Origin of the sequence: Mesorhizobium sp. BR-1-1-10 (assembly GCF_020165595.1) — a bacterium.
Classification (GTDB): Bacteria; Pseudomonadota; Alphaproteobacteria; order Rhizobiales; family Rhizobiaceae; genus Mesorhizobium; species Mesorhizobium australicum.
This window is the reverse complement of record NZ_JAIUIL010000003.1, coordinates 1-56,950: the sequence shown is the minus strand read 5'-3', so window position 1 is coordinate 56,950 and position 56,950 is coordinate 1. Positions and strand designations below refer to the sequence as shown.

Here is a 56,950-nt window from a genome sequence, read left to right as displayed (position 1 = left end):
TGCCTTGCACGTTGGCCGCGATGAAATCGCTGTTGGCGTGGCTGTCTATGTTGGGCTTGTGCAGCGCGCCGCTGTGAATAATGGCCTCTATCCGGTTTTCTCCGACGGCACGCATGACGAGGTCACGGTCGGCAATCGAACCGACGATCCGCGTTTCGGCCGATGGAATGGGGTCGAGGCCGGTCACGTCATGTCCAAGCTCACGCAGGAGCGGCGCCAGCGCGCTGCCCAGCCAACCCGACGATCCCGTAAACAAGATTCGCATGCGTCACACCATGAGTTTTGACCGAGACGCTGTTAAGCACGATGACAGGCGCCAGCGACCCGGTAAGTTATGCGCCAGGCGGCGGCAGCGCCGTTCCAGACAAAACAGGGAATTCTTTGATGATCCTTCGCTCATTGATCGCCGCCCTTGGTCTCCTCTGCTGTACTTTGCCCGCCCTTGCCGACGGACAAGTGCAAAAACTGATCACGCCTGCCGATAAGGCGCGGCTCGACAAATATGGCGACACCCGCAAGGCGGCGCTCGCCGAAGCAAAGGCGGCCAACCCCGCCGAGCTCAAGCAGCTCGACACGCTGTTGGCCAAGCCGTTGGTCGCCTTCTCCGACAAGGATCTCACCGGCAACTGGCGGTGCCGCACGATCAAGGTCGGCGGACTGAGCCCGCTCGTTGTCTATGGCTGGTTCAAATGCAGGGTCACCGATGATGGCTCCGGCTGGCGGCTAGAAAAGATCAGCGGTTCTCAACGCACCCAGGGCCGCTTCTTCGACGACGGCGACAAGCGCTCGATCTATCTTGGCTCCGGCTCCGTCAACGACGATCGGGCAAAGCCCTATGGCAGCGGCCCGCAAACCGACCAGGTCGGTTACGCCTTCCGAAACAGCGCCAAGGAATGGCGCATCGAGTTCCCCGCGCCCTATTATGAATCGAAGCTCGACATCATGGAGTTCAAGCGCTGACCGGGTCTTCATGCGCTGACCGGGGGTCTTCATGGGTTGGTAAGGCTTCCGGCATACCAAGGATTAACCCGCCCGCCCTAAGGTCCGGCCACATCAGCCGGTCCCTGGAGCACGGAAAGATCAATGGCAGCGTCGCAACCAAATCCGCGACCTATTGTGGTCGTCACCGGTGGCGGCGCGCACGTCTGGGCCATGATCAACGACCTCGCCGACCGCGTCGGCCCTGTCAGCGTCGTCCTCGAAATCCCTGAATCTAAAAAGCAATTGCTGCGCGGCCGCGCCCGACGCCAGGGCTGGATCTCTGCCATCGGCCAGCTCGGCACTATGGTGCTGAGCAGGCTCGGCAAACGGCTTAATGTCAAACACGCCGCCCGGTTGATTGCCGAGGAGAAGCTTGAAACGGAACCGCGGCAAGGCCAGGTCATCATCCATGTGGCATCCGCCAACGGGCCGGAATGTCTGCAGGCAATCGAGACGATCAAGCCCGGCGTCGTGCTGCTGAACGGCTGCCGGCTGATTTCCAGGGAGATGCTGGCCAAAATGCCGTGTCCGGTGCTCAACTATCATGCCGGCATCACCCCGAAATATCGCGGCATGAATGGCGGCTATTGGGCGTTGACCTCAGGCGATCCGCAGAATTTCGGCACCACCGTCCATCTGGTCGATGCGGGCGTCGACACTGGTGGCGTGCTGAAGCAGGTGCGCGGCGAGCCGAAACAAGGTGACACCATCTCAAGCTATGCGCTGCGCCAGGCGGCGTTTTCGCGCGACATCTGCGTCGAGGCGGTCAGCGACGCGCTGGCCGGTAAACTCGCAACGTTCGATCCAGGGCTGCCATCGAAGCTGTGGTACCACCCGACGATCTGGTTCTACGTCTGGACAGGGCTGAGAACCGGCATTTGGTAACGCATCCAGTGTTCGGAACAGCGTAAATTCCGCCGCCATTACAGCTGCAGTGACCCCGTCGCGGCATGGGTCGCAAACGAATAAACGCACCTTTCATTTTACGACATCCAAATGCGTCGCTTTTGAATGCGCGCGCGTCGTCCCATAACAAGCGGGCCAACTGCGCTTGCGGCAATGCTCGGGGATCGAGGAGCGAGAATTCATGGCCGATCTTATCGTCGTCTACTGGCGCGACATTCCTGCCCAGGTCATCGTCAAGAAGGGCCGGCAGAACGCCAAGCGCGAACTGCCGTTACGCTTCACCGAGGCGATCGACATGTGCGCCATGCGCACCGGCGCCGGCGGCACGGACGACTATCTAGCCGAATGGCGCAAGGCTGATCCAGTTCCGGTCGGTGACGATCTCGAAGCCGAGGTCGAAAAGGCCTTCAACGAGATCGACGCGAAATATGACCGCGAGCGGCTGGTCGCTCTGGTCAAGGCCGGCGGCAAAGAAAATGTCTGAAACCACTCCCGTCAGCAAGGAAGGCGTGGCCATTACGCAGGCCACTCAGGTCAAGAAGGCGGCGCCGAAGTCCGACTACAAGCCGGCCGATGTCTCGCCGCAGCGGCGCGTACAGCGCTCCTTCGCGATACGGCTGTGGTCGATCAGGCATTCGCGCTTGCTCGAATGGTTTTACGCCCGCTTCGCCGACACCTTCTTGCTGCTGCACCCCTTGTGGAAGGGTATCGGCTATGGCCGTGTCGAGGCTCCAATCAAGTTCGTCGAAAAGCGCGTAAAAGGCTTCATGTTCGACTGCCGCATGTGCGGTCAGTGCATCCTGTCCTCGACCGGCATGTCTTGCCCGATGAACTGCCCCAAGCAGTTGCGCAACGGCCCTTGCGGCGGGGTGCGCGCCAACGGCAATTGCGAGGTCGAACCCGACATGCCCTGCGTCTGGGTCAAGGCCTGGGAAGGTTCGCAGAACATGGTCAACTCCGACAGGATCCTCACCGTGCAGAAGCCGGTCGATCAGTCGTTGCGCGAGACCTCTGCCTGGCTGCGAGTGACCGCGCAGGCCGCGGCAGCCCGTGAAGCCGCCGCTGCCGCGAAGACCGGAGCCTCCGCGTGACCGGCCGCCAGCTCGACGAAAATCCGGCCGGCATCCATTTGCCGCTCGATCCCCTGCCCGGCCACACCTCGCGCGGCCGGCTGGAGCGCGTGCTCAGGCGCGGCGAGTTCGCGGTGACCACCGAACTGAACCCGCCCGACAGCGCCGATCCGGAGGATGTCTACAACCGTGCGAAGATCTTCGACGGCTGGGTCGACGCCATCAACGCCGTCGATGCGTCCGGCGCCAATTGCCATATGTCGTCGGTCGGCATCTGTGCGCTTCTGACCCGCATGGGCTACGCCCCGATCATGCAGATCGCCTGCCGCGACAAGAACCGCATCGCCATCCAGGGCGACGTGCTGGGCGGCGCCGCGATGGGCGTCGCCAACATGCTGTGCCTGACCGGCGACGGCGTGCAGGCCGGCGACCAGCCGGGCGCCAAGCCGGTGTTCGACCTCGATTCCATGTCGCTGTTGGAGACCTGCCGCATCATGCGAGACAACGGCAAGTTTCTGTCCGGCCGCAAGCTGACGACGCCGCCGCAGCTGTTCCTGGGCGCTGCCGTCAATCCGTTCGCGCCGCCTTTCGACTTTCGCCCGATCCATCTCGGCAAGAAGATCGCCGCCGGCGCGCAGTTCGTGCAGACGCAGTATTGCTTCGACGTGCCGATGTTCAAGACCTTCATGCAGAAGGCACGTGATCTCGGCCACACCGAGAAAGTGTTCATCCTGTGTGGCGTCGGCCCTCTCGCTTCCGCCAAGACGGCAAAATGGATCCGCTCCAACGTGCCGGGCATTCATATCCCTGACGCTATCATCAAGCGGCTGGAGGGTGCCCAGGACCAGAAGAAGGAAGGCAAGCAGCTCTGCACCGACATCATCAACGAGGTGAAGGAAATTCCGGGTGTCTCCGGCATCCATGTGATGGCCTATCGCCAGGAGGAATATGTCGCCGAGATCGTCGATGAATCGGGCGTGCTGAAGGGCCGCCAGCCGTGGAAACGCGAGATCCGCCGCGACGACCAGATGGTCGCCGACCGGCTGGACCGCATCCTGCACGACGACATTACCGAAACCCAGGTGGACATGGTGAAGACCGCGCATTGACTTGCGCGGAGAGCGACCATTCGCTTGATCGACAAGAGATAACGATATAAAGAACTCTTTATATCACGACGGAGAGATTTCATGACCCGGACCATCGTCGCCTCGGCGACACGAGAAATCATCATCGGCTTCGACCAGCCTTTCTGCGTGATTGGCGAACGCATCAACCCGACCGGCCGCAAGAAGCTCGCCGCCGAAATGGTGGTTGGCAATTTCGAGACCGTCATCAAGGACGCGCTGGAGCAGGCCGCCTGCGGCGCCACCATGCTCGACGTCAATGCCGGCGTCACCTCGGTCAACCCGAACGAAACCGAACCTGGCCTTCTGGTGCAGACGCTGGAGATCGTCCAGAGCCTGGTCGATCTGCCGCTGTCGATCGACAGTTCCGTCACCGCCGCGATCGAAGCCGCGCTGAAAGTCGCCAAGGGCCGCCCGTTGGTCAATTCCGTCACCGGCGAGGAGGAAAAGCTCGAGGCCATCCTGCCGCTGATCAAGAAATACAATGTGCCGGTCGTCGCCATCTCCAACGACGAGACCGGCATTTCGATGGATCCGGACGTGCGCTTTGCCGTCGCCAAGAAGATCGTGCAGCGCTGCGCCGATTTCGGCATCCCGGCGCATGACGTCGTCGTCGATCCGCTGGTGATGCCGATCGGCGCGCTGGGCGATGCCGGCCGCCAGGTGTTCGCCCTGCTGCGTCGGCTCCGCGAAGAGCTCAAGGTCAACACCACCTGCGGCCTGTCCAACATCTCCTTCGGCCTGCCGCACCGCCATGGCATCAACGCCGCCTTCCTCCCGATGGTGATCGGCGCCGGCATGACCTCGGCGATCATGAACCCGGTGCGCCCGCAGGAAATGGAAGCGGTGCGCGGCGCCAACGTGCTGAACGGCACCGACGAGAACTGCACCAAATGGATCAAGACCTACAAGGATTACAAGCCGGCCGAAGGCGGCCACGCGGTGGCGGCGCCGACAGCGGTCAATGCGCCGGGCGAAGGCGGCGGCAATGGCGGCCGCCGACGCGGTGGCCGTGAAGCCCGCATGGGCCGGGGATAAGCGCGCAATCGTGAATTCGCCTGCAAACATAACCGATCCGCTCGTGCTGTTCATGCCGTCAGGCAAGCGCGGGCGGTTCCCTGTCGGCACGCCCGTGCTCGACGCCGCGCGCCAGCTCGGCGTCTATGTCGAGAGCGTGTGCGGCGGACGCGCCACTTGCGGGCGCTGCCAGATCGAGGTGCAGGAAGGCAATTTCGCCAAGCACAAGATCACCTCCTCAAACGACCACATATCGCCCAAAGGCCCCAAGGAAGAGCGCTATGAACGTGTGCGCGGCCTGCCCGAACGGCGCCGCCTCTCCTGCTCCGCCCAGATTCTCGGCGATCTCGTCATCGACGTGCCGCAGGACACGGTCATCAACGCCCAGACCATCCGCAAGGATGCCGACACCAGGGTCATCGCCCGCGATTCCGCGATCCGCATGTGCTACGTCGAGATCGAAGAACCAGACATGCACAAGCCGCTTGGCGATCTCGACCGCCTGAAGATCGCCCTGATGAAGGACTGGAACCTCAAAAGCCTGGACTTCGATTTTTATCTGCTGCCGCAGGTGCAAGGTACTTTGCGCAAGGGCAACTGGACGGCGACCGCCGCCATCTACAAGGATACGGACACCGAGACAGCGCGCGTCATCGCGCTGTGGCCGGGCCTCAAGAACGAGGCCTATGGCCTGGCCTGCGACATCGGCTCGACCACCATCGCCATGCATCTGGTGTCGCTGCTGTCGGGCCGCGTCGCCGCCTCGTCCGGAACGTCGAACCCGCAGATCCGCTTCGGCGAGGATCTGATGAGCCGCGTCTCCTATGTGATGATGAACCCGGATGGCCGCGAAGGCATGACGGTTGCTGTCCGCGAGGCAATCTCCGGCCTCGTCGACAAGGTTTGCGCGGAAGGCAATGTCCAGCGCAACGACATCCTGGATTCCGTCTTCGTCGGCAATCCGATCATGCATCACCTGTTCCTCGGCATCGATCCGACCGAACTCGGTGGCGCGCCCTTCGCGCTTGCCGTGTCGGGCGCCGTTCGCATCAAGGCCTCCGACATCGGGCTGAAGCTCAACCAGGGCGCACGGCTCTACATGTTGCCTTGCATCGCCGGTCATGTCGGCGCCGACGCGGCGGCCGTGACCCTGTCCGAAGGCCCGCACCGCCAGGACGAGATGATGCTGATCGTGGACGTCGGCACCAATGCCGAGATCGTACTCGGAAACCGTACACGGGTCGTCGCTGCTTCCTCGCCTACCGGTCCGGCTTTCGAAGGCGCCGAAATCTCCGGTGGCCAGCGGGCCGCGCCCGGCGCCATCGAGCGCGTGCGCATCGATCCAGACACGCTGGAGCCGAAATACCGCGTCATCGGCTCGGAACTGTGGTCCGACGAGCCCGGCTTCCTCGACAGCGTGCAGGCGACCGGCGTCACCGGCATCTGCGGCTCCGGCATCATCGAGATCGTCGCCGAAATGTATCTCGCCGGCGTCATCTCCGAGGATGGCGTCGTCGACGGATCGCTTGCCGCGCGCTCGCCGCGCGTCGTTGCCAACGGCCGCACCTTCTCCTACGTGCTGAAGGAAGGCGAACCCAAGATCACCATCACCCAGACAGACGTGCGTGCCATTCAGTTGGCCAAGGCGGCGCTCTATGCCGGCACCAAGCTGTTGATGGAAAAACAGAACACCGAGCATGTCGACCGCATCCACTTCGCCGGTGCCTTCGGCTCCTTCATCGATCCGAAATACGCCATGGTGCTAGGTCTCATCCCCGATTGCGACCTCGACAAGGTCTCGGCCGTGGGCAACGCCGCCGGCGCGGGTGCTCGCATGGCGCTGCTCAATCGCGGCTATCGCCGCGAGATCGAGGAGACGGTGAGCCAGATCGAAAAGATCGAGACGGCGCTCGAGCCGAAATTCCAGGAGCACTTCGTCTACGCCATGGCGCTGCCCAACAAGGTCGACCCGTTCCCGAAACTGGCGGCGGCGGTGAAGCTGCCGCCGCGCAAGACGGTGAGCGAGGATGGCATCGCCGGAGATGCAGCACCGCGCCGACGCTCCCGCGAAGGTCATGCTGCTCGGCGCAGCCGCGAATAGACGCGCCGGCCACTCCCTCGATTTATTTGTATGCAAATGTTTCCGGATCGTCAGATCCGGAAACCGAAACGCTGTTTTCGCGAAATCCAGCAGATACATGCACAGCGCATTTACCCGCACATCGAACGGCGGCTGAGGACAGTCCTTGGCCATCGCCGTTCTTCAGGGGAGATGAAAATGTCGATGTTCGAAAATTTCGGCCGCTTGGGTGTGGCCATCAGGCAAGCCCACGCCAGGAACAAATCGATCCGCGCGCTGAACAGCTTGCCGGCGCATGTCCAGAAGGACATCGGCTGGCCGGCATCGCCGCCGAACGATCCGCAGGCCACACTCGCCTCGCTGCTGCTAGGCTCCACGCGGTGACGACGTTCGCCGACAAATGCAAATTGCTCGGCGTCCACCGGGGATCCCACACATCCCCGATGGCCACCAGCAACCGATTGCGCACGGCACTTTTGCCGCGGCGCCGACGACGCGCGGATCACACCAGCGTGTGGGCACGCCGTAAATCTTGACATTCTCGGCCAAGGCACGATCTTCGTTACAAGGGGGAGTTCTCTTAGTCGGCTGCAGCCGAAGTTCGTGTATTCGCATGCCAAGTTTGAAAAGCCACGTTGTGTCCTTCGTGCTCAGGCACAGCCGCAAGCAAGCCTTTTCCAGCCCGGAAAACCTGCAGCGCTGGATCGTCGCCGCGCGCAAGACGGAGGATCACCATCCGCCGGCCGCGCTGCATCAGCGTTTCGAAATCCAGACGCGCAGCGTGGACGGTTTTCCGGTCTACGAAATCGCCCCCAAGGCCGGAGAGCACAAGCGGATACTCTACCTGCATGGCGGCGCTTATGTCTTTGAGATCACGCCCTATCACTGGTATCTGATCGCCGACATGGCCGACCGGCTGGGCTACGGCATCACCGTGCCGATCTACCCCATCGCCCCGGAACACGATTTCCACGCCATGTTCGGCATGGTCGGCGCTGTCTACCGCCAGATGCTCGATGAGACAGAGGCGGAAGATATCGTCTTCATGGGCGATTCCGCCGGCGGCAACATGGCCGTGGTGCTGACCATGATGGCGGCGGACGAGGGTTTGCCGGTGCCGTCGCGCCATGTGCTGATTTCACCCGGCCTCGACGTCTCGCTCGCGAACCCCGAAGTGTTTGAGGCGGAGCGGAATGATCCATGGTTGGGCATCGCCGGCGGGCGTGAGGCAATCCGGCTCTATAGTGCCGGATTGGATCCGACAGACTGGCGTATCAGCCCGGTCTATGGCGATCTGTCGGTATTGCCGAAGACACTGCTCCTGACGGGCTCCCGCGATCTTCTCACGCCCGACAATCTCATCTTTGCACAAAAAGCCAGCGCCGCCGGTGTCGAGGTGGAGCTGATCTACGAGGAAGGCATGTTCCACGTCTGGCCGCTGATTGACATGCCGGAAGCGCGGCGCGCGCGTCAGCACATCGTCGCGTTTCTCACGGACGACGCCTACACTCGGGCTGAAAGGGAAACGGTCAAGTCGTCGACCAAAGCTTCATCCCAGCACACCAACCATTTCGGCCAGACGATCAATCGGCTCGGCGAACGTGACGAGATCGCCGAGCATTGAAACTCGGCCCCACGACATCGATCAGAACTTGCCGGTTTCCCTGAACACTTCGAAGGTCGCGCGGATGTGGTCGGCGACGGCCTTGACCGGCGCGCTGGCGTCCGGCGCCACCACCATGGCAAGATTGTAAGTGCCGATATCGGGCATTCCGTCCTTAGGGCAGAGTTCGACCATGTCGTTACCCAGGAACGATCTCGGCAGCGGCGCGACCGCGAGGTCGGCCATGATCGCGGCGCGCTGGCCTGCGGTATGGGCACTCATATAAGCGACGCGATAGTTGCGGCCCTCGCGGCCCAATGCCTCGAGCGCGCCGGCCCGCCAGGCACAGCCCTCTTCCCAAAGCGAAACCGGCAGCGGTTCGCGCAGATGCGCGCAGCCGCCCTTGGCGCCGGCCCACACGATCGGCTCGGTCAACAGCACCTCGGCGCCGAGCGCGCTGGTCTTGTACGAATTGGTCAACAGCGTGATGTCGAGCGCCCGGTCATCCATGCGCCGGCGCAGATTGCTGCTCTGGTCAATGGTGACGTCGACGGCGATCGAGGGATGCGACTGCGCGAAACGCTTCAACACATGCGGCAGCACGCGCTCGCCATAGTCGTCAGGTGAGCCGAGCCGCACCACCCCGACAATATCGGGGATGATGAACTTCGACACCACCTCGCGGTTGATCGACAAAAGCCGCCGGGCATAGCCGAGCAGCATTTCGCCGTCCGTGGTCAGCGTCACCGAACGCGCGTCGCGCGCGAACACCGAGCGGCCGAGAATATCCTCCAGCTTCTTGATCTGCATGGAGACGGCTGACGGCGTCCGGAACACCGCATTGGCCGCGGTGGTGAAGCTGCCGGTCTCGGCAATCGCCACGAAGGTGCGCAAAACGTCGAGGTCGAGCAGCGGCAGCGGGTGATTGAGTGGGGCGTTCATGACGATCGACCTTCAATTTTTCTGATACAAAACATCATTCCATTTCGTTTGATTGAACATCAGACCGGGAGCATAGTCAACTCCATCGAAGCAGCATGCTGCCAAAAGCGGCCACGAAACGACCACGGCGCAGACCTGCATCGACGTGAAATGAAGCTGAAACAGACCTGACGTAACGCATTGCCGGCGCTTGCCGTGCCGTAGCAAAGGAGATCGAAATGTCTATCCTATCGTCCCTCGGCCGCATCGCGACCGAATTCAACGCGGCCCGCACCCGCTACCAGACCGAACGCGCCATCCGTTCACTGCCGATCGAGCTGCAGAAGGATATCGGCTGGCCGGAAGCTTCCGACGCCAAGACCGGCATTCGCAGCGGCGTCGGATCCTGGGCTGGAGCAAAGTAAATCGTGTGTACCCCGTGCTGAAGGCCTGCCGCGCAGCCCGCCCGGCAGGCCTTCTCTATTTTATTTGTATTCAAACGAATTCATGAGCCATGCCGCCGCTGCATGGCGCATATGAGCAAGCCGCATAGCAGCTCGATTTTTGATTAACTCTTTGTAAATATTCATAAATCCTAGGCATATTGCTCGTAGCTTGCCAAAATATGTCGCATCCGGTGTCGCTTTTCATATCAAGCGCTTCGCTTTTGCGATTTAGTTCCTGCTCACACAAGCCTATATCACCGTCAGCAAACGAGCTGCCCCACTCCATCAAGCGAAGGCGACCCGTTTAGAGCGACGTGCGTCCTATTGGACGCACAAAGTACGCTCTAACACTTTGAGTCTGCGCATCGTGCTTTCCGAAAATCAACTCGATTTTTCGGGCCAATGCGCGAGCAACCGATTGGAGATGATCATGAAGCTTTTTGCCCGCCTCTTCGCCCGCCGCGAAATGAACCTGACCACCGCTCTCGAGCGTCAGCGTCTTGCCAACACCATGCCCGGCCAGACCGGCGCCATGGCCGCGGCACGTCTCGGCTTCGTCGCCTGAACGAGCGCGGTTCCAGGAAAACCGTATTTTCCCGGCCGGAACTGCGTAGAAATCGAAAATACAAGACACCTCCAGAGCCGCGCCCCTGCCGCGGCTTCAGGGTTGACTGCCGCCGCCTCGGTCCGCCGAGGCGGCGTTTATTTTGTTGCGCTTCCATCGCCTTTCACAACCTGACGGTGGCCTGGTTCGAGCAGCACCGCGCGGCGATTGCCCATTTGCGACCCATGTCGCAAATTTAATCTTCCCAAAGCCGTCTAGACGATTGACAGGAATGGTTTTTCCTGATGACGCTATGCTATTCGCGACATCCTGTTCGCGTCATGGCCAGATGAGGTTCCCCGTGAACGCCGTCAAGCATCCGATCAAGCGATCGTTTGTGTTCTTCCTTATCCCCGATTTCACCATGATCGCTTTTGCGACAGCGCTCGACCCGCTGCGCTCGGCCAATCGGATGCTCGGCTACGAGGCCTATCGCTGGCGCCTCGCCAGCATCGACGGCAAGCCGGTGCGCGCCTCGAACGGCGTCGAGTGTGCGGTCAACACCTCGCTGGAGGAGGAACGCAAGAAGATGGCGGGGCCGGATCGCCCGAATATGGCCATCGTCTGCAGCGGCACCAATGTCGAGCGCTACCAGAACAAGTCCGCATTTGCCTGGCTGCGCGAGGAATACAATCGCGGCGTCGCCGTCGGCGGCCTGTGCACCGGTGCACATATCCTCGCCGCCGCCGGGCTCCTGTCCAACAAGCGCTGTGCCATCCATTGGGAAAACCTGCCCGGTTTTTCCGAAGCGTTCCCGAAGGCCAATGTCTTTGCCGACCTGTTCGAGATCGACCAGAACATCTACACCTGCGCCGGCGGCACCGCCGCGCTTGACATGATGCTGAAGCTGATCGGCGACGATTTCGACGAGAACCTCGTCAACCGCGTGTGCGAGCAGGTGCTGACCGATCGTGTGCGCAGTCCGACCGACCGCCAGCGCCTGCCGCTGCGCGCCCGCCTCGGCGTGCAGAACTCGAAAGTGCTGACCATCATCGAGCTGATGGAGGCCAATCTGTCCGAGCCGCTGTCGCTGATCGAGATCGCCGACCATGTCGACCTGTCGCGCCGCCAGATCGAGCGCCTGTTCCGCACCGAGATGGGACGGTCGCCTGCCCGTTACTACCTCGAAATCCGCCTCGACCGCGCCCGGCATCTCTTAATCCAATCGTCGCTGCCGGTGGTCGAGGTGGCGGTCGCCTGCGGCTTCGTCTCGGCCTCGCATTTCTCGAAATGTTACCGCGAGCTCTACGCCCGCTCGCCGCAGCAGGAACGCGTCGACCGCAAGCAATTGCTGGCAGCCTGATCCCGATCAGGTCTCGGCCGACCGCACTTGCGCCGTCCGCATCGCCTCGACGCGGATGTCCTCGGTCAGCCGCGCCTTCAACGCCGAGAATTCGGGACTGGTCTTCAGCGTGTAGTGCCTGGGATGCGGCAGGTCGATGGAGACATCCGACTTGATGCGGCCGGGCCGCGCCGTCATCACGATCACGCGCGAGGCCATGAAGATCGCCTCCTCAATGTCGTGGGTGACGAACAGCACCGTTTTCTTGCGCCGTTCCCATATGCCGAGCAGCAATTCCTGCATCAGCCCGCGTGTCTGGTTGTCCAGCGCCCCGAACGGCTCGTCCAGCAACAGGATTTCGGGATCGTTGGCTAGCGCCCGGGCAATCGCCGTGCGCTGCTGCATGCCCCCTGAAAGCTGTTTCGGCCAATGCTTCTCGAACCCCTTCAGCCCGACGAGATCGACATAGGAAGCGACAATGTCGTCCCGCTCCTTTTCGGCCATCCCCCGTTCGCGCAGGCCGAAGCCGATGTTTTCGGCGACCGTCAGCCATGGAAACAGCGTGTAGGACTGGAAGACCATACCGCGGTCCGGCCCGGGCCGCGTCACCGTCTTGCCGTCTAGCAGAACTCGGCCTTCGCTTGGCGCCTCCAAGCCGGCGACGATCCTCAACAGTGTCGACTTTCCGCAACCTGACGGTCCCAAAACGGTGATGAAGTCGTTGGCCGCCACCGCCAGGTCGATTGGCATCAGCGCCTTGACGGGTTCTCCACCCCGCACGCCGGCAAAGGTTCGCGAGACACCCTCGATAAGAAGCTTGCTCACGCCAGGCTCCATGGAAAGAGCCAGCGGTTGAACGCCTTGAACGCAAAATCGGACAACAGCCCGATCAGGCCGATGACGATGATGCCGAAGATGATCTGCCCGGTCGCCAGCCGCGACTGGCTGTTGATGATCATGTAACCGATGCCCGACGATGAGCCGATCAATTCGGCCACGATGACATAGGTCCATGCCCAGCCGAGCACCAGCCGTAGCGTCTCGGCGATCTCGGGCGCATTGGCCGGCATGATGACCCGCCTGACGATGCCATTGTTGGTCGAGCCCAGCGTATAAGCGGCCTCGACCAGGTCGCGCCGCGTGGCCCCAACCTTGACGGCAATGATCAGGATGATCTGGAACACCGAGCCGACGAAGATGACGAGCAGTTTTTCCAGCTCGCCAATGCCGGCCCAAAGGATGAGCAGCGGAATGAAGGCCGACGCCGGCAGATAGCGGGCGAAGGAGACGAAGGGCTCCAGAAACGCTTCCACCGGCTTCCAGGCGCCCATGGCGATGCCGAGCGGCACCGCGACGACCGAGGCCAGTACAAAGCCGCCGAAGACCCGCCAGATGGTGATCAGTATGTCGAGCCAGAAACGATCCTCGACCAGCAGCCGCCAGCCATCCCGCAGCATCGACAGCGGATCGGCGAGGAAGATGCGGTTGACGTGGCCGCCAAGCGTGATCCAGGCCCAGAAGGCCACGAACAGCACGAAGAAGGAGATACCGAGCACTGTTCGCAGGCTCGGAGAGACAGGATGCAAGGGGCGCATCTTCGTCCTTTGTCAGCGGCAAGGCGGCGGCGCTCTGCGCCACCGCACGGTGCCCAAGGGTTGAACCGTCAATTCGCCACGGCGCTGGTGTCGGCCAGAGTGGCGACGTCGGGTGCCTCCTTGATCAGCCCCATTTGCAGCAGCAGATCGCCGGCGGTCTTGGAAAAGTCCTGGAATTCCTTGGTGAAGAACTGCTTGTTCTCGGCCTTGTCGGCCCATTTCAGGTACTTTGCCGAATCCTCGAATTCCTTGGCCGACTGTTTCACGTCGGCGCCCATGATCTCGTAGGATTTCTGCGGCTCCTTCTTGATCATGTCGAGGGCGTCGAAATAGCTGTCGGCAAGCGCCTTGGCGGCGTCGGGATTGGCCTTGAGGAATTCGGGCGTGCAGCCGACCGTGTCGAGAACCATCGGGTAGTCGAGCGTGGTCGCCAGGATATGCCCCTGGTCGGCCTTGTCGCGCACGGCCGAGATGAAGGGCTCGTAGGTGACGGCCGCATCGTTCTGGCCGGCGAGGAAGGCTTGCGCCGCCGCGTCGGGTTCGAGATTGACGACCGTGACATCCTTGGTCGACATGCCGTTCTTGTTCAGCACCCAAGCCAGCAGGAAGTAGGGCGACGTTCCAGGCGCCGAGGAAGCGACGGTCTTGCCCTTGAGATCGGCGACTGTCTTGATGTCGTTGCGCACCACAATGCCGTCGGCGCCATAGGATTTGTCGAGCTGGAAAATCTGCTTGGTGGTCACCCCGCTGGCGTTCCAGACCAGCCACGTCTCGACCGTGGTGGCGGCGCATTGCAGGTCGCCGCTGGCGATGGCGAGCGGACGGCTGGCCTGCGGCACCTTCTTCAAGGTCACATCGAGCCCATGCTTCTCGAACAGCCCTGCCTGCTTGGCGAGTGTCAGCGGCGCGAATCCGGTCCATCCGCTGATGCCGATGGTGAGCGATGTGGCGGCCATCGCCGGCGCGGACAAGCCTGTGGCAAGTGTCAATGTCGCGGCAAGGACGGTTATTCTGTTCATATCGGTTCCCCTTTTGTTTTTCTGCGGGAAATTGTTCACAGAGGCCGATGGGCTTGTCAATCAACAGGACCGTGTTTGCGCGCAAAGCAGCCGGCAATCCGGTTTTGGAATTGCGCTATCTGGCGTCGGGCATCCAGTTGCGGTTGCGCCACATTTTCTCGCCGACCTGGCAGTCGGCGATGGGCTTGTCCTGCGCCAGCACCACTGGCGGGTGATCCGCCTCCTCCGCCGCCCATTGCAGTGACGCCGGGCCGGCAAGCTCCAGCACCAGCTTGCGGCGGATGGCTTCGGGAAATTGCGTCCAGTCGTTAACCGGAATCATGAAGGCGCCGGGACCGCCGATGACGCAGTCGCTGTAGTAGCGATCGAGATCGTTGACGTCATAGACGCCGGAAAAGCCGCCTCGGGTCATCAGCGGCAGGCCGTTGATGACTATGCCTTGCCTGACCACCCCGTCGCGGGCGAGATTGACCGGCGCGCCCTGGTTGTTTGGCCCGTCGCCCGAAATGTCGATGACGCGCTTGGTTCCCTGGTAGCCGCTTTCGGCGAAAAGGTCGCTGCCGAACTCCAGCGCGCCGGAGATCGAGGTGCGCCGCGCGCTGTTGGGCGGCTGAGCCGACAATTGCGCCACCACCCGCTCCGCATCGGCCCGGGTCGCGATCGCTGTCCACGGCACGATGACGCTTTGCCAGTTGGTGCCGGCCCATTCGACGTAGGTGACGGCGATCTTGCCATAGGCGCCATCGGTAATCGCCTGCAGCACATTGTCGTGCGTCAGCGCCGCCGCGTAGCCATGACGCTGGATCTCGAGCTCGTCGGCCGACATCGACAGCGACACGTCCACCGCCAGCACCAGTTCGACATCGACCGGCTCGTCTGCGCGAGACATTGTCGTCGGCCAGAGCGTCAGCGCCAGCGCGACGACGCTCGAAAGCAGATGTCTTGCAGTGCCAAAACCAGACATGCCGCGAGGGTAAGCCAGAATCGACAGCTGAAAAAGAGAAAAGCCCGACCTGGGCCGGGCTCATCCGAACACGCGCGAAATTCTTGGCGAAGGCTCAGCTCCGCGGCTTGAGATTCTCCGGGTCGTAAAGCGGCTTGTAGCCGACGCTGGCGACCTCGACCGGATAGGTCTCGCCGAAATACTCGACCTTGAGCTTGCGGCCTTCCTGGGCATAGGCCCAGGGCAGATAGGCGAGCGCGATGTTCTTGCCGATCGTCGGGCCATAGGCGACCGATGTCGTGAAGGAGCGGCGGCCGAGTTCGTCGACCAGTGTTTCCCCGCTCTCGGGGTCCATCACCGGCATGATGCCGACGGGATAGCGGGCGACACCCCTGGAATCCTTGTTCTCGGTCATCACCAGCGTGCATAGCATCGCCGGCTGGTGCGCGCGCTCACGATACTCCAAGTGCTTGGCCTTGCCGCAGAAATCGTTCTCCTTGACCTTCGGGCGGGCGAGATCGGCTTCCAGCAGATTATACTCGGTCAAGAGGTCGGCGTTCTGCAGCCGCAGGCTCTTCTCCATGCGGCGCGTATTGGCGTAGGTCTCGACGCCGAATGGCATGACACCGGTCGAGCGCAGCGCGTCCCAGACGGCGAGACCATCCTCGTAGCGCATATGCAGTTCCCAGCCCTGCTCGCCGACATAGGAAATACGGAACGCCGTAACGTCCTTGCCGCCGATCCGGACCGGCTTGATCGCCGCGAACGGAAAATTCTCCGGCGAAAGCCCATCCGGGTTCTCGACCACCTTTTGCAACGTCGTGCGGGCATTCGGCCCCCAGATGCCGATGGTGACGTACTTCTCGGTCACGTCGGTGATGGTGACGTCGAACCCTTTGTCCTGGGCCGTGCGGCGCATGTACTGGTAGTCGCGCGGCCCGGCGTCGGCGCCGTCGATCAGCCGACAGCGGTCGGCCATGCGGATCACCGTGAAGTCGGCGCGCACCATGCCTTGCTCATCGAGGAAGTGGGTGTAGATGCCCTTGCCGATGTTGTTGTCGCCGCCGATCTTGGCCGCGCACAGCCATTCCAGCAGCGCGACATGGTCGGGTCCTTCGATGTCATACATCGAGAAATGCGAGAGGTTGACGATGCCGCAATCCTCGCTCATCGCCAGATGCTCGGCGTTGGAGACGCGCCAGAAATGGCGGTTGTCCCATTCGTTCTCGCGCACCGGCACGCGGTTTCCATACTTCTCAAGCAGATGCTCGTTGGCGGCATAGCCGTGCGCACGCTCCCAGCCGCCCAGCTCCATGAAATAACCGCCGAGTTCCTTTTCACGCTCCCAGAACGGCGAGCGCCTGATGTTGCGGGCCTTGGAGAAAGGTTCGCGCGGATGCACCGCCGGATTGTAGACCTTCATCGCCGTCTCGGTGCAGCGATCCCAGATGAATTGTTCCTTGGTCTGGTGCGGATAGAAGCGCGCATAGTCGATGGCGTGGTGGTCGATCGCGGTGCGGCCATCCGTCATCCAGTCGGCGATCAGCTTGCCCATGCCGGGGCCGTCCTTGACCCAGATGGCGACGGCGTACCACAGGCCTCTCACCTTCTGGCTCTCGCCCATGGAAGGGCCGCCATCCGCCGTCACCTGCAGCAGGCCGTTGAAGGAATGGCTTTCGTTATAGCCGAGTTCGCCCAGGATCGGCGTCAGTTCCATGGCGCGTTCGAGCGGCGCCAGGATCTGCTCCATGTCGAGATCGCGCTGCGACGGCGACAGCCGTGCCTGGTCCTTCTCCAGCAGGTCGCGCGGATGGCAGAGGCGCGGATTGGTCTCTTCGTAGTAACCCCATTCGATCTGCCCGCCCTCGGCGGTCTTGGGGTCGCCGGTGTCGCGCATATAGGCCGAGTTGCCCTGGTCGCGCAGCAGAGGCCAACCGATCTCCTTGCCGGTGCCGGCGAACTCGGTATACGGGCCGAAGAAGGTCAGCGGATGGTCGATCGGCATGACCGGCAGGTCCTCGCCGACCATCTCGGCGATCAGCCGGCCCCAGATGCCGGCGCAGACGATGACATAGTCGGCCTCGATCGTGCCGCGGTCGGTCACCACGGCACTGATGCGGCCGTCCTTGACGACGAGCGACTTCGCCGGCGTGTTGGCGAAGGATTTGAGCTTGCCGGACGCTTCCGCCTGGTCGACCAGCTTGCCGGCAACGGTCTGCGAGCGCGGAATGACGAGGCCGGCATCCGGATCCCATAGGCCGCCCTGCACCAGATCCTGTTCGATGAGCGGGAATTTTTCCTTGATCTCGGCGGGATCGATCAAACGGGCGCGTGTGCCGAACGCCTTGGCCGAGGCGATCTTGCGTTTGATCTCGTCCATGCGTCCGTTGTCGCCGACACGGGCGACCTCGAGGCCGCCGACGCGCGCGTAATGACCCATCTTCTCGTAGAAATCGATGGAATAGAGCGTCGTCCAGCACGACAGGAAATCGTGGCTGGTGGTGTAGCAAAAGTCGGAAGCGTGCGCGGTCGAGCCGATATCGGTCGGAATGCCCGACTTGTCGATGCCGACAATGTCGTCCCAGCCGCGCTCGATCAGATGATGGGCGATCGATGCGCCGACAATGCCGCCGAGGCCAATGATGACGACCTTCGCCTTTTTCGGAAACTCTGCCATTGCCCGCGACTCCAGAATGCTGTTGCGGGCGGCGTCGGCGCCCGTCTGATCGGCGCACAATATGCAGGCGACGGGGACGGCGCTACCGCCTGTTTGCGACACGCCACAGATGCCGCGCGACCCCTCTCCAAATCAGGAAAAACATCTACCCGTCAGGCGAAAGCCCAGACGTCCTCGGCCTGGAAGCCGACCTGATAGCCCGCCGTCTTCAGCTTGACCACGACCTGTCCGATCTCCGGCGCGGGCAGCGCACCAACCTCGACCTTGATCATGCCGGGACGATAGCGCTTGAGGTCGAGCTGCTCGAACACGATCCAGTCGGCGCCTTCGCAATCGACGAGGAAGGCGTCGATATGGGTGATGCCGTTGCGGTCGAGCAATGTCTGCAAGGTCTCCGACGGCACCTCGATGTCTTTCAGATGCGGCGCGAACTTGTTGAAATTGGCGTCGGCCTCGCCCCAGGCATTCTTGCCCGACATCAGGTTGGTGTCGGTCACCGACGAGCAGCCGATGAACTCGATCGGCAGCGTGCCGGCTTCGAGTGCGGCAGCGTCAAAGGTGTGGACGGTGATCGTGCCTTTTGTTCTCGTCACCGCGACGGGTTCGATGACGAAGCGGTCCGTGTCAGGGTAATTGGCGCGCAGCCGTTTCTGGTTGTACGGGATCGGCTCGACCAGCATGGCGCGGGCCTTTGGAATGCGGTGCAGCCAAGGCGTCACGTCATCGAACAGCGCGCCATCGCAGGCGCCGACATTGACCATCTGGAATGCCCGGCCGCTATCACTGAAGCGTGCCTTCAGCGCGGCGTTGGCGAGGAACTTGGTGCCGCGCAGCGACGGCCCGCGATCGAGCAGGCCGGCGGGAAGGCCGAGCGACAGGGCAATGCGCGCCAGGTTGGAAACTGAATTCATGATTTGTCTCCTGGTATGACGTGCAAGGCGGCGCGGTGCTGGCCGGCGGTGACCGCCGCCCACAACGCCATGAAGGGCGGTGCCAGCAGCAGGAATGGCGGGATCAGATGCGGGAAATAAATGCGCGTGTCGTGGATCGGGAAGACGCTGAATTTGGCCAGCGCACCGAGCACCAGCGCAGCAAACAGAATGCCCGCGCGGCGGCCGAGCTTGAAGCCGGCGCGGTCGGCCGCAAACCACCCGGCCAGCGCCAGAACCGAGACCCCGACCCAGCTGTTCAGGTTGATGGCGCGCAGCAGCGAGGCGGCAAACGCCCGGAGATAGGCGATGACGGAAAAAGCCGGCTCGAACCCGTCCATATTGTAGTGCTGCCCGATGCTGGAAAACCACAGATGCGGCCACCACCCGGGATGATGGGCCCAGTGCGAAATGGCGAAATACGCGGCGAGCGAAGCAGCAAAACCGACCAGCACGCCCCAGGCCTTCTGCCGGAACAGGACCAGCAGCACAGCGAAAACGGCAAGGAAAACTATGTTGTCCGGCCGCACCATGAAGGCGAGGAAGAGCAGGATCGCCGTCGCCACCTCGCGACCTCGGACATAAGCGAAGAGACCGCCTAGCAGCAGCGCCGAGGTAAGCAGGTCCGGTGTCGAAGCGCGCGCGGCGTCGCCGAAATCGGCCATGATCAGCACCGCGCCGACCACCGGTGCCAACGCCAGTGCCTTTTCCGCGCGCAGCCAGAGCAGCGTGATCGCGCCGAACAGCAGGACCGAAAACACCTGCACCAGCCGCATCGCTTCGACTGGCGAGATGACGGAACTCAGCGTCGACAGGATTTCGGCATAGAGGAACTTGATCCGGTACATGCCGAGCAACGAATGGAAATCGGCGGCGTTCTGCGCCATGTGGCTGCGGAAGCCGCCGCCATCGTCGGTCAGCGCCTTGTAGTCGGCCGCCGAGACACTCGATTTGACGGTGCTGTAGGCATAATCATGCAGTGCCTGCGCATCGGGGTAGGTGCCCTCCTCCGATATGGCGAGATAGGGCAGCATGTCCCAGTTGGCGTCGGGCATCACCCAGGCCGTGAACGCCGTCAAAAGCATATAGAGGGCGAAGGCAGCCGCACCGATCGGAGCCGCCAGCCGCGCATAGGTCCCCTCGCCCCACGCCAGACCGGCCTCGGCGAGCCGATCGACTGGACTTTGCGGAGTGGGCGACTTGGTCAGCATGTCTTCTCGGCGAACGTTCGTTTCAACGGACTTGGCTTTTGACGAAATCCTTCACGATCGCCACGATGCCGCGCGACAAGAGACTGTCGAAGGCATCGACGAAACGATCGACATGCTCGCGCTGGCAGATCAGCGGCGGCTCGAGCCGGATGACGTTGCGGTTGTATTCGGTGAAGGCGACGAGCACGTCGTAGTCGCGCAGCAGCAGCGCGCCGACGAAACCGGACAGCGAACCCTTCAGCTTGTCGTCGAGCACGCTGACGATAGGGCGCAGCACCATCGGCAAGGTCTGCGAGAAGTCGTGAAACTCCAGCCCGACCATAAAACCCTTGCCGCGCACGTCCTTGATGATCTTCGGGTATTTTTCCCTGAGTGCCTGCAGCCGCTGCAGCAGGTAATCGCCGGTGACGGCGGCGTTGTCGATCAGCCCCTCGTCGTAAAGCACGTTGATGCCCTCGATCGCCGTGGCACACGCCTCGCCCATGCCGCCGAAAGTGGCCATGGCATGGATCATCGCCGTCTTCGGCGTGCCGTAGGCCTTCATGTAGATTTCGCGGCGCGCAATCATCGCGCCGACAGCGGCCTTGCCGGCGCCCAGCGATTTGGCCAGTGCCGTCACGTCGGGCACGACGCCATGGTGCTCGAAGGCATAGAAGCGGCCCGAGCGGCCATAGCCGCACTGCACTTCGTCGGCGACCCACAGCACGCCATACTGGTCGCACAGCACCCGCAGCTTCCGCCAGTATTCAGTCGGCGCCTGGATGATGCCACCGCCGCCCTGGATGGTTTCCAGCACGATGACGCCGATCTCCGGATCGGAGCGGAACAGGCGCTCGACGGCCTCGATATCGGCAAAGGGAATGCGCACCGTGTTGTCGGCCATCCTGAAGTCGGCGCGGTAGAGCTGGCCGTCGGTGATGCCCAGCACACCCTTGGTCTTGCCGTGGAATGAATTCTCGGCATAGACGATTTTCGGCCGCTTCGGGCCGGCGGCACGCTCGGCAAGCTTCACCGCCGCTTCCATCGCTTCCGAGCCCGACGAGCCCAAAAACACCATGTCGAGATCGCCAGGCGAACATTTGGCGATGTTGTGCGCCAACGCGGCGGCATATTGCGACATGAAGGCGATGGCGATTTCCTGCCGCTTTTCCTCCTGGAATTTCTTGCGCACTTCCAGAATGCGCGGATGGTTGTGGCCGAAGGCCAGCGACCCGAAGCCGCCGAAGAAATCGAGGATCTTGCGGCCGTTCTGGTCGATGTAGAACATGCCCTCTGCACGTTCGATCTTGATCTTATGGAAGCCGAGCAGCTTCATGAAATGCAGCTGGCCGGGATTGAGATGCGCCTTGAACAGGTCGGTCATCCCTGCGACGTCCATCGCCTTGGCCTGCTCGACACTGATCAGGTCGGGCTTGGCGGTGGTGGCGGGCGACAGTGTCGGCGCGCTGACCAGGGTGCGCGTATTCGTCTGTTCCGGCTTGGCCATGACGGTCATTTCAATCTCCTGTTCGCGCCCGCGGCTGGCGTCGAGCGCAATAGACTGTTCGGCGCGCCCCTATTCGGCGGGCACATGCTTGGTGGCGATGGCTTGCCCGGCCTTCTTGGCGCGGTATTCGCTGTAGGCGGCGATCAGCATGTCCTCGTCGCGGTATTGCGGCACCCAGCCGAGCTGCCGCCCGGCCTTGGACACGTCGAGCACGCAGTCCTCGTCGGCGATCAGATATTGCTCCGGATCCATGATCGGCATGTTGAAGAGGTCGAGCAGGTCGAGCGTGCGCTTGACCGCCCAGCCGGGGGTGGGCAGCAGGATCGACTTCGAGCCGGCATGCCGGATCAGGTCGCCAAGCAATTTCTTCACCGGCGGCGGATTGCGCGACCCGAGATTATAAGCCTCGTTGGGCACACCGGCCTTCCACGCCGCGCGCGCCGCCTCGGCGCAGTCAAACACCGAGATGAACTGATAAGGGTTGCGGCCCGAACCGATCATCGGCACGGGAAAGTTCCAGTCGATCAGCTTGAACAGCTTTTCGAGGATGCCGAGGCGGCCGGGCCCGATGATCAGGCGCGGGCGAAACAGCGAGATCGACATGCCGCGCTTGCGCCATTCGCCGGCCAGGTCCTCGGTCTTCTGCTTCGACCAGCCATATTCGCCGAGCGGCGCGACCGGGTGCTCCTCGGTCATCGGCTGGGTGACGGTGTGACCATAGATCATGTCGGTCGTATAGTGGACGAGTCTCGGGGCACCAGCCTTGTCCATGGCCTGCAGGATGTGCTCGGTGCCGTGGAAATTGACCGGGAAGAAGAAGTCGTGCCGCTTCGCCCGCACCTGGATCGGCGACAGCATCTTGGCCGACAAATTGTAGACCATGTCGTCAGCCTTCAGCCCGACCGCGGCAACCGAGCCTTGGTCGGTGACGTCGCACTTGATGAAGCGGACAGTGCGGTAATGCGTAAGGTCGCTCCTGACGATGTCGGCGACGACAACCTCTTCACCGTCGGCCACAAGCTTCGGCGCCAGGTGACGGCCAACAAAGCCGTCACCCCCGAAAATCACATGTCTCATCGAACTATCTCGTTTGCTTGTATCTTGTCGGGCGTGATGGAAGCGCTCTGGTCTTCATGCCCTCGCCCACTTTGCGCGATCAGCACCGTGCCGACGCAGATGCAGGCAATGCCGGCGATGCGCCAACCATTCAGGTCCTCTCGGAAGACGAAATAGGCAAAGATCGCGACCGCGACGTAGGCCAGGCTGAGAAACGGATAGGCGAAGGAAAGCTCGACCTTGGAAAGCACGTAGAGGTGGGAGGCCATCGAAATGACGAAGGTGCACAGGCCAAGGAAGACCCAGGGGCTGAAGACGATCTGCAACAGCTTGATCAGCGGATTGGTGCCCTCGAATGAAATCGGTCCGAGCGACATCATGCCTTGCTTCAGCATCAGCTGCGCAGCAGCATTTGTCATGACCGTAAACAAAATGAAGACGATATATTTCATGCAGCCCGCCACCCTGTGATATCAGCTAATACAAATCTCAAAAGATTTCGTGAACCCACAAGACATTTTGGGTAAATCTGGACATTAAACATTCGTAAACCACGATTCATTCTAAGTTTACCTATTCGGCTGCCTCTGCATCGCGCCGCCGCAGGTCGACAATCCCGGCCGTGCGCGCCCAGAAGTCGGACATGAAGGCGGGATCGCGCAGCGCTTCCAGCCTCGGCCACTCCGGGAACGAAGCAACGAAGGTTGCAGCACTCATGCGCGCATCCTTGTAAGGGTTGACCGCCCCACCAGCCGCGATCGTCATGCGGTCGAGTTCGCCGAGCAGGGCAAGTGTCGCCGCTCCCCTGTTGGGGAAGTCCAGCGTCAGCGTGTAACCCGGACGAGGGAACGACAGCAGCGCCGGCGAGCGGACCCCACCGAAGCGCTTCAAGACGGTGAGGAACGACCCCTGCCCGGCCTGCCTAGCCGCCGTGAGCAGTGCCGGCACGATTGTGCGCGCGGCCTCTTCCGGGACCACGCTCTGATGCTGGAACAGCCCCTTCGGTCCATAGAGCCTGTTCCAGTCGCGCGCACCGTCGAGAGGGAAGAAGAAGCCCTGGTATTCGACCTGGCGCGGCACCTTGGCCTGCCCCTTTTTCCACCTGTAGGCGGCGTTGAAAGCGGTCAGGAACGGCCGGCTGAGCACGTTGAAAGGCGGCTGGAGCGGAACGGAGAATTTCGCGCTCGCACGCGCGGCCGCGTGCGAGCCGTGCTCGGCGTGGTTGCCCGTAAACAGCAGCCCCCGTCCGCTGTTGCGGCCACCGGCGAGCTGGTCGATCCAGGCGACGGCATATTCATTGGCCTGGTCCGCCGCTTCGGCAAGGTCGAAATATTCGCGGAGGTCGCGAAACCGCGTCGTCTTTTCCACGATATCGAGCGACGGAACCCGCATCAGCCGGATCGAAGCCGAGAGGATCAGGCCGGTGAGCCCCATGCCGCCGATGGTCGCCCGAAACAGGCGCGGATTGTCGGTCGCAGAGCAGCGATAGCTGTGTCCATCCGACCGAAGGAGCGTGAAACTTTCCACATGGCAACCGAACGTACCGCGCCGGTGATGGTTCTTGCCATGGACATCGTTGGCAATGGCGCCGCCGAGCGTGACGAATTGTGTGCCGGGCACCACCGCCGGGAAGAAGCCGTGAGGCGCGGCATGTGCAATGACATCCGCGAGCAGCACCCCGGCATCCGCTTCGAGCAGACCGCTCTCGGCGTTGAAGCCGCGAATGCGGTTCAGGGGCCGCATGTCGATGACGGTGCCGAGCTGGTTCTGGCAGGAATCGCCGTAGGATCGGCCGTTGCCATAGGCAAGCAGCGACGCTTGCCTGGCCTGGCCGCCCTTCAGCAGCGCAATGGCGTCATCGGCGTGCATCGCCCTTGCCGCTGGCGGCGTGGCAAGGCCAAAGCTCTGGAAGCGTTCCGCCATGCCTACCAGCCCCCGATGACCAGCAGCACCGCGCCGATCGCCACCACGATCTGGCTGCGCCAGTCGCGAATGATGAAGACGACCGGGTCATCGTGCATTTCGTCGCGGCGCGCCAGGATCCAGACACGCATGGTGAGATAAAGCACGATCGGCGCCAGCGGCCAGATCAGCCAGGGATGCGGATAGAGTTCGCGCACCGCGACGCTGTCCATGTAGAGCGCCAGCACCAGCGCCGAGGAGAACGCCGAAGCCATGCCGGCCTGGGCGACAATCTCCTGGTCTTCGGTGCGATAGCCGCGGCCGGCAATGCGTTCGCCGGGCGGAATGGCTGTGGTGCGCAATTCGACAAAGCGCTTCACCAGTGCCAGCGACAGGAAGAAGAAGATCGAGAAGGCGAGCAGCCAGAACGAGACGTCGACGCCCGTGGCGGCCGCGCCGGCCAGCACACGAATGGTGTAGAGGCCGGCAAGCGTCAGCACGTCGACCAGAAGCATGCGCTTGAACGACAGCGAATAGGCCGTGGTAACGACCATGTAGCCGCCGAGCACAGCCAGGAATTCAGGCGACAGGAACAGCCCGGTGCCGACGCCGATCGCCAGCAGCACCGCGATTGCGCCAAGGCCGAACGGAATAGACAGCGCACCGCTGGCGAACGGCCTGTTGCGCTTGGTCAGATGCTTGCGATCGAGCGCAAGGTCGAAGAAATCATTGAGGATATAGATCGCCGACGCCACCGCGCTGAACGAGATGAACGCCAGCAGGCATTCCCAGATCATGTTGGAATTGAAATATTCGTGCGACAGCATCATCGGCACGGCGATCAGCGAATTCTTCAGCCACTGGTGGACGCGCAGCATCTTGACGATGGTCCGCAACGTCGGCTTGGGCGCCGGCATCGTTTCGGCGCCATGCGCCGCCTGCCAGCGCGCGGCATGACGGTCCGGCGCCACCACGATCGCGCTGCGTGCCGCGTCGAAGACCTGGAGGTCGTGGCGGCTGTTGCCGGCATAGTCGAAACCGGCATCGCCATAGGCCGCCAGGAGCGAGGCTCGCTTCTTTCCCGAAGTGAGATTGTCGAGACCCTCGGTGGCCAGTACCCGGTCGAAAATGCCGAGATGGACAGCAATGGCGTCGGCGAACTTGCGCGGCGTGCCGGTGGCCAGCACGAGCTTGCGGCCTTCGGCGTGCTCGGTGCGGAGCCGGTCGAGCAGGGGCGCCCGATAGGGCAGCGTGGCGGGGTCGATGTCGATGCGTTGGGCGATCGCCTGCTTCAGCCGCGCCGGTCCGCCGGCCGCCCAGAAAGGCACCAGGAAGAAATAGAGCGGGTTCTTCTTGAGGAGGATGAACAATCCTTCCCACAAAAGGTCCGTCGCGATCAGCGTGCCGTCGAGATCGACCGCAAGCGGTATTGCGTTCCTGTCCGACCGCACGTCCATGCCCGTCCTGCCCTGCCAGCGTCTGATCCGGAAACCCGAACCCGTTGAGCGCCGTGTTCGGCGTCTTGATGCTGGTATAGCGGGGGATCGCCTAGCGAACATTAAAACGTACGGTTGCAAAGGGCTGCCGCCGCGGTATTTCGATCGTCATTGTTAAACAACAGCTACCGGAAACAATAAAAGGCCGAGCAACGCCCGGCCTTTCCAAACGTGCCACCGAGATTACTTGATGCGGGCGACGCCGCCAGAAATCTCGACGGTTTCCGAACCGGTCAGGGCTTCAAGGTCGCCATTGGGCAAGGTGACAAAACAGCCACTCTGGCAGAACTCGACGGTTTCACCGCCGGCCAGCGCAAGCTCGGTCTTGCTGCCGCCCTCGGTGACGACCAGCGTGCGCGTCTCGGCGTCCTTGTTGACCGCGCTGGCGGCATGGGCCGAGCCGCTCACGGCGAGCAAGGCCACGGCAGCGACGAGAGACTTCCACATTTGCAATATCGGTGTTCCCACCGCCTCTGTTGCATTTCCACAAGGCATTCTCGCCTTTGCATGGGAGCTTATATGAGATGGAAGCTGAACCGCAACTGAATGCCGCATTCATGCCGCAATTGGCTTTGGCTTTCGCACATACCCACCCTGTCAATCTGGCCGCGCGGCAATGCGGTGCTCTCGGCAATGGCAGCCCGGCAGGAGGATCCAGAGCCTAGTCCGGATCGGGTTTCTTCGACTTGCGCTGCTTCGGCAGCTTTTTCGCTTCGGCCTCGGCTTGCGCCTTGGCCTCTTCCCGTTCGGCGAAATCGGCCTCGATCTTGTCGTCGTCGGTCGGCCATGCCACGTGCTTCTTGGCCTCGACGACCGCGCGCGGCGTGGACGGGATTTCGATGTGTTGGTCGTCGAATCTTTCCAGCACGGTGAAACGGACGTCGTTCTGCACGATGTTGCCGTTCATCACATCGGCCAGGAACACGCGGATCTCGAATTCGAGCGCGGCGGGTCCAAAATTGGAAAACAAGACGAAAGGCTCGGGGTTCTTCAGCACCAGCGGATGGCTGCGCGCGATATCCAGCAGCACCGCGTGGACCTGCTTGACGTCGCTGCCATAGGCGACGCCCACCTTGATGTCGATGCGGCCGAGCTTGTTGCGGTGCGTCCAGTTGCCGACGGCGTTGTTGATCAGGTTCGAATTGGGCAGGATCACCGACTGCCGCTGAAAAGTCTCGATCTCCGTGGCACGCACGCTGATCTTCTTGACCGTGCCGCTGACCTCGCCGGCCACGATCCAGTCGCCGACCTTGAACGGCCGCTCGGCCAGAAGGATCAGGCCGGAGACGAAATTCGACACCACATTCTGCAGGCCAAAGCCGATACCGAGGGAAAGCGCACCCGCGACCAGTGCCAGGCTGGAGAGGTCGATGCCGGCCGCCGAGATGCCGACCAGCGCGGCGAGCGCAACGCCGGCATAGCCGACCGCCAGCCGGATCGAGTTGCGCACACCGGTGTCGACCTTGCCGCGCGCCATGACCGAGCCGTCTAGCCAGCCCTGGAACCAGCGCGTCAGGAAATAGCCGATGACGAAGACGACGATGCCCGACAGGATGCCAGTGACCGAAATGGTCACCGAACCGATATTGATTCCGGTTGCGAGCTTGTACGCCCAGGCCTCGATATCGCCGAGCTGGAAGCCCCACATCAAAAGGATCAACGGCAAAAACACCAGCACGATCATCACGTTGATGGCGATGCTGACGACAAGACCGAGCTGGTCGAGTGCGGTATCTTCATAGCTGGAATTGGCCGACAGCCAACGCCCGACCGAGGTGTTGGCGAAAGCGCCCTCCTCGCCGATCGCCTGCGCCGACAGGAAGCCGATATAGGCCGTTATCAGCGCGGTGCCGGTGACCACGACCTGGAGCGAGACGAACAGGGCAAGGCCGATATAACCGAGCAGCGCCGCGATGATGGTGAAAAGCCCCAGCCCGAGCGAGGTGTAGCGCAGCCAGGCCGGCCATGGGCGCCAGCTTCCGTCACGCGCCCTGAACGGCCTCAGCATCGCCATCAGGATCAGGATGACGCCGACGATGATGGTGGCGACGAAACTGCGCGCGATGGTCAGCGACAGCGGCGACCCCATCTTGTCGTTGACGACCGACAGGAAGGTGTTGAAGCTGATGACCACGGCCATGGCGGTGGTCAGGCGGACCAGCCAGCGCGCCGGCACGGTTTCGACGGGGATGAGTCGCCAGTTGGGCAAACGCGGCTCGAGTGCCGCGTTGGTCAGCCGATTGACACAGAACACCACGCCGATGACGGTGGCCAACGCATTGAGGAAGAGGCCGATATCGCCGCGCAACACGTTGTAATAATTGAAAAAGAAGATCGTCGAGCCGAGAAAGGCGGCGACCGCCAGCGTCGGCAGCAAGGTCGACCAGAAGGCCACCGACAGGCGGCTGAGATAGGATGGGTCCTCATTGGTTGGATCGGCCTCGAACACCCGTCCGAACAGGCGCCTCCCGCCGACCAGCAGCACCAGCGCCAGGCCGAGCGCCACGAAGGTCGCCGCCAGGATAGCCTGGAACTTGAACTTGATGGCGAAGCTCAGCCAGGACGACACCGCCTTGTAGAAATTGCCGAACTCGTCGCGCGCATCGGAAAACACCTGCGGGCTCAACGCGTCCGAGAGCACGTAGCGCTTGGTGAGGAGATTGCGGAACAGCGCGCTGCGCATGTTGCCGATCTTGTCGATCAGCCCGCTGATGCGGATCGACAAGGATTGAGCTTGCGCGATGACCGCGTTGATCTCGGCCTTTTCGGACGTCAGCCCCTCGCGTTCGGCGCTGACGATGTCGGGCTCAGCCGGTTGGCCGGCGGCGGGCGGCGGCCCGAGCTGTTCGAGCCTGCTGTTGATTTCGCCCAGGCGTGTGCGGAACGCCAGCGCGCTGGTCAGCGATTGCCGTGACAATTCCTCGAGTTGCAGGCGGATGTCTACGAGGTTGCTGTCGTCCTCGCCATCCTGCTGTATCTGCTTCTCGAAATTGTCGGCCTTGGTCGTCAGGCCCTGGATGATCTTCTGCTGGTCGGCGACCAGTCCGGCGGGCGCCTGGCTAACGCCTTGCGCCGCCGCCTCGAACGACAGCGGCGCCGAAACGACAAGCGCCAGGACCAGGATGAGGCGAAGCAATCGAAAAAACATGATGGATTGGCGACTCGCGGACGGCAAAGGCATTCAAAAAGCCTGTCCTTGATAAAGACGGCCATATCATGGGGCAAGTCACCGCGACGGTCGCGCTCATCAAGCGTCGGCCAGTCGAAAGGCGATGGCGCAATATTGGCTTTGTATCAGCCTCCTGCGTCTATAGTCTGCCGCATCGCCCGCAACGGACATCATACACATGGCAGAGTACTCGGCCCTTTCGCTGCTCGCGAACGCGCTCAAGGAAAACAAGGACTGGAAGCCGGCCTGGCGCAAGCCGGATCCGAAGGCATCCTACGACGTCATCATCATCGGCGGCGGCGGGCATGGACTGGCGACCGCCTACTATCTAGCCAAGGAACACGGCATCACCAATGTCGCGGTGCTGGAGAAAGGCTGGCTGGGCTCAGGCAATGTCGGCCGCAACACCACGGCCGTTCGTTCGAATTACCTGCTGCCCGCCAACACCCGCTTCTACGAACATTCGATGAAGCTGTGGGAAAACCTGTCGCACGAGCTCAATTACAACGTCATGTTCTCGCAGCGCGGCTGCCTGAACCTGGCGCACACGCCGGCTCAGTTCGACGATTACGCAAGACGCGGCAATGCGATGCGCCATCTCGGCGTCGATGCGGAATTGATGTCACCAGCCGAGATCAAGCGCCTGATCCCGGCGCTCGACATCTCCGACGGTGCACGCTTTCCCGTGGTCGGCGGCCTGATGCAGCGGCGGGCCGGCACCGCCCGGCACGACGCCGTCGCGTGGGGCTATGCCCGCGGCGCCGACCGGCGCGGCGTCGACATTATCGAGAATTGCGAGGTCACCGGCTTCCTGCGCGAGGGCGACCGGGTTACCGGCGTTGCCACCTCGCGCGGCGATATCAGGGCCAAGAAGATCGCGGTCGCGGTGGCTGGCAGCACCGGACGGGTCATGCAACTGGCCGGCGTCGAGACGATGCCGATCGAAAGCCATGTGCTGCAGGCCTTCGTCACCGAATCGCTGAAACCCTTCATCGACACGGTCGTGACCTTCGGCATGGGCCATTTCTACATGTCGCAGTCCGACAAGGGCGGCCTTGTCTATGGCGGCGACATCGACGGTTACAACAGCTACGCCCAGCGCGGAAATCTGCCCATCGTCGACGAGGTGATGAGCGAGATGCTGGCCCTTTTCCCGGGCCTTGCGCGTGTGCGCATGCTGCGCTCCTGGGGCGGCGTCTGCGACATGTCGATGGACGGCTCGCCGATCATCACCATGGGCCCCCTGCCCGGCATGTATCTCAATTGCGGCTGGTGCTATGGCGGCTTCAAGGCGACGCCCGCTTCCGGCTGGTGCTTTGCCTGGACCATCGCCAAGGATCAGCCTCACGATTTCAACGCCCCCTTCACGCTGGACCGCTTTCATCGCGGGCTGGTGATCGACGACAAGGGCCAGGGTGCAAACCCGAGGCTCCACTAGACAAGGCTTCATTAGGAACATTCCGTGCTGATCACTTGCCCCTATTGCGGCCCGCGCGATGTCATTGAGTTCACCTATCAGGGTGACGGCAACCGCGAACGTCCCGACCCCGCCTCGCAGAATTTCGAGGCCTGGAATGCCTATGTCTACGACCGGCTGAACCCGGCCGGCGACCACAACGAGATCTGGCAGCATTCCGGCGGCTGCCGGGCTCACCTGAGGGTGGTGCGCAACACGCTGACGCATGAGATTTCCAGTGTCGCCTTCGCGCGCGGCGATCACAGCTCGGCCGCGCGCCGCAAGGCGGAGGACAAGCCATGAGCCCGCGCCGCACCGACACCGGCGGCCGCATAGACCGGCTGAAGACGATCCGCTTCACCTTCGACGGCGTTGCCTATGCCGGGCATGGCGGCGACACGCTGGCGTCCGCGCTGCTGGCCAATGGCGTCACTCTTTTCGGGCGTTCTTTCAAATACCATCGGCCGCGCGGCCTGCTGAGCGCCGGCGTCGAGGAGCCCAACGCGCTGGTCACGGTGCTGAAGGGCGAGGTGCGCGAACCCAACATCCCGGCGACCATGGTCGAGATCCATGACGGGCTGGTCGCCGTCAGCCAGAACCGTTTCCCCTCGCTTGCCTTCGACATCCATGCCGTCAACCAGCTCGGCGGCAAAGTGCTGTCGGCCGGGTTTTACTACAAGACCTTCATGGGACCGGTTGTCGGCCCGCTGAAAGGCACGCGCTTCTGGATGTTCTGCGAGCATTTCATCCGCCGCGCCGCCGGCCTCGGCAGCGCCGGATCGGCAAAGGACCCGGCCCGCTACGAGCGCATGAACGCTTTTTGCGACGTGCTTGTGGTCGGCTCCGGACCGGCCGGCCTGATGGCCGCCAAGGCAGCCGCCGACCAGGGCGCCCGCGTCATCCTGGCCGATCTCGAGCCGCGTTTCGGCGGATCGGCCAACTGGTCCGGCGAGACCATCGATGGCGCACCCGCCGCTGATTGGGTGCGGCGCACCGTGGCCCAGCTTGAGGCGCGAGACAATGTCCGGCTTCTGACGCGCGCCACCGTCTGGGGCTACTACGACAACAATACGCTTGCCGCGCTCGAGCGGGTCAGCGACCACAAGGCGCAGCCCGCCAAGGGGGAGCCGCGCCATCGCTACTGGGCGATCCGCGCCGGATCCGTCGTGCTGGCCACCGGCGCCTTCGAAAGGCCGCTGGTGTTTCCCGGCAATGACCGGCCCGGCGTGATGCTGGCGCATGCGGCGGAGCGCTACGCCAACGAATTCGGCGTGCTGCCGGGCCAACGGGTCGTGCTGTTCACCAACAATGACAGCGCCTACCGCTCGGCGCTGGCGCTGAAGCAGGCGGGTGCGGCGATCGTTGCCATCGTCGACGTGCGCCCGCAACCATCCGCCGAGATGGGCGTCCTGGCCGGCGAAGCCGAGGCGGAACTGCTTTCCGGCCATGCGGTGGTCGCCACGGAAGGCGGCAAGGCCTTGTCCGGCCTCAAGGTTCAGCGCTTCGACATGGTCGCGGGCGCGCTGAGCGGCGACGCGCGCAGCATCCATGCCGATTGCCTGTTGATGTCCGGCGGCTGGTCGCCGACCATCCATCTGGCCAGCCAGGCCGGCGCCAAGGCTGAATGGAACGCGGCCCGGCAGGCCTTCCTGCCGCCCAAGCCGACGCAAAGCTGGATCGGCGCCGGCGCGTTCACCGGCAGCTTTTCGACGGGAGAGGCAATCGCCGAAGGGCGCGCCGCAGGCCTTGCCGCGAGTGGCGGCACCGCCACGCCGACGGCACTGCCCACTGTCGAGGCAGCTCCCGGAGATCCAGATCCCGCGCCTGTGTTCGAAGTCAAGGGCAGCGGCAAGAGCTTCGTCGACTTCCAGCACGACGTCACGGCGGAGGATGTCCGCCTGGCGCATCGCGAAGGCTTCGTCTCTGTCGAGCACCTGAAGCGCTACACCACACTCGGCATGGCCACCGACCAGGGCAAGAGCTCCAACGTCCCCGGCCTCGCCATCATGGCGGAAGCGCTGGGCAAACCGATCCCGGAAGTCGGCACCACCCGTTTCCGGCCACCTTTCGCGCCGGTGTCGATCGGCTCGCTGGCAGCGGAGCGCTTCGGCGATCTCAAGCCCGAGCGGCTGACCCCGATGCATGACTGGCATGTCGACAATGGCGCGACCATGTACTCCGCCGGCCTCTGGTACCGGCCGATGATCTACGGGCTTTCGGGCGAAACCGTCGAACAGGCCTATGTGCGCGAAGCCAAGGCGACGCGCGAAAGCGCGGGCATCGTCGATGTCTCGACGCTGGGCAAGATCGCCGTGCAGGGTCCCGACGCCGCCGCATTCCTCGACCGTGTCTACACCAACATGTTTTCGACGCTCGCCGTCGGCAAGGCACGCTACGGGCTGATGCTGCGCGAGGACGGCTTTGCCTTCGACGACGGCACCACCTGGCGGCTGGGCGAACAGGATTTCCTGATGACCACCACTACCGCCAATGCCGGCAAGGTGATGCAGCATCTGGAATATTTCCTCGACGTGATCTGGCCGGAACTCAAGGTCCACGTCACCTCGGTAACCGACGAATGGGCGGGAGCCGCGATCGGCGGGCCGAAAGCGCGGCAGATTTTGGCAGCCTGCGTCATCGGCACTGCCGTGGACAACGCCACCTTGCCCTTCATGGGCATCGTGCACGGCGAGATCGCAGGCGTTCCTGTTATGATTTGCCGGCTTTCCTTCTCCGGCGAAATGGCCTTCGAGGTCTATTCCGGCGCCGGCCAGGGCACTCATGTCTGGGAAGCGCTGGTCGAGGCCGGCAAGCCGTTCGGGCTGGTCACCTACGGGCTCGAGGCGCTGGGCACGATGCGCATCGAGAAAGGCCATGTCACCGGCGCCGAGATTGATGGCCGCACCACCGCGCGTGACCTGCATCTCGACTGGATGCTGTCGAAGAAGAAGCCGTTCATCGGCTCCGCAATGATGGATCGGGAAGGTCTCGTCGCGTCCGAGCGGCTGGAACTGGTCGGCCTGATCGCGCTCGACAACCGGCCGCTCAATGGCGGCGCGCACATTGTCGAGGACGTCGACGAAGCCAATCCGCACGGCTCGATCGGGCACATCACCGCCTGCTGCTATTCGCCGGCGCTCGGCAAGCATATCGCGCTGGCGCTGGTCAAGGGCGGCAAGGCCAGGCACGGCACGCGTGCGCATGTCTCCGATCCCTTGCGCAACCGCTTCGGGCCCGTGGAGATCGTCTCCAACCACTTCTACGATCCGGAAGGGACCCGCATGCATGGCTGAGCGTCAATCGCCCCTCGAGCCGGAGTTCCATGTCGGCTCGCACGGCAATTTCGAACATGGCGTCGAGATCCTGCTCACCGAAACCAGGCCGGGCTCGATCGTGCAACTCGCGGCATGGCCAGGCGAGGAGAAGAAACTGATGGAGGCCATCCGCACCGTCACCGGGCTTGCTCTGCCCGATGGCGCAGGCGGCGGCTCGAGCGACGGCGTGAAAGCGGTATTCGGCTTCGCGCCGGGAAAATTCACGGTGACCGATGAAGCCGAAGGACTGGCCCTGGCATTGACCAAGGCGGTGACGCCGGCCATCGGCACGGTGACGGACCTGTCGCATGGCCGCACCGCGATCCGCATTGCCGGGCCGAAAGCCGAATGGGTGCTGTCGAAATTCTTCGCCATCGACTTCGGCCTGCTTGCCTTTCCGGTCGGCGCCGGCCGCTCGACAACGCATCACGATGTCTTCGCCCAGATCCAGCGCACCGGCACCGACCAGTTCGACATCTATGTCTTTCGCTCCTTCGCGCGCTCGTTCTGGAAGGCGCTCTGCCACGCCAGCGAGGAAGTCGGTTACGAGGTGCAGTAGGCATGCGGTCTTAGAGCCGCGGCCTCTGGCCTCAATGCCGGCTGGTTCTGCCGCTAGAGAATCCTGCCGAAGGCGCCCAAGGTGGAAAACGTGGTCGTCCAACCGGCCCGAGGGGTGAAAATCCCGGTTTAGAGTCGGCATATTTGGTTCGAACATCCCCATGACCGCTGAACTATCCACCGGCGCTACCGATCGCGCCGATGTGCCGGCCAGAGCCGTGCTCCTGCTGCCGCTGACGGTCGCCTGCGGCGTGTTCATGACCAGCCTCGACCAGAATGTCGTGGTGACGGCGCTGCCGGGCATCAGCGAAAGCCTTGGCCGTCCGCCAAGCCAGCTCGGCCTACTGATCACCGTTTACGTCGCCAGCCTGATCATCTCGATGCCGCTCGGCGGCTGGGCGGCCGACCGTTTCGGCCTGCGCAACGTCTATTGCTTTGCCTTGCTGGTGTTTGCCGCTTCTTCGGCCATGTGCGGGCTCTCGAACGACCTCTGGATGCTGGTTAGCGCCCGCGCGCTGCAGGGCTTCGGCGGCGCGCTGATGGGAACGCTCGGCCAGGTCGTCATCCTGTCGACCTTCCCGCGCAGCCGGACCTTGAAGATCAACATGTACATCTCGCTGGCCGGCCAGTCCGGACCGCTGGTCGGTCCGCTCGTCGGCGGCGCGCTGACCACCTACATCTCCTGGCGCTGGATCTTCTTCATCAACGTGCCGTTCGCGCTCGCGGCCGCAATTCTTGCCGCCTCGCTGTTCCCGACAATGACCAAGCCGGTGCGCACGCGGTTCGATTTTCCAGGCTTTTTGCTGGTCGGCAGCGGCATGGTGCTGCTGGTCTTCGGCATGGACTCGCTGGCGGCGAAAGACGCCGCCGGCGGCATGATCGCGGCCGAGCTTGCGCTGGCGCTCATCATCCTGACGGCCGCCTCCTTCTACTGCCTTCGCGTGCGCAATCCGCTCCTCGATCTCAAGCTCCTGCGCATCCGCACCTTCCGCATCTCGTTTCTTACCGGCGGCGGCCTGGACACGATCGGCCTCAGCTCCGTCGTCTTCCTGCTGCCGCTGATGTTCCAGCTCGGCTTCGGCATGAGCGCGGTGCAGGCGGGATCGCTGACCTTCGTGGCGGCGGTCGGTTCGGTGGGTATGCGTATCTTCATGCCACGCCTCCTCAACCGTTTCGGTTTTCGCCGCGTGCTGGTCTTCAACACGCCCGTCGTTGCAGCCATGGTCGCGGGCTTCGCCTTGGTGCAGGCAACGACCCCGGTCTGGATCACGCTCACCTATATCTTCGTCTTCGGCGTCTTCCGCTCGGTGCAATGGGCCTCAACCGGCAACCTCGCCTATTCCGACATCGCGCCCGAACAGCTCGCCCGTTTCAGCGCGCTCTACTATATCCTGTGGCAACTGGCGGTCGCCATCAGCGTCGGGCTGGCGGCTGCGATGCTGTCGTTTCTCGCCGGCGGCGGGCCGGCCGTCGCCAGCGACTTCCGGATCCTGTTCGTGATCGAAGGCGTCATCACGCTCTGCGCGCTATCAGCCTATCTCAAGCTGACGCCGCAGGACGGCGCCCATGTCAGTGGCCACGGCGCGCACATGAATACGGAATAGCGGGCTTGCGCCGGACGGGAGCCTATTCGCTGAACGTCACCCATTCCTCGAGCGGCTCACGCTCGGTGCGGAAGGCGTTCTCGGGCTTGGAAGTGTCTTCATAGCCGAGCGCCATGCCGCAGACGACGATCTCCTCGTCGGGAATGCCGAGCACCGGCCGGATCTGCCGGTGATAGGGCGCGAAGGCCGCTTGCGGACAGGTATGCAGACCCCTGCCCCGCGCCGCGACCATGATGTTTTGCAGGAACATGCCGTAATCGATCCACGAACCCTGGTTGAGCCGGCGGTCGATGGTGAAGATCATGCCGACCGGAGCGTCGAAAAAAACGAAATTGCGGTCGTGCTGGGCGCGCATCTTGTCGACTTCCCTACGGCCTATGCCGAGCGCGCCGTACAGGCCGAACCCGTTGGCACGGCGGCGGGTGAGATAAGGCTCGAAGAACTGGGTGGGATAATAGCGATATTCGTCCCAGTCGGCTTTTTCCGCGCGGATGCCGGAATTCATGATGGCATCCGTGATCCGCTGCTTGGTCCCGCCCTTGGTAACGTAGACGCGCCAAGGCTGCATGTTGGTGCCGGAAGGAGCGCGCGCCGCAACAGTCAGTATGTCACGGATGGTCTCGTCATCGATCATGTCGGGCAGAAATGCGCGCACCGAACGGCGCGACATGATCGCATCGTCGACGATTTCGGCGTCAACCGCGATTCGAGCCTTCTTTTCCAGCATGGGCCGTCCCTTAGCCGTGTTCTCGATCGGACGTCCCCACTCGCCGCTCGCGGCGGAGGCTTTGCATGAACCGTCAAAATCCTGCAAGCAAATCTTGAGCATTGGTGAAAATCTACTTGATTTTTTCATGAGCTTCATTTCTCATGAAATTCGACTGAAAATTTTCATGAAGTGAGCGATTTGGCCTCCCCTACCGCACGAACATTGCAGGGACCTGACGAACGAGTGCTGGCCGGCGACATCAGGGCGCTGCGCCGGGTGCGCGGGCTTACGCTGGCCGAGATCGCGCTGAAACTCGGCCGTTCGGTCGGCTGGGTAAGCCAGGTCGAGCGCGGTCTGTCGACGCCGTCGCTCAGCGACCTCAGGGCCTTCGCCGAGTTGTTCGGCGTGCCGATCAGCCTCTTCTTCAGCCATGACGTGCCCGTGGAAAGCGAGCGCGGCGTCGTGGTGCGCGCCGGCAAGCGCCGCACGCTTGGCACCAGCGAATCCGGCCTCGTGGAGGAGCTTCTGTCACCGGACCTCGGTGGTACTTTCGAGATGGTGCGGTCGGTCTTCGCGCCGGGCGCGGAGTTGAAGAACGAGGCCCGCCGGCCGACCGAGGAGGCCGGATACATCGCGTCCGGGCAGTTCGACATCGAGATTGCGGGCGTCTGGCACCGGCTTGGCGAAGGCGACTCCTTCCGCTTCGAAGGCAAGCCTTACCGCTGGCGCAATCCAGGCAGCGAACCGGCGGTTGTCATCTGGGTGGTTTCGCCACCGGTCTATTGATGCATGTCGCCGACGACATGCATCCATAAAGCAAAAGAAGCGCGGCGCGCTTGAAGATTGGGAGAAGAACATGGCGGGTTTGCCGAGCACGGCGCGCGTGGTGATCATCGGAGGTGGCGTTGTCGGCACCTCCTCGCTCTATCACCTGGCCAAGGCCGGCTGGACCGACTGCGTGCTCCTGGAAAAGAACGAGCTGACCTCCGGCTCCACCTGGCATGCGGCCGGCAATGTGCCGACCTTCTCCTCCTCCTGGTCGCTGATGAACATGCAGCGTTATTCGACCGAGCTCTATCGCGGCTTGGCCGACGCCGTCGACTATCCCATGAATTACCATGTCACCGGCTCGCTCAGGCTCGCCCACACAAAGGAGCGCATCCAGGAATTCCAGCGCGCCAAGGGCATGGGCCGTTACCAAGGCATGGACATAGACGTGATCGGGCTCGACGAGATCAAGCACCGCTACCCCTTCCTTGAAACGCATGAGTTGAAGGGCGCGCTGTACGATCCGAGCGACGGCGACATCGATCCGGCACAGCTGACGCAGGCGCTGGCCAAGGGCGCGCGCGACATGGGTGCGAAAATCATCCGGTTCTGCCCCGTGACAGGCGTGCGCCGCGAAAAGGACGAGTGGGTGGTCGAGACGCCCCAAGGCGATATCCGTTGCGAGATCGTCGTCAATGCAGCCGGCTACCGTGCCGCCGAAGTCGGCAGGATGTTCGGCCGCGAAGTGCCGATGATGGTGATGAGCCACCAGTACATTTTGTTCGAGGAAATCCCCGAACTCGCCGCCTGGTCGAAGGAACAGGGCAAGAAGCTGCCGCTGCTGCGCGACGTCGATACTTCCTATTATCTGCGCCAGGAAAAGGCGGGCATGAATCTCGGCCCCTATGAGCGCAATTGCCGCGCGCACTGGGCCACCCACAACGATCCCATGCCGGACGATTTTTCCTTCCAGCTCTTCCCCGACGACCTCGACCGGCTGGAACATTACCTGGCCGACGCCGTCGCCCGTGTGCCGATCCTCGGCACCGCCGGCCTCTCCAAGGTCATCAACGGCCCGATCCCTTATGCGCCGGATGGCAATCCGCTGATCGGGCCGATGCCCGGCGTTCCCAACGCCTTCGAAGCTTGCGTCTTCACTTTCGGCATCGCCCAGGGCGGCGGTGCCGGCAAGGTGCTGGCCGAATGGGTGACGCAAGGCCAGACCGAATGGGACATGTGGTCGTGCGATCCGCGCCGCTTCACCTCCTTTGCCTCCGCGCCGGACTATTGTGTGGCCAAGGGCATGGAGATCTACGGCAACGAATACGCCATCCAGTTCCCGCGCCATGCCTGGCCGGAAGGACGTGACAGGAAACTGTCGCCGGTCCACGACCGCATCAAGGCGCTGGGTGCCCGTTTCGACGCCTATAATGGCTGGGAACGCGCCACCTGGTACGCGCAGGGCGGCGACGACGTCTCCGAGGAAGCCACGCTGACCTTCCGTCGCGACGGTCCTTGGCAGCAGCGCGTGCGCGAAGAGTGCCTGGCTGTCCGCGACGCTGCCGGCATCCTCGACCTGCCCGGCTTCTCGCGCTTCAATCTCGAAGGCCCTGGTGCCGCCGAATGGCTGAGCCGACAGGTGACCGGCCTGGTGCCGAAGCCCGGCCGCATCGGCCTGGTCTATTTCTCCGATGACAAGGGCCGCATCGTCACCGAAATGTCGGTGGTGCGCCATGGCGAGGAGTCCATGACGCTGATCACCGCGGCGGTGGCACAGTGGCATGACTTCGAATGGCTGAAATCGCACATGCCCGGGGATGCGGCGTTCAAGCTGATCGACCGGACGGAAGAATTCTCCACGCAGATCCTGGCCGGTCCCAACTCGCGAAAAATCCTTGCCGACGTCTGTGACGCCGACCTGACCTTGCCTTGGCTGACGCATCAGGAGACCAGGATTGCCGGGCGCTGGGCCAGGCTGGTCCGCGTCTCCTTCGCCGGCGAGCTCGGCTGGGAGATCCACACCAGGGTCGACGACACTGCCGCGATCTTCGATGCGATCTGCGCTGCCGGGCAGAATCATGGGCTGAAGCCGTTTGGCATGTACGCGCTGGATTCGCTGCGGCTCGAAAAAGGCTACCGCACCTGGAAGGGCGATCTGTCGACCGACTATTCGATCCTGCAAGGCGGTCTGGAGCGCTTCGTCAAATGGGAAAAGCCCGATTTCCGCGGCAAGGCGGCCCTCCAGAACGAAAAACAGCAAGGCGTGAAGAAGCGCTTCGTCACGCTGGTGGTCGAGAACCCCGGCGATTGCGACGCGCCTTACATGTCGACCCTTTGGCATGACGGCCAGATCGTCGGCGAGACGACGTCGGGGGGCTGGGGCCATCGCGTCGACAAGTCGATCGCGCTCGGCATGCTGCGCGCCGACCTGACCGAACCCGGCACATCAGTTGAGGTCGAGATCTTCGGCGATCGCTTCAAGGCGATCGTGCAACAGGACGAACCATTGTGGGATCCCAGGAACGAAAGACTGCGCGCATGAAGAACGTTATCCTCACCGATGGCGGCATGGGCCAGGAGTTGGTGCGGCGCAGCCAGTCCGAGCCGACGCCGCTGTGGTCGGCCAGGGTGCTGATCGACGAACCGGACCTTGTGCGCGGCCTGCATGCCGAATTCATCCGCGCCGGCGCCCGCGTCATCACCATCAACACCTATTCGGCGACGCCCGAACGCCTGGCGCGCGAAGGCGCGGAAGACCTGTTCCAGCCATTGCAGAAGCGTGGCATCGAGCTCGCCAGGCAAGCGCGCGACGAGGCCGGCGACGCGGCGATCGCCGGCTGCCTGTCGCCGCTCTTCGGCAGCTACGCGCCGGCGTTGACGATCTCCTACCAGGACACGCTCGACATCTACCGCCGCATCGTCGCCGAGCAGGCGGACGGTGTCGACCTGTTCCTTTGCGAGACCATGGCGTCGTCGGAGGAAGCGCGCGCGGCGGTCACCGCCGCATCGGAAAGCGGCAAGCCTGTCTGGGTGTCATGGACGCTGGCCGATCACGGCACGCCGCGCTTGCGCAGCGGCGAGACGATTGCGTCGTCGGCCGATGCGCTCGGAAATCTGCCGGTGGCGGCGCGGCTGCTCAACTGCTGCCGCCCGGAAGCGATCGCGGCGGCCTTGCCTGAACTGATCGGACTTGGCGGCCTGGTCGGTGCCTATGCCAATGGCTTCACGTCCACCGAAGCGCTCAAGCATGGCGGGACGGTGGATGTACTGCATGCCCGCCACGACCTCGGTCCGGATGCCTACGCCGACCAGGCTGTCGGCTGGGTGGAAGCGGGTGCGGACATCGTCGGCGGTTGCTGCGAGGTCGGTCCTGCCCATATCGCCGCCTTGCGCGACCGGCTGCAACAGGACGGCTACGCGATCACGGGAGTCTCACATGCCTAAACCATCATCGCGCATCACCGGCATTGTTCCATCGGGCAAGGACGGCTGGGAAGTTCATTTCGCCGCCTGGGCCCGCAAGGAAGCCGGCGAGGACATTATCATGCTGTCGGTCGGCGACCACGATTTCGACACGCCGTCGGAGACGATCGAAGCCTGCGTTGCGGCGGTTCGCGGCAGCAACCATCACTACACGCCGCTGCCCGGCCTGCCGCGCCTGCGCAAGGCGATGGCGGCGGCCTCCAGCGCCTGCACCGGTGTCGAGACGACGCCGGAAGAGGTCATCGCCACGCCGGGCGGCCAAGCAGCACTTTACGCGGCCGTGCAGGCCGTTCTCGACCCGGGCGACCACGCCATCGTGGTTGCCCCCTACTATGCCACCTATCCCAACACCTTCAGTGCCGCCGGTGCCAGCTTCACCGTCGTCGAGACACCGGCCGAGGATGGGTTCCAACCGCGCGCGGACATGATCCGTGCGGCACTCAAGCCCAACACGCGCGCCATACTGATCAACACGCCGAACAACCCGACCGGTGCCGTCTATTCGCGCGAGCGGCTGGAACAGCTGGCCGAAATCTGCCGCGAGCACGATCTCTGGCTGCTGTCCGATGAGGTCTATTGGACGCTGGGCGGCGGCGAGCATGTCTCGCCGCGCTCGCTGCCCGGCATGGCCGAGCGCACGCTGGTGATCAATTCGATGTCCAAGAGCCACGGCATGACTGGTTGGCGCATGGGCTGGCTGACCGGTCCGGAAAAAATGATCACACTGCTGATCAATCTCAATTTGGTGACGACCTACGGCCTGCCGGCCTTCATCTCCATCGCTTGCACCGAGGCGCTGGAGCAGCACCATGGCGTCAAGGACATCGCCGAACGCTACGCGGCGCGCCGCACCGTTCTGCTCGATGCCGTGCGTGGCATGAACGATGTCACCGTGCGCGGTTCCGAAGGCGGCATGTATGTCATGCTCGACATATCCGATGTCGAACCCGACGACGAGAAATTCGCCTTCGCCTTCCTCGACAAGGAGAAGGTCGGCGTCATGCCGGGCTCGAGTTTCGGCGAAGCCGCGGCCGGCCATATCAGAATCAGCCTGTGCCAGCCCGAACCCGTGCTCAGGGAAGCAGCCGCCCGGCTGCGCCATTTCGTTTCCAGCTACCGTCGTGAGGCCGCATGACTGCCAGGAGCCTTCCCACGAAAGCCATTCCCACCAAGGCAAGGGCCGTCATCATCGGCGGCGGCGTCTCCGGCTGCTCGGTCGCCTACCACCTGGCCAAGCTTGGCTGGACCGACATCGTGCTTCTGGAGCGCAAGCAACTGACCTCGGGCACGACATGGCACGCCGCCGGGCTGATCGGACAGTTGCGCGGCTCGCAGAACATGACCCGGCTGGCGAAATATTCGGCCGATCTCTACGTCAAGCTGGAAGCAGAGACCGAGGTCGGCACCGGCATGCGCCAGGTCGGCTCGATCACCGTGGCGCTGACCGAAGAGCGCAAGCACGAGATCTACCGGCAGGCGTCGCTCGCCCGCGCCTTCGACGTCGACGTGCGCGAGATTTCTCCCAATGAGGTCAAGGAGATGTACCCGCATCTCAATGTCTCGGACGTGGTCGGCGCCGTGCATCTGCCGCTCGACGGCCAGTGCGACCCGGCCAACATCGCCATGGCGCTTGCCAAGGGTGCGCGCCAACGCGGCGCCACAATCGCGGAGAATGTGAAGGTCACCAAGGTCCATACGAAAAATGGCCGCGTCTCCGGCGTGTCCTGGGCGCAAGGCGAAGGCCAGGGCACGATCGAGACCGACATCGTCATCAACTGCGCCGGCATGTGGGCGCGCGACCTCGGCGCCCAGAACGGCGTGAACATCCCGCTGCACGCCTGCGAGCACTTTTATCTGGTCACCGAGCCGATCCCCGGCCTTGGCCGCCTGCCGGTGCTGCGCGTGCCGGACGAGTGCGCCTACTATAAGGAAGACGCCGGCAAGATGATGCTCGGCGCCTTCGAGCCGGTGGCCAAGCCATGGGGCATGGAGGGCATCCGCGAGGATTTCTGCTTCGACCAGTTGCCGGAGGACATGGACCATTTCGAACCGATCCTCGAAATGGGCGTTAGCCGCATGCCGATGCTGGCGACCGCCGGCATCCACACTTTCTTCAACGGGCCTGAAAGTTTCACCCCTGATGACCGCTATTATCTCGGCGAGGCGCCGGAGTTGCGCGGCTACTGGATGGCGACCGGCTACAATTCGATCGGCATCGTCTCGTCGGGCGGCGCCGGCATGGCGCTGGCGCAGTGGATCAACGATGGCGAAGCCCCGTTCGACCTGTGGGAAGTCGACATCCGCCGCACTCAACCCTTCCAGAAGAACCGCCGCTATCTCAAGGAACGCGTCTCCGAAACGCTCGGCCTGCTTTATGCCGACCATTTCCCCTATCGCCAGATGGCAACCTCGCGTGGTGTGCGCCGCTCGCCCCTGCACGAGCACCTGAAGGCGCGCGGCGCCGTGTTCGGCGAAGTCGCCGGCTGGGAGCGCGCCAACTGGTTCGCGCGTGAAGGTCAGGAGCGCGAATATCGCTATTCCTGGAAGCGGCAGAACTGGTTCGACAACCAGCGCGAGGAGCATCTGGCGGTCCGCAACAAGGTCGGCCTGTTCGACATGACGTCGTTCGGCAAGATCCGCGTCGAGGGCCGCGACGCCTGCGCCTTCCTGCAAAGACTCTGCGCCAACGACATGGATGTGGCGCCGGGCAAGATCGTCTACACGCAAATGCTCAACCAGCGCGGCGGCATAGAGAGCGACCTCACCGTGTCGCGGCTTTCGGATACGGCCTATTTCCTCGTCGTGCCGGGCGCCACGCTGCAGCGCGACCTCGCCTGGCTGCACCGGCATGTCGGCGACCAGTTCGTCATCATCACGGACGTAACCGCCGCTGAAAGCGTGCTCTGCGTGATGGGCCCGGATGCGCGAAAACTGATCCAGAAGGTCAGCCCCAACGACTTCTCCAACGAGAACAATCCGTTCGGCACGTTCCAGGAGATCGAAATCGGCATGGGCCTCGCCCGGGCGCACCGCGTCACCTATGTCGGTGAGCTCGGCTGGGAGCTTTACGTCTCGACCGAACAGGCCGCCCATGTCTTCGAGGCCATCGATGAGGCCGGCGCCGATGTCGGGCTAAAGCTCTGTGGACTGCACACGCTGGATTCCTGCCGCATAGAAAAGGCTTTCCGCCATTTCGGACACGACATCACCGATGAGGACAATGTGCTGGAGGCGGGCCTCGGCTTCGCGGTGAAGACGGCCAAGGGCGATTTCATCGGCCGCGATGCCGTGCTGAAGAAGAAGGAGGCCGGATTGGACCGCCGCCTGGTCCAGTTCCGCCTCAAGGACCCGCAGCCTCTGCTCTTCCACAACGAAGCGATCCTGCGCGATGGCAAGATCATCGGTCCGATCACTTCGGGCAATTACGGCCATCATCTCGGCGGAGCGATCGGGCTGGGCTATGTGCCGTGCCAAGGGCAGAGCGAGGCGGATGTGCTCGCCTCGACTTATGAAATCGAGATCGCCGGCGAACGGTTTGCGGCTGAGGCATCGCTGAAACCGATGTACGATCCGAAGTCGGAACGGACGAAGATGTAGCGGCGCTTTTTCCTTCTCCCTCGTTCACGGGGAGAAGGTGCTAATCTTTCAAAACCGCTCCAACTTCGCCCGCACCTTGACCAGAAACGCCGCTCGCGTCTTCGGCGTCGAGGCGTCCATCAAATAATGCGCCAGGAAGAACGTCTTGCAGCGCCTGGCGCACAGCGCCCGCATGCCGCGCAGCAAGGTCTTGCGCCCGGGCTGGCCGACGACGACGCTCCACCAGGTCGGTGCACCGCAAGTGGTGATGACGCCGACCTTGGTGACATGCGTCATCAGCGACTTGATCCCGCCCTTGCCCGCCGGCAGCTTGAAGGCGACATCGGTCGCCCACACCCGGTCTAGCCAGCCCTTCAGCATCGCCGGCAGCCCGTACCACCAGGTCGGGTAGACGAACAGGATCGCTTCGGCCCAGTTGAGCAGTTCGAAATGCGGTTTCAGCGCCGGGTCCTGCGGCGCCTGACTATTGTAGCTACGCCGCTCCTGGCAGCTCATCACCGGATCGAACTTTTCGGCGTAGAGGTCGAGCAGCCGCACGTCCCAGCCTCGACGCGTCAGCACATCCACGGCGATGTCGCGAATGGCGGCGCAGAAGCTCTCCGGCACCGGATGGCAATAGACGACAAGGGCACGCATCAGAATGCATCCATGCTGGCCGCGACCTTCGCCGTGAAGGACTTTCGGGTTTCATCGGTCGACAGGTTCATCGAATAATGCGCGAGGTAGGTCACCGGAGCACCCGGCTTTACCGTGGCGCGCAGCATGCGCTTGATCAGTTTTCGCGGCGGGTCGCCCATCAGAAAGGCGCGGAACCGGCTGCCGCCATAGGTGGTGACCGCCGCGACCTTTCTTATGTTGTGCAGCGACGGCTCCACCTTGCCGTCGACCAGCTTGAACGACACGCCCGGCAGGAAGACGCGATCGAAAAACCCTTTCAGGATCGCCGGGAAACCGTAATTCCAGACCGGATAGGAAAGCACCAGCGCATCGGCCCGCAACAGGCGCTCGACATACAGTGCCGCAGGGTCGGCGGAGCCGCGCTGATTGTGATAGTCCAGCCTTTCCCTGCGCGTGAGCCGCGGATCGAATTCTTCGGCATAGAGATCGCAATCGTCGACCACGTGACCCGCCGCCGTCAGCCGCTCGACGATCGTCCCGTGCAGCCCGGCATTGAAGCTGGTCTCGACCGGATGAGCGTAGAGGACGAGGATTTTCACGGGAGGATATTCCGCAGGTCGGGGCGAGGCACCCCCCTCTGGCCTGCCAGCCATCTCCCCCGCAAGGGGGGAGATTGGCAGCTTAAACGCTGCCGCCAACCTGCCACGCTGACAATTGGCGAAAGCAATGAGGCAGTCCGATCTCCCCCCTTGCGGGGGAGATGGCCGGCAGGCCAGAGGGGGGTGTTCAAGCGCGAACTTCTCCTCATCCCGTCCTCTGCAGCCCCTTGAACAGGAACGTCCGGCCCGAGCGGTAGTCATAGTCCGGGTTTTCCCAGGCGATCATCTTGCCGGGATTGAGCAGGCCTTGCGGGTCGGTCTCGCGCTTGAAGGCGAGTTGCACCGCGTCGGTCTGCTTCATGCCGCCCTCTTCCAGCGTGTAGCGGTGCGGGTTGAAGATCGGGCAGCCATTTTCCTCATGCAGGCGGATGATCTCGTTAAGCCGCGCCTCGGTGGTGAACTTGACCAGCGGCAGGCCGAAGCAGGTGATGTTGCCATCCAGCCGCACGAATTCGAGATGCGAGAACACTTCGCCCGGAAACATCGCATCCATTTTCTCTACCAGCGCCAGCTGGTTGGGAAAGGGATAGAGCGACTGCAGGTAGGTGACGGCGGGGTCGACGCGCAGCGCCCGGAGCGTCGTGTGGTTCCAGGCCAGCTCATAGGCCGGCGGCAGGCCCTTTTTCTCCTCAGGGGTCGCAGTGGTGGCGTTGTAGGTCACCTCACCCCCGGCGCGGCGCGTAAAGGCCAGAAAAGCATCCAGCCCATGTTGCGCCACCATGACGACGCAGATGCTTTGACCTTCCCTGAAGAATTTCTGGTGCCGCTTGAAATAAAGCTGCGGCACGGGTGCCGCGATCGGCGTGATCAGCTTGGTCAGGATGCCGTCCTGGCAGGCCAGCGCATTGCCATAGCGCGCCGCATCCATGAATTGGTCGAAGCCGACGATGACGTCGATCCAGTCATAGGCCGCCGTCAGCGGCATCTCGACTCCCGAGATGATGCCATTGGTGCCATAGGCGTGGGTCACCTTGTGCAGGTCTTCGCCGGTGAGTTCGAGCACCCTCGGCTCGGCCTCCATCGTCACCACGCGCAGGCGCAGCACATTGCCGAAATCACGCAATCCGCCGAAATTGATCGAGCCGACGCCGCCGGAGCCGCCGGCGATGAAACCGCCGATCGAGGCGGTGTTGTAGGTGGAGGGCGACAGCCGCAGCTCCTGCCCGGAATGCGCGCGCGTCGCCTTGTCGATGTCGGCCAGGACCGCGCCCGGTCCGGTCACCACGCGCCCCGGCGCGATCGACTTGATCTCGTTCATCTCGGCGAGATTGAGCACCACGCCGCCCGAAAGCGGCATTGCCTGGCCATAATTTCCGGTGCCGCTGCCGCGCGGCGTCACCGCCACGCCATGGCGATGACAGGCGGCAAGCACGCGGATCAGTTCGGCTTCGTTCCTGGGCGTCACGATGAGGTCGCCGGTGACATGGTCGAGCTGTTGTTTCAGGACCGGACTGTACCAGTAGAAGTCCCGGCTCTTCTGCTGGACGATGGCCGGATTGTCGTCGAGTTTTATCCCGTCGAGATCGCGTTTGAGCGCCGAAACATCCATCATTCCACCATCAGCTCGTCGAGTTCGGCATAGTCGGGCAATTGCCGGTCTATCGCTCGCCCCGCACGCACGACGATGCGATCCGATTCGGGGCGCGACAGCAATTCCGTCCAGCTTCGACCTTTGAACAGCACGAAGTCGGCATCGCCTCCGGCGGCGAGCGTGCCGAAGCCATCGAGCCGCATCACATGGGCCGGCGTCGCGGTGACCGCCTGCGGCCAGTCGCCGACCGGATGATCGAAATGCAGGACGCGCGTCGCCATGCGGTAGACCTCCAGCATGTCGAGATCGCCATAGGCATGGAAGGGATCGCGCGTGTTGTCCGAAGCGACGGCCACCGGAATGGCCCTCCCCTTCATCTCGTGCAGCAGCGTCACGCCACGCCAGCGCGGTGTGGTCTGGTCAGCGCGACGGTCCTGCAAATAGAGATTGCACATCGGCAGCGACACGATTGCCAGCCCAGCCTTCGCCACCTTGTCCAGCGTGTCCAGCACCTCGAGATCGGGCTGGCGCGCCAGCGAGCAGCAATGGCCGACGAGGATGTTGCCCTCGAAGCCGTTCCACAGCGCCGCCTCGGCGATCTTTTTCAGCGAGATCGCGGCGATGTCGTCGGTCTCGTCGGCGTGAAAATCGAGGTCGAGCCCGTGCTTGATTGCCTGCGCGAAAACGTGGTCGAGCAGCTCTTCCAGGTCCGGCACCATATAGGTGACGACGCCCAGCACGCCCTTGGCGGCGGCCACGCGTTTGGCCAGCCTGTCGAACCATTTCTTGTCGCGCACGCCCTCGATGCCGAGCAGGCAGGCACCTTGCAATTCGACGCGGCCACGCCATGCCTCGCGCATCGTCTCGAACACGGGCCAGGAGATTTCCTCCTGCGGCGCGACGCTGTCGATATGAGTTCTGAGCGCCCTGGTGCCATGCGCGTAGGCCGAGCGCAGCGAGAAATCCATGCGGCGCGCCACATCCTCGGCGCTCCAGCGCGCCACGCGGTCGGCGCCCGTGGCGTTCAGAGCGCCCGTGAAGGTACCGTCGGGATTGGGCTTTCGTGGCCAGATATGGCCCTTGTCGATATGCGTGTGGCAGTCGACGAAACACGGCAGCACGATACGGCCGGCAAGGTCGATGGCGCCCGCCGGTACCTTCGATGCGGCCTGCGCGGCGATGCTGGAAATCTTGCCGTCCGCGACGGTAATGTCGGCAAGGGCGAAACCGTCGCTGTCGAAGGTCGCAGCCAAACCAAGCGTGACAGATTGATGAACACGCGCGTTGGCAAGGCGGTAGGAGCCAGAGGCTGGTATCAAGGTCTACCGCTCCTGCTTCAGCGCGCTTTCGTGCCAGCGCCGCAAAATGAGATGCGAAATCAGCGACAGCACGAGAAAGATCAGGATGCCTGTCAGCGATATCAGGAACAGCGCCGCGAACAGCCTTGGCGCGTTGAGCCGGTAACCCGCTTCGATGATGCGCGAGGCAAGTCCGGACGACTGGCCGGTGGCGCCGGCGACGAACTCGGCCACCACGGCGCCGATCAGCGACAGGCCGCCGGCGATCTTCAGCCCGCCAAGGAAATACGGCATCGCCGCCGGCAGCCTGAGATAGCGCAGCTGCTGCCAGCGCGTCGCGCCGTTGAGCTTGAACAGGTCGCGCAGGTTGCGGTCGACCGAGTTGAGGCCGAGCGTGGTGTTGGACAGGATCGGGAAGAAGGCGACGATCCAGGCGCAGAGCAGGAGCTTGGTCGTCTGATTGTCGACATAGATGTTGATCAGCGGAAAGATCGCCACGATCGGTGTCACCTGCAGCACGATGGCGAAGGGGAAGAACGACATCTCCACCCATTTCGACTGCGCGAACAAGACCGCCAGGCCGACGCCACCGACAACCGCCAGCAGCAGGCTGAGGAAGGTGATGCGCAAGGTGACCAGCAGTGCGGAAAACAGCAGGCCGGCATCGTTGTAGAGCGTTGTCAGCACGACGCCGGGGCGCGGCAGGATGTATTGCGGGATCTCGTTCCACACGCAGATGCGGTCCCACAGCCAGATCGCCAGGATCATGATCGCCAGCGGCAGAACCCAGCGGCCGATCCGCTCAAACCGCTCCTGGCGCACGCGGCGCGCTTCCTCGGGGTCGAGTTTCAACGTGCCGTCAATGGCCGTCATGATGCGAGCCCACTGTTGAATTGATGGCATTGACCAGCACATCCGAGGCTTGCCGGCAAAGGGCCGCATAGTCAGGCGAGGTGCGAAACGCATCATCGCGCGGATAGGAGGCCTCGATCGCGAGTTCGTCGAACACCCGCCCCGGCCGAGCCGCCATGACGACGACGCGGTTGGAGAGAAACACGCTTTCGAACACACTGTGGGTGACGAAGACGACGGTGAAGCGCTCGTCTTGCCACAGTTCCAGCAGGTCGTTGTTGAGCTTGAAGCGGGTGATCTCGTCGAGTGCCGCGAACGGCTCGTCCATCAACAGCACGCGTGGCTTGGTCACCATGGCGCGCGCGATCGAGACGCGCATCTTCATGCCGCCGGAGAGTTCGCGCGGCACGGCGTCCTCGAAGCCGGTGAGGTGCACCCGCGCCAGCATCTCCGTTATCGCCGGGGCGGCCTTGGCGCGGGAAATGCCTTTCAGCCTGAGCGGCAGCCAGACATTGTCGAAGACGCTGGCCCAGGGCAGCAGCGTCGGCTCCTGGAAGACGAAGCCGATATTGGCACGGTCGAGCGAGCCGCCGCCGCGCCAGTCGAGCACGCCGGATGTCGGCGTGGACAGGCCGGCAATCAGCCGCAGCGCCGTCGACTTGCCGCAGCCCGACGGTCCGAGCAGGCTGAGGAAATCGCCTTCCCGGATCGTCAGGTCGACATCGCTGAGCGCCGTCACGCCGTTGGAAAAGACCTTGCCGACGCCACGCAGCGCCAGCAAGGTCGGAGCCATGTCCGAGGCGGGCGTTTGCGCCACCTGTTCCCGCATCATGCCGGGCCGGCCTATTTCTTCAGCTCGAGCCCGACCCCCTTGTTAATGAAGGCCAGCGTGTAGGCTTTCGTGATGTCGATGCCTTCAGGCGTGACCTTGGCCTTGACCATCTTGTCGTAGAAACTCTTGATCCGTTCTTCCTTCATGGCGCCGATGCCGAGCTTCTCGGTGTCGCCGGAATCGGCCAGGCCGAACTTCTTCATCTGCTCGATCGAGAAGGCGATCTGCTCGTCGCTCATGTCAGGATTGTCTTTCTTGATCATGTCGTTGGCGGCCTTGTTGTCGCCGTAGAGGTACTTGTACCAGCCCTTGGCCGAGCCATCGACGAAGCACTGGACCACCTCAGGCTTCTTGTCGATCGTCTCCTGCATCACCTCGATCGTAGTCGAATAGGTGTCCCAGCCGTAGTCGGCGAGCAGGAACTGGTTCGGCACGAAGCCGCCTTCCTTCTTGACCGCGAACGGCTCCGAGGTGACGTAGCCCTGCTGGATCGACTTCTTGTTGGCAAGGAAAGGCGCGGTGTTGTAGGTGTAGGGCACGCGCTTTGAAGCGTCGAAACCGAGCTCGATGACCATCCACTGGAAGAAGGTCTGCACGCCTTCGTCACCCAGAATGTACTGCTCGGCGTTCTTCAGGTCTTCCCATTTGTCGAGCCCCTCGCCGGGGTGGGACATGATGACCTGCGGGTCCTTCTGGAAGTCGGCTGCCACCACACGCATCGGAATGCCTTGCTGGACGGCGTCGAAGGCCGACAGCAGATTGCCGCCCATGTAAAAATCGATCTTGCCGGCGAGCAACATCGGCCGGCCGCTGACCTGCGGGCCGCCCTGCATGATGGTAACGTCGAGACCGCAGGCGGCGTAGGTGCCATCGGCCACGGCCTGGTAATAGCCGCCATGTTCCGGCTCGGCGAGCCAGTTGGTGCCGAAAGTGACTTTTTCATTCGCCGCCGAGCCCAGCGTGCTGGCCGCAAGCAGGGCCACCACCGCGGCCGAAATCTTCTGTTTCACGTACATTGACACCGCCCTTTATTTGCACCGGCGCGTTGCGCGCCGTGCTTGACACCAAAGATTCAAGAAGCAAGACACATGCCACCGGCGTCGCGCGCCGGGACCCGCCCGCCTGCACCACAGCCATCTGCGAAAGCCGGAAAGGTCGTGCTGCACCGAAGGGCATCGTGCCTATTTTTTGAACGCCTGTCCACAATCGCACCGGCGACATGCACCACCATCTTGATGGTGCAATGCATCCGGCCTTAGGCTGGCGATATCCAGGAGACTGCCATGTTCAAATTCCTTACCCCTAAGTCGATCAAGCCACCCTTTGCCCGCTACAGCCACGGCGTCCAGGTGCCGGCCGGCAAGCGTCTGGTGCTGTGCTCGGGTCAGGTCGCCATCACGGCGGACGACCAGATACCGGAAGACGCCGGCGCGCAGGCCGAACTCTGCTTCAGGAACATCGCGGCGGTTCTGGGCGAAGCCGGGCTGGGACTTGGCGACATCGTTCGCATCAACGCCTATGTCACCGACCGCGCGCATCTGCGGCCCTACATGGAGGTTCGCGACCGGCTGTTTTCGAGCCCGGCGCCAGCCTCGACGCTGATGATCGTTTCCGGCTTTGCCCGGTCCGAATTCAAGGTCGAGGTCGAGGCCATCGCGGCCGGGTGATCGACAGACCTGCCGCACCGCGCTAGGTCTGACCTGATCATTTGAAGAGGCGTGACATGACTGCTGGCAAGAAACGCGTATGGTGGGGCGACTATCGGACCACCGAATACGCCTCGATCGATCCCGAAGCCACGATCGCGGTGCTGCCGCTGGCGGCGATCGAGCAGCATGGACCGCATCTGCCCGTCTCGACCGACACTTCGATCATGAACGGCATGCTCGACACGGTGATTTCACGCCTGCCCGACGATCTCGATATCCGCATCCTGCCGGTCCAGGCGGTTGGCAAGTCGAACGAGCATCTGCACGCGCCGGGCACTCTCACCTTGTCGGCAACGACGCTGGTCGACGCCTGGACCGAGCTTGGCCTGTCGATCGCGCGCGCCGGCGTGCGCAAGCTTATCGTCGTCAATTCGCATGGCGGCAATGAGGAGATCATGGGCATCGTCACGCGCGAATTGCGCGTGCGCGAAAAGATGCTGGCGGTGAAGACCAGTTGGCAGCGCTTTGGCCGCCCGGCCGGCATGTACACCGAACTCGAGGATCGTCACGGCATTCATGGCGGCGATGTCGAGACGTCGCTGATGCTGCATTTCCGGCCCGATCTCGTCGACATGGGCAAGGCCGACAATTTCGTTTCCAACGTCGCCAAGGCCGAGCAGGAATTCTCGCTGTTGCGCCACACAGGCACCCACGCCTTCGCCTGGATCGCCGGGGATCTCAACCCGAACGGCGTGGTCGGCGACGCCAGCATCGCGACAGCCGAGAAAGGCCGGCTGACGGCGGAATATCAGGCTGACGGGTTCATCAACCTGGTGCGCGACCTGCGCAAGGCCAAGCTCGCGGAGTGGCTGAAATAGCTAACCGTCGATCTTGAGGGCGAACGGCGTGCCTTCAAAAGCGTCGGCGCCGCGCCCGATCGACTCGATCGCCTCGATCATGCGGCCGTTGCGCTCGAGCAGCGCGTCGGCCACCGCGATCAGCCGCGGATTGGGCGTCGCCGAAGGCGATAGCGCTCGCAGCGTCCGCGCCAGTTCCACCTCGTTGCGTTTCGGCGCCAAAGCCGCGGCGATGATATAGGCCGAGGCGGTCGAACGGCTGATGCCGGCATAGCAGTGCACCAGCATTGGTTTCGCCCGGTCCCAGCGGCGTGCGAAATCGAGCAGGTTACGGACATGCTCCTCGCCCGGCATGGTCATGCCGTCCTGCGCCACGGCGATGTCGTGCATGACCAGGTGCAGATGGTTTTTCCTTGGGATCGAGGCCGGTCGGACTACGTCCGTTCCGGCGGCGAGCAGCGACAGCATGCGGTCGGCGCCGGTCCTGGCCACCACTTCCTCGATTTTCGCCAATGAGCAGACATGGATCATTGTTTGAAACCTTTCGAACGATCCTCGCGCCGCGACGCCCAATCGGCAAGGGCGGATTCGATCCTGCGCCACTCCTCCTCGCTCCCCGGCAGTCCGGCGCGCAAGGCATGCGGCCGTTCGGAGAAATGCCGCAGCAGGATACCGCTCTGGCCAAGCCCGGAAAACAGGCCGCCGGCATCGGGCAGGCTGAGATAGCGGAACAGCGTGGTGCCACCCGCGACGGGAACGCCGAAACGGCTAAACAGCGCGTCGAGCCGCACCGTCGCTTCCGCCAGCGAGGCCCGCATCGCATCCTGCCAGTCGAGATCGGCGAGCGCGCGGATGCCGTATTCCAGGGCCGGTCCTGCGACAGCCCACGGCCCGAACTGCATGTCCAGCCGTTCAGCCGTCGGCGCGTCGGCAAGCGCGAACCCGAGCCGCAGGCCGGCCAAACCAAAGAACTTGCCGAACGAACGCAGCACGACGATGCCGCCCTGGCCGACATCGCCGGCGAGGCTGTGCTCGCGTGGACCCACATCCATGAACGCCTCGTCGACGACCAGCAGCCCGGCCTTGGCGCGAAGTCCAACGGCCAGCACCAGCAACCGGTCGCGCTCGATGATGCGCCCATCCGGATTGTTCGGATTGACGATGATGGCGAGGTCGGCTTCCGCCAGCGCCGCGAAATCGCTGACCTCGACCACATCGTGCCCGGCAATCGCCGCCGCCCGGGCGTGTTCGGCATAGGTCGGCCCCAGCACCATTGCCTTGCCGGGCCTCACCAGCGAGGCGACCCGCGGCAACAGGATCTGTGTACCAGGGACCGCCACCACGCTTGCTGGGGAAGGCGCGCCATAGGTGTTGGCCGCGATCTCTACCAGTTCGCGCCCACGCGCGGCCTCTGGCAATCGCCACAGCGAGGTGGCGGGCAGGTCGAAAAGCGGGTAGGAGTGCGGATTGATACCGGTCGAGAGGTCGACGAAAGGCAGCACGGCATTGGGGAAAAGCGCCCTTGCCCGGCCAAGACTTCCACCATGGTCCACCGCTCCTTCAAGAAGCTTCATGTCAGTCCTGATCGCTTTCCTGTCATTAATTGTCGAATTCGCCCTTGGTTATCCCGACTGGCTGTTTCGCGCCATCGGCCATCCGGTGACATGGTTCGGCAGGCTGATATCCTTTCTCGACTTGCGGCTCAACCGCGCCACTGATCCCGACGCGTTGCGTCGCCAACGTGGTGTCCAGGCGCTTCTGGTCATTGTGCTGGTGCCTGCGATAGCAGGCCTTTGCGTGCAGCTTGTTCTGCTCTGGTTCGTCCCCCTGGGATGGATCATTGCCGTCTTTCTGGCGACATCGCTTCTGTCGCAGAAAAGCCTTTACGAGCATGTCGAAGCCGTCGCCGACGCGCTCGACAGCGGAGGCCTCGACATGGGCCGGGCCGCCGTTTCGCGGATCGTCGGCCGTGATCCCGAGACGCTCGACCGCGCCGGCGTCTGCCGCGCGGCGATCGAGAGCCTGGCAGAAAATTTTTCCGACGGCATCGTCGCCCCCGTCTTCTGGACCGGGGTCGGAGGGCTCGCCGGCGGCGCGGCCTACAAGGCGGCCAACACCGCCGATTCGATGGTCGGCCACCGGACTCCGCGCCATGAGGCCTTCGGCTGGGCGGCGGCGCGCTTCGACGACTGGATCAACCTGCCTGCATCGCGGCTGACGGCGCTGCTGATCGTGCTCGCTTCCCTCCTGGTCGAGGGCGCCGACCCCCGCGACGCCTGGAAGGCGGTACGGCGCGACGCGAAAAAACACCGCTCGCCCAATGCCGGCTGGCCGGAAGCGGCCATGGCCGGCGCGCTCGGGCTCGCGCTCGCCGGACCACGCAGCTATGGCGGTGTCATGGTCGACGACATCTTCATGGGCGAAGGCGGCCGCCGCGATGTCGACAGCGGCGATATCAGGCGGGCGCTCAAGCTTTACCGGGTCGCGGACTACCTGCTGATCGGCTTGTTCGGCCTTGTCGCGCTGATCGCCGTTCTGGTTTTCTAGAACTCGATGCCTTGCTGCGCTTTCACGCCAGCCGAGAAATGGTGCTTTGTCACCCCCATCTCGGTGACCAGGTCCGCCGCCTCGACCAGTGCCGGCTTGGCGTTGCGGCCGGTGACGACGACATGCAGGCCTTCGCGGCGAGCCTTGAGCGCCGCAACCACCTTGTCGAGAGCGAGATAGTCGTAGCGCAGGGCAATGTTGAGCTCGTCGAGCACGACAAGGCTGATCGAGGGGTCGGCGATCAATTCCAGAGCCTTGGCCCAGGCGGCCTCGGCGGCAGCGATGTCGCGCTTCAGGTCCTGCGTCTCCCAGGTGAAACCCTCGCCCATTGCGTGCCAGACGACACGGTCGCCAAAGACGGCAAAGGCCTCCTTCTCGCCGGTGTGCCATTTGCCCTTGATGAACTGGACGACGCCGACGCGCTTGCCGTAGCCGAGCATGCGCAGCGCAAGACCGAAGGCGGCCGTGGTCTTGCCCTTGCCGGGACCGGTGTTGACGATCAGCAACCCCTTCTCGATCGTCTTGCCCGCAACCTCGGCGTCCTGCACCGCCTTGCGCTTGGCCATCTTGGCGCGATGGCGTTCTTCATCCTTGTCGTCGATATCGGTCATTTCACTTCACCTTGAGCGGTAGCCCCGCCACCATGAGCAGCACCGTGTCGGCAATCGCGGCGACCCGCTGGTTGAGCCGGCCGGCATCGTCACGAAACCGACGCGCCAGCGCGTTGTCGGGCACGATGCCTTGCCCGACCTCGTTCGTTACCACGAACCACGGTCCGCGCGGCCGAGACAGTACGTCCGCCAGCCGTCGGCACGCGGCCTCGACGTCGTGATCGGCCAGCGTGTGGTTGGTCAGCCACAGCGTCAGGCAGTCGACAAGCACCGGCTGCCCGTCTGGCAACGCCTCCAGCGCTTCGGCGAGGTCGAGTGGCGCATCGGTGGTCGACCAGCCCTCACCGCGCCGCGAGCGGTGCAGCGCGATGCGCTCGCGCATCTCGTCGTCATGGGGTTGCGCCGTGGCGATATAGGCCCATGGCGAGGGCAATGCCGTCACCAGGGTTTCGGCGTGGGGGGGGGGGGGGGGGGGGGGGGGGGGGGG

At 63.3% G+C, this 56,950-nt stretch carries 53 protein-coding genes (1 of these 53 cut by a window edge); 25 read left to right on the top strand and 28 right to left on the bottom strand.

Going from position 1 to position 56,950, the window contains the following annotated elements:
• Positions 1 to 265 carry the 5' end (the start) of an NAD-dependent epimerase/dehydratase family protein gene (locus LB555_RS06150; protein ID WP_224682470.1) on the bottom strand. The gene continues 656 nt to the left of window position 1, outside the view, so only the first 265 of its 921 coding nucleotides appear in the window; it begins with the start codon at positions 263 to 265; its stop codon lies beyond the left edge, outside the window.
• A 119-nt stretch (positions 266 to 384) separates the two neighbouring features.
• Between LB555_RS06150 and LB555_RS06145 the strand changes: the two genes are divergently transcribed.
• The 9 genes from LB555_RS06145 to LB555_RS06105 all read left to right on the top strand — a co-directional run bounded on the left by LB555_RS06145 (position 385) and on the right by LB555_RS06105 (position 8,805).
• On the top strand, positions 385 to 960 hold the full coding sequence (locus tag LB555_RS06145; protein WP_015317425.1) for a DUF4893 domain-containing protein: 576 nt from the start codon (positions 385 to 387) through the stop codon (positions 958 to 960).
• A gap of 123 nt (positions 961 to 1,083) precedes the next feature.
• Entirely contained in the window at positions 1,084 to 1,866 is a 783-nt protein-coding gene (locus tag LB555_RS06140) for a formyl transferase (RefSeq protein WP_015317424.1), read from the top strand.
• Between the two features lie 202 nt (positions 1,867 to 2,068).
• Positions 2,069 to 2,371 carry a virulence factor gene (locus tag LB555_RS06135; RefSeq protein ID WP_015317423.1) on the top strand — a complete coding sequence of 101 codons (303 nt, stop codon included), beginning with the start codon at positions 2,069 to 2,071 and terminating at the stop codon, positions 2,369 to 2,371.
• Positions 2,364 to 2,978, top strand: coding sequence for a methylenetetrahydrofolate reductase C-terminal domain-containing protein (locus LB555_RS06130; protein WP_015317422.1), 615 nt, complete (start codon positions 2,364 to 2,366; stop codon positions 2,976 to 2,978). Before LB555_RS06135 ends, LB555_RS06130 begins: the two co-directional genes overlap by 8 nt.
• Positions 2,975 to 4,066: a methylenetetrahydrofolate reductase gene (locus LB555_RS06125; protein WP_015317421.1), complete on the top strand. Its 1,092-nt coding sequence runs from the start codon at positions 2,975 to 2,977 to the stop codon at positions 4,064 to 4,066. Before LB555_RS06130 ends, LB555_RS06125 begins: the two co-directional genes overlap by 4 nt.
• Positions 4,067 to 4,147: 81 nt before the next feature.
• Complete coding sequence (locus tag LB555_RS06120; RefSeq protein WP_224682469.1) at positions 4,148 to 5,122, top strand: methyltetrahydrofolate cobalamin methyltransferase; 975 nt, start codon at positions 4,148 to 4,150, stop codon at positions 5,120 to 5,122.
• Entirely contained in the window at positions 5,073 to 7,202 is a 2,130-nt protein-coding gene (locus LB555_RS06115) for an ASKHA domain-containing protein (RefSeq protein ID WP_224682468.1), read from the top strand. The genes LB555_RS06120 and LB555_RS06115 overlap by 50 nt, the downstream gene beginning before the upstream one ends.
• A gap of 177 nt (positions 7,203 to 7,379) precedes the next feature.
• The gene (locus LB555_RS06110) at positions 7,380 to 7,565 is read left to right on the top strand and encodes a hypothetical protein (protein ID WP_140873527.1); all 186 of its coding nucleotides are present in this window, start codon (positions 7,380 to 7,382) and stop codon (positions 7,563 to 7,565) included.
• Between the two features lie 229 nt (positions 7,566 to 7,794).
• A complete protein-coding gene (locus tag LB555_RS06105) occupies positions 7,795 to 8,805 on the top strand; it encodes an alpha/beta hydrolase (RefSeq protein ID WP_224523466.1) in 1,011 nt (336 codons plus the stop codon).
• Positions 8,806 to 8,826: 21 nt separating this feature from the next.
• Here LB555_RS06105 and LB555_RS06100 read toward each other — a convergent pair whose 3' ends face one another.
• The gene (locus tag LB555_RS06100; RefSeq protein ID WP_015317416.1) at positions 8,827 to 9,726 is read right to left on the bottom strand and encodes a LysR substrate-binding domain-containing protein; all 900 of its coding nucleotides are present in this window, start codon (positions 9,724 to 9,726) and stop codon (positions 8,827 to 8,829) included.
• 218 nt (positions 9,727 to 9,944) lie between these two features.
• On the opposite strand from LB555_RS06100, the gene LB555_RS06095 reads away from it, so the two are divergent.
• From LB555_RS06095 to LB555_RS06090, 3 genes are all read left to right on the top strand, one after another.
• Complete coding sequence (locus LB555_RS06095; RefSeq protein ID WP_140615918.1) at positions 9,945 to 10,130, top strand: hypothetical protein; 186 nt, start codon at positions 9,945 to 9,947, stop codon at positions 10,128 to 10,130.
• A 451-nt stretch (positions 10,131 to 10,581) separates the two neighbouring features.
• Positions 10,582 to 10,716 (top strand): hypothetical protein, encoded by a 135-nt coding sequence (locus LB555_RS29265; RefSeq protein WP_013894968.1) that lies wholly within the window; start codon positions 10,582 to 10,584, stop codon positions 10,714 to 10,716.
• A 403-nt stretch (positions 10,717 to 11,119) separates the two neighbouring features.
• Positions 11,120 to 12,058, top strand: coding sequence for a GlxA family transcriptional regulator (locus LB555_RS06090; protein WP_263485819.1), 939 nt, complete (start codon positions 11,120 to 11,122; stop codon positions 12,056 to 12,058).
• A 6-nt stretch (positions 12,059 to 12,064) separates the two neighbouring features.
• On the opposite strand, the gene LB555_RS06085 is transcribed toward LB555_RS06090, so the two are convergent.
• From LB555_RS06085 to LB555_RS06020, 14 genes are all read right to left on the bottom strand, one after another.
• Positions 12,065 to 12,862 carry an ABC transporter ATP-binding protein gene (locus LB555_RS06085; RefSeq protein ID WP_224682467.1) on the bottom strand — a complete coding sequence of 266 codons (798 nt, stop codon included), beginning with the start codon at positions 12,860 to 12,862 and terminating at the stop codon, positions 12,065 to 12,067.
• Complete coding sequence (locus LB555_RS06080) at positions 12,859 to 13,632, bottom strand: ABC transporter permease (protein ID WP_015317412.1); 774 nt, start codon at positions 13,630 to 13,632, stop codon at positions 12,859 to 12,861. Before LB555_RS06080 ends, LB555_RS06085 begins: the two co-directional genes overlap by 4 nt.
• Positions 13,633 to 13,700: 68 nt before the next feature.
• Positions 13,701 to 14,651 (bottom strand): ABC transporter substrate-binding protein, encoded by a 951-nt coding sequence (locus LB555_RS06075; RefSeq protein WP_140873523.1) that lies wholly within the window; start codon positions 14,649 to 14,651, stop codon positions 13,701 to 13,703.
• A gap of 115 nt (positions 14,652 to 14,766) precedes the next feature.
• The gene (locus LB555_RS06070; protein ID WP_015317410.1) at positions 14,767 to 15,615 is read right to left on the bottom strand and encodes a DUF1194 domain-containing protein; all 849 of its coding nucleotides are present in this window, start codon (positions 15,613 to 15,615) and stop codon (positions 14,767 to 14,769) included.
• Between the two features lie 94 nt (positions 15,616 to 15,709).
• A complete protein-coding gene (locus tag LB555_RS06065) occupies positions 15,710 to 18,271 on the bottom strand; it encodes an FAD-dependent oxidoreductase (protein WP_224682466.1) in 2,562 nt (853 codons plus the stop codon).
• A 152-nt stretch (positions 18,272 to 18,423) separates the two neighbouring features.
• Entirely contained in the window at positions 18,424 to 19,182 is a 759-nt protein-coding gene (locus LB555_RS06060) for an FkbM family methyltransferase (protein WP_140661043.1), read from the bottom strand.
• Positions 19,179 to 20,411 (bottom strand): hypothetical protein, encoded by a 1,233-nt coding sequence (locus LB555_RS06055; RefSeq protein ID WP_224682465.1) that lies wholly within the window; start codon positions 20,409 to 20,411, stop codon positions 19,179 to 19,181. The genes LB555_RS06060 and LB555_RS06055 overlap by 4 nt, the downstream gene beginning before the upstream one ends.
• 22 nt (positions 20,412 to 20,433) lie before the next feature.
• Positions 20,434 to 21,906: an aspartate aminotransferase family protein gene (locus LB555_RS06050; RefSeq protein ID WP_224682464.1), complete on the bottom strand. Its 1,473-nt coding sequence runs from the start codon at positions 21,904 to 21,906 to the stop codon at positions 20,434 to 20,436.
• A 60-nt stretch (positions 21,907 to 21,966) separates the two neighbouring features.
• Entirely contained in the window at positions 21,967 to 22,974 is a 1,008-nt protein-coding gene (locus LB555_RS06045) for an NAD-dependent epimerase/dehydratase family protein (RefSeq protein WP_224682463.1), read from the bottom strand.
• Complete coding sequence (locus LB555_RS06040) at positions 22,971 to 23,405, bottom strand: EamA family transporter (protein ID WP_015317404.1); 435 nt, start codon at positions 23,403 to 23,405, stop codon at positions 22,971 to 22,973. Before LB555_RS06040 ends, LB555_RS06045 begins: the two co-directional genes overlap by 4 nt.
• A 121-nt stretch (positions 23,406 to 23,526) precedes the next feature.
• Positions 23,527 to 24,876 (bottom strand): FAD-dependent oxidoreductase, encoded by a 1,350-nt coding sequence (locus LB555_RS06035; protein ID WP_224682462.1) that lies wholly within the window; start codon positions 24,874 to 24,876, stop codon positions 23,527 to 23,529.
• 2 nt (positions 24,877 to 24,878) lie between these two features.
• A complete protein-coding gene (locus LB555_RS06030; protein ID WP_224682461.1) occupies positions 24,879 to 26,312 on the bottom strand; it encodes a UbiA family prenyltransferase in 1,434 nt (477 codons plus the stop codon).
• A 222-nt stretch (positions 26,313 to 26,534) separates the two neighbouring features.
• Positions 26,535 to 26,798: a hypothetical protein gene (locus LB555_RS06025; protein WP_015317401.1), complete on the bottom strand. Its 264-nt coding sequence runs from the start codon at positions 26,796 to 26,798 to the stop codon at positions 26,535 to 26,537.
• 214 nt (positions 26,799 to 27,012) lie between these two features.
• Positions 27,013 to 29,499, bottom strand: coding sequence for a mechanosensitive ion channel family protein (locus LB555_RS06020; RefSeq protein ID WP_224682460.1), 2,487 nt, complete (start codon positions 29,497 to 29,499; stop codon positions 27,013 to 27,015).
• 199 nt (positions 29,500 to 29,698) lie between these two features.
• Between LB555_RS06020 and LB555_RS06015 the strand changes: the two genes are divergently transcribed.
• From LB555_RS06015 to LB555_RS05995, 5 genes are all read left to right on the top strand, one after another.
• A complete protein-coding gene (locus LB555_RS06015) occupies positions 29,699 to 30,958 on the top strand; it encodes a sarcosine oxidase subunit beta (protein WP_224682459.1) in 1,260 nt (419 codons plus the stop codon).
• A 24-nt stretch (positions 30,959 to 30,982) separates the two neighbouring features.
• The gene (locus LB555_RS06010) at positions 30,983 to 31,279 is read left to right on the top strand and encodes a sarcosine oxidase subunit delta (protein WP_015317398.1); all 297 of its coding nucleotides are present in this window, start codon (positions 30,983 to 30,985) and stop codon (positions 31,277 to 31,279) included.
• The gene (locus LB555_RS06005; RefSeq protein WP_224682458.1) at positions 31,276 to 34,269 is read left to right on the top strand and encodes a sarcosine oxidase subunit alpha; all 2,994 of its coding nucleotides are present in this window, start codon (positions 31,276 to 31,278) and stop codon (positions 34,267 to 34,269) included. The genes LB555_RS06010 and LB555_RS06005 overlap by 4 nt, the downstream gene beginning before the upstream one ends.
• A complete protein-coding gene (gene soxG, locus LB555_RS06000) occupies positions 34,262 to 34,849 on the top strand; it encodes a sarcosine oxidase subunit gamma family protein (protein ID WP_015317396.1) in 588 nt (195 codons plus the stop codon). The genes LB555_RS06005 and soxG overlap by 8 nt, the downstream gene beginning before the upstream one ends.
• Before the next feature lie 160 nt (positions 34,850 to 35,009).
• Positions 35,010 to 36,452 carry an MFS transporter gene (locus LB555_RS05995; RefSeq protein WP_140661032.1) on the top strand — a complete coding sequence of 481 codons (1,443 nt, stop codon included), beginning with the start codon at positions 35,010 to 35,012 and terminating at the stop codon, positions 36,450 to 36,452.
• Positions 36,453 to 36,474: 22 nt separating this feature from the next.
• Here LB555_RS05995 and LB555_RS05990 read toward each other — a convergent pair whose 3' ends face one another.
• Entirely contained in the window at positions 36,475 to 37,179 is a 705-nt protein-coding gene (locus tag LB555_RS05990; protein ID WP_224595003.1) for a nitroreductase, read from the bottom strand.
• A gap of 171 nt (positions 37,180 to 37,350) precedes the next feature.
• Between LB555_RS05990 and LB555_RS05985 the strand changes: the two genes are divergently transcribed.
• From LB555_RS05985 to LB555_RS05965, 5 genes are all read left to right on the top strand, one after another.
• Positions 37,351 to 37,947 (top strand): helix-turn-helix domain-containing protein, encoded by a 597-nt coding sequence (locus tag LB555_RS05985; RefSeq protein ID WP_224682457.1) that lies wholly within the window; start codon positions 37,351 to 37,353, stop codon positions 37,945 to 37,947.
• A 70-nt stretch (positions 37,948 to 38,017) separates the two neighbouring features.
• Positions 38,018 to 40,471: an FAD-dependent oxidoreductase gene (locus LB555_RS05980; RefSeq protein ID WP_224682456.1), complete on the top strand. Its 2,454-nt coding sequence runs from the start codon at positions 38,018 to 38,020 to the stop codon at positions 40,469 to 40,471.
• A complete protein-coding gene (locus tag LB555_RS05975; RefSeq protein ID WP_224682455.1) occupies positions 40,468 to 41,373 on the top strand; it encodes a homocysteine S-methyltransferase family protein in 906 nt (301 codons plus the stop codon). Before LB555_RS05980 ends, LB555_RS05975 begins: the two co-directional genes overlap by 4 nt.
• Positions 41,366 to 42,547 carry a pyridoxal phosphate-dependent aminotransferase gene (locus tag LB555_RS05970; RefSeq protein ID WP_224523182.1) on the top strand — a complete coding sequence of 394 codons (1,182 nt, stop codon included), beginning with the start codon at positions 41,366 to 41,368 and terminating at the stop codon, positions 42,545 to 42,547. Before LB555_RS05975 ends, LB555_RS05970 begins: the two co-directional genes overlap by 8 nt.
• Positions 42,544 to 45,009, top strand: coding sequence for an FAD-dependent oxidoreductase (locus tag LB555_RS05965; protein WP_224682454.1), 2,466 nt, complete (start codon positions 42,544 to 42,546; stop codon positions 45,007 to 45,009). Before LB555_RS05970 ends, LB555_RS05965 begins: the two co-directional genes overlap by 4 nt.
• Before the next feature lie 48 nt (positions 45,010 to 45,057).
• Here the strand turns inward: LB555_RS05965 and LB555_RS05960 are convergent, their stop codons facing one another.
• The 7 genes from LB555_RS05960 to LB555_RS05930 form a co-directional block, all read right to left on the bottom strand.
• The gene (locus LB555_RS05960) at positions 45,058 to 45,645 is read right to left on the bottom strand and encodes an NAD(P)H-dependent oxidoreductase (RefSeq protein ID WP_224523186.1); all 588 of its coding nucleotides are present in this window, start codon (positions 45,643 to 45,645) and stop codon (positions 45,058 to 45,060) included.
• Complete coding sequence (locus LB555_RS05955; RefSeq protein WP_224682453.1) at positions 45,645 to 46,226, bottom strand: NAD(P)H-dependent oxidoreductase; 582 nt, start codon at positions 46,224 to 46,226, stop codon at positions 45,645 to 45,647. Before LB555_RS05955 ends, LB555_RS05960 begins: the two co-directional genes overlap by 1 nt.
• A 205-nt stretch (positions 46,227 to 46,431) precedes the next feature.
• The gene (locus tag LB555_RS05950; RefSeq protein ID WP_224682689.1) at positions 46,432 to 47,835 is read right to left on the bottom strand and encodes an FAD-binding oxidoreductase; all 1,404 of its coding nucleotides are present in this window, start codon (positions 47,833 to 47,835) and stop codon (positions 46,432 to 46,434) included.
• A complete protein-coding gene (locus LB555_RS05945; protein WP_224682452.1) occupies positions 47,835 to 49,136 on the bottom strand; it encodes a cytosine deaminase in 1,302 nt (433 codons plus the stop codon). The genes LB555_RS05950 and LB555_RS05945 overlap by 1 nt, the downstream gene beginning before the upstream one ends.
• 3 nt (positions 49,137 to 49,139) lie before the next feature.
• A complete protein-coding gene (locus tag LB555_RS05940; RefSeq protein ID WP_015317384.1) occupies positions 49,140 to 49,988 on the bottom strand; it encodes an ABC transporter permease in 849 nt (282 codons plus the stop codon).
• Entirely contained in the window at positions 49,975 to 50,799 is an 825-nt protein-coding gene (locus LB555_RS05935; RefSeq protein ID WP_140714788.1) for an ABC transporter ATP-binding protein, read from the bottom strand. Before LB555_RS05935 ends, LB555_RS05940 begins: the two co-directional genes overlap by 14 nt.
• Before the next feature lie 11 nt (positions 50,800 to 50,810).
• Positions 50,811 to 51,815 carry an ABC transporter substrate-binding protein gene (locus LB555_RS05930; protein ID WP_224682451.1) on the bottom strand — a complete coding sequence of 335 codons (1,005 nt, stop codon included), beginning with the start codon at positions 51,813 to 51,815 and terminating at the stop codon, positions 50,811 to 50,813.
• A 267-nt stretch (positions 51,816 to 52,082) separates the two neighbouring features.
• On the opposite strand from LB555_RS05930, the gene LB555_RS05925 reads away from it, so the two are divergent.
• Positions 52,083 to 52,466, top strand: a complete 384-nt coding sequence (locus LB555_RS05925) for a RidA family protein (protein ID WP_224682450.1) — start codon at positions 52,083 to 52,085, stop codon at positions 52,464 to 52,466.
• A gap of 56 nt (positions 52,467 to 52,522) precedes the next feature.
• A complete protein-coding gene (locus LB555_RS05920; protein WP_224682449.1) occupies positions 52,523 to 53,326 on the top strand; it encodes a creatininase family protein in 804 nt (267 codons plus the stop codon).
• Here LB555_RS05920 and LB555_RS05915 read toward each other — a convergent pair whose 3' ends face one another.
• Together LB555_RS05915 and cobD are read right to left on the bottom strand one after the other, a co-directional pair.
• Positions 53,327 to 53,836 (bottom strand): tyrosine phosphatase family protein, encoded by a 510-nt coding sequence (locus LB555_RS05915; RefSeq protein ID WP_224682448.1) that lies wholly within the window; start codon positions 53,834 to 53,836, stop codon positions 53,327 to 53,329.
• Positions 53,833 to 54,879 (bottom strand): threonine-phosphate decarboxylase CobD, encoded by a 1,047-nt coding sequence (cobD, locus tag LB555_RS05910; protein WP_224682447.1) that lies wholly within the window; start codon positions 54,877 to 54,879, stop codon positions 53,833 to 53,835. Before cobD ends, LB555_RS05915 begins: the two co-directional genes overlap by 4 nt.
• Here cobD and cbiB point away from each other — a divergent pair.
• Positions 54,878 to 55,852, top strand: a complete 975-nt coding sequence (cbiB, locus tag LB555_RS05905) for an adenosylcobinamide-phosphate synthase CbiB (protein ID WP_224682446.1) — start codon at positions 54,878 to 54,880, stop codon at positions 55,850 to 55,852. The two genes, cobD and cbiB, sit on opposite strands and share 2 nt — an antisense overlap.
• On the opposite strand, the gene cobO is transcribed toward cbiB, so the two are convergent.
• Both cobO and LB555_RS05895 read right to left on the bottom strand, forming a co-directional pair.
• Complete coding sequence (gene cobO, locus LB555_RS05900; RefSeq protein WP_140615856.1) at positions 55,849 to 56,463, bottom strand: cob(I)yrinic acid a,c-diamide adenosyltransferase; 615 nt, start codon at positions 56,461 to 56,463, stop codon at positions 55,849 to 55,851. The two genes, cbiB and cobO, sit on opposite strands and share 4 nt — an antisense overlap.
• Before the next feature lies 1 nt (position 56,464).
• A complete protein-coding gene (locus LB555_RS05895; protein WP_263488966.1) occupies positions 56,465 to 56,908 on the bottom strand; it encodes a bifunctional adenosylcobinamide kinase/adenosylcobinamide-phosphate guanylyltransferase in 444 nt (147 codons plus the stop codon).
• Positions 56,909 to 56,950 lie beyond the last annotated feature (42 nt).

Bases quoted from the DNA above. Each gene is read 5' to 3' on its own strand.
- LB555_RS06145 (WP_015317425.1), top strand. From the start codon at position 385: ATGATCCTTCGCTCATTGATCGCCGCCCTTGGTCTCCTCTGCTGTACT.
- LB555_RS06140 (WP_015317424.1), top strand. From the start codon at position 1,084: ATGGCAGCGTCGCAACCAAATCCGCGACCTATTGTGGTCGTCACCGGT.
- LB555_RS06135 (WP_015317423.1), top strand. From the start codon at position 2,069: ATGGCCGATCTTATCGTCGTCTACTGGCGCGACATTCCTGCCCAGGTC.
- LB555_RS06130 (WP_015317422.1), top strand. From the start codon at position 2,364: ATGTCTGAAACCACTCCCGTCAGCAAGGAAGGCGTGGCCATTACGCAG.
- LB555_RS06120 (WP_224682469.1), top strand. From the start codon at position 4,148: ATGACCCGGACCATCGTCGCCTCGGCGACACGAGAAATCATCATCGGC.
- LB555_RS06115 (WP_224682468.1), top strand. From the start codon at position 5,073: ATGGCGGCCGCCGACGCGGTGGCCGTGAAGCCCGCATGGGCCGGGGAT.
- LB555_RS06110 (WP_140873527.1), top strand. From the start codon at position 7,380: ATGTCGATGTTCGAAAATTTCGGCCGCTTGGGTGTGGCCATCAGGCAA.
- LB555_RS06105 (WP_224523466.1), top strand. From the start codon at position 7,795: ATGCCAAGTTTGAAAAGCCACGTTGTGTCCTTCGTGCTCAGGCACAGC.
- LB555_RS06100 (WP_015317416.1), bottom strand. From the start codon at position 9,726: ATGAACGCCCCACTCAATCACCCGCTGCCGCTGCTCGACCTCGACGTT.
- LB555_RS06095 (WP_140615918.1), top strand. From the start codon at position 9,945: ATGTCTATCCTATCGTCCCTCGGCCGCATCGCGACCGAATTCAACGCG.
- LB555_RS29265 (WP_013894968.1), top strand. From the start codon at position 10,582: ATGAAGCTTTTTGCCCGCCTCTTCGCCCGCCGCGAAATGAACCTGACC.
- LB555_RS06090 (WP_263485819.1), top strand. From the start codon at position 11,120: ATGATCGCTTTTGCGACAGCGCTCGACCCGCTGCGCTCGGCCAATCGG.
- LB555_RS06080 (WP_015317412.1), bottom strand. From the start codon at position 13,632: ATGCGCCCCTTGCATCCTGTCTCTCCGAGCCTGCGAACAGTGCTCGGT.
- LB555_RS06075 (WP_140873523.1), bottom strand. From the start codon at position 14,651: ATGAACAGAATAACCGTCCTTGCCGCGACATTGACACTTGCCACAGGC.
- LB555_RS06070 (WP_015317410.1), bottom strand. From the start codon at position 15,615: ATGTCTGGTTTTGGCACTGCAAGACATCTGCTTTCGAGCGTCGTCGCG.
- LB555_RS06065 (WP_224682466.1), bottom strand. From the start codon at position 18,271: ATGGCAGAGTTTCCGAAAAAGGCGAAGGTCGTCATCATTGGCCTCGGC.
- LB555_RS06060 (WP_140661043.1), bottom strand. From the start codon at position 19,182: ATGAATTCAGTTTCCAACCTGGCGCGCATTGCCCTGTCGCTCGGCCTT.
- LB555_RS06055 (WP_224682465.1), bottom strand. From the start codon at position 20,411: ATGCTGACCAAGTCGCCCACTCCGCAAAGTCCAGTCGATCGGCTCGCC.
- LB555_RS06050 (WP_224682464.1), bottom strand. From the start codon at position 21,906: ATGACCGTCATGGCCAAGCCGGAACAGACGAATACGCGCACCCTGGTC.
- LB555_RS06045 (WP_224682463.1), bottom strand. From the start codon at position 22,974: ATGAGACATGTGATTTTCGGGGGTGACGGCTTTGTTGGCCGTCACCTG.
- LB555_RS06040 (WP_015317404.1), bottom strand. From the start codon at position 23,405: ATGAAATATATCGTCTTCATTTTGTTTACGGTCATGACAAATGCTGCT.
- LB555_RS06035 (WP_224682462.1), bottom strand. From the start codon at position 24,876: ATGGCGGAACGCTTCCAGAGCTTTGGCCTTGCCACGCCGCCAGCGGCA.
- LB555_RS06030 (WP_224682461.1), bottom strand. From the start codon at position 26,312: ATGGACGTGCGGTCGGACAGGAACGCAATACCGCTTGCGGTCGATCTC.
- LB555_RS06025 (WP_015317401.1), bottom strand. From the start codon at position 26,798: ATGTGGAAGTCTCTCGTCGCTGCCGTGGCCTTGCTCGCCGTGAGCGGC.
- LB555_RS06020 (WP_224682460.1), bottom strand. From the start codon at position 29,499: ATGTTTTTTCGATTGCTTCGCCTCATCCTGGTCCTGGCGCTTGTCGTT.
- LB555_RS06015 (WP_224682459.1), top strand. From the start codon at position 29,699: ATGGCAGAGTACTCGGCCCTTTCGCTGCTCGCGAACGCGCTCAAGGAA.
- LB555_RS06005 (WP_224682458.1), top strand. From the start codon at position 31,276: ATGAGCCCGCGCCGCACCGACACCGGCGGCCGCATAGACCGGCTGAAG.
- soxG (WP_015317396.1), top strand. From the start codon at position 34,262: ATGGCTGAGCGTCAATCGCCCCTCGAGCCGGAGTTCCATGTCGGCTCG.
- LB555_RS05995 (WP_140661032.1), top strand. From the start codon at position 35,010: ATGACCGCTGAACTATCCACCGGCGCTACCGATCGCGCCGATGTGCCG.
- LB555_RS05990 (WP_224595003.1), bottom strand. From the start codon at position 37,179: ATGCTGGAAAAGAAGGCTCGAATCGCGGTTGACGCCGAAATCGTCGAC.
- LB555_RS05980 (WP_224682456.1), top strand. From the start codon at position 38,018: ATGGCGGGTTTGCCGAGCACGGCGCGCGTGGTGATCATCGGAGGTGGC.
- LB555_RS05975 (WP_224682455.1), top strand. From the start codon at position 40,468: ATGAAGAACGTTATCCTCACCGATGGCGGCATGGGCCAGGAGTTGGTG.
- LB555_RS05970 (WP_224523182.1), top strand. From the start codon at position 41,366: ATGCCTAAACCATCATCGCGCATCACCGGCATTGTTCCATCGGGCAAG.
- LB555_RS05965 (WP_224682454.1), top strand. From the start codon at position 42,544: ATGACTGCCAGGAGCCTTCCCACGAAAGCCATTCCCACCAAGGCAAGG.
- LB555_RS05960 (WP_224523186.1), bottom strand. From the start codon at position 45,645: ATGCGTGCCCTTGTCGTCTATTGCCATCCGGTGCCGGAGAGCTTCTGC.
- LB555_RS05950 (WP_224682689.1), bottom strand. From the start codon at position 47,835: ATGGATGTTTCGGCGCTCAAACGCGATCTCGACGGGATAAAACTCGAC.
- LB555_RS05940 (WP_015317384.1), bottom strand. From the start codon at position 49,988: ATGACGGCCATTGACGGCACGTTGAAACTCGACCCCGAGGAAGCGCGC.
- LB555_RS05935 (WP_140714788.1), bottom strand. From the start codon at position 50,799: ATGATGCGGGAACAGGTGGCGCAAACGCCCGCCTCGGACATGGCTCCG.
- LB555_RS05930 (WP_224682451.1), bottom strand. From the start codon at position 51,815: ATGTACGTGAAACAGAAGATTTCGGCCGCGGTGGTGGCCCTGCTTGCG.
- LB555_RS05925 (WP_224682450.1), top strand. From the start codon at position 52,083: ATGTTCAAATTCCTTACCCCTAAGTCGATCAAGCCACCCTTTGCCCGC.
- LB555_RS05920 (WP_224682449.1), top strand. From the start codon at position 52,523: ATGACTGCTGGCAAGAAACGCGTATGGTGGGGCGACTATCGGACCACC.
- LB555_RS05915 (WP_224682448.1), bottom strand. From the start codon at position 53,836: ATGATCCATGTCTGCTCATTGGCGAAAATCGAGGAAGTGGTGGCCAGG.
- cbiB (WP_224682446.1), top strand. From the start codon at position 54,878: ATGTCAGTCCTGATCGCTTTCCTGTCATTAATTGTCGAATTCGCCCTT.
- cobD (WP_224682447.1), bottom strand. From the start codon at position 54,879: ATGAAGCTTCTTGAAGGAGCGGTGGACCATGGTGGAAGTCTTGGCCGG.
- cobO (WP_140615856.1), bottom strand. From the start codon at position 56,463: ATGACCGATATCGACGACAAGGATGAAGAACGCCATCGCGCCAAGATG.